54 protein-coding genes (1 of these 54 running past the window's edge) are annotated in these 56,168 nt (G+C 67.1%); 26 read left to right on the top strand and 28 right to left on the bottom strand.

What is annotated here, in order from left to right:
* The first annotated feature begins 112 nt into the window (after positions 1-112).
* The gene (locus AB0L57_RS24700) at positions 113-1,516 is read left to right on the top strand and encodes a class II fumarate hydratase (RefSeq protein ID WP_364966494.1); all 1,404 of its coding nucleotides are present in this window, start codon (positions 113-115) and stop codon (positions 1,514-1,516) included.
* Between the two features lie 91 nt (positions 1,517-1,607).
* Here the strand turns inward: AB0L57_RS24700 and AB0L57_RS24695 are convergent, their stop codons facing one another.
* Positions 1,608-2,795, bottom strand: coding sequence for an FAD-dependent monooxygenase (locus tag AB0L57_RS24695; RefSeq protein ID WP_364966491.1), 1,188 nt, complete (start codon positions 2,793-2,795; stop codon positions 1,608-1,610).
* A 98-nt stretch (positions 2,796-2,893) separates the two neighbouring features.
* Between AB0L57_RS24695 and AB0L57_RS24690 the strand changes: the two genes are divergently transcribed.
* Positions 2,894-3,607 carry a TetR/AcrR family transcriptional regulator gene (locus tag AB0L57_RS24690; protein WP_364966488.1) on the top strand — a complete coding sequence of 238 codons (714 nt, stop codon included), beginning with the start codon at positions 2,894-2,896 and terminating at the stop codon, positions 3,605-3,607.
* Positions 3,608-3,675: 68 nt separating this feature from the next.
* Entirely contained in the window at positions 3,676-4,119 is a 444-nt protein-coding gene (locus AB0L57_RS24685; RefSeq protein WP_364966485.1) for a limonene-1,2-epoxide hydrolase family protein, read from the top strand.
* Positions 4,120-4,245: 126 nt separating this feature from the next.
* Here AB0L57_RS24685 and AB0L57_RS24680 read toward each other — a convergent pair whose 3' ends face one another.
* The 3 genes from AB0L57_RS24680 to AB0L57_RS24670 all read right to left on the bottom strand — a co-directional run bounded on the left by AB0L57_RS24680 (position 4,246) and on the right by AB0L57_RS24670 (position 7,370).
* Positions 4,246-5,103 (bottom strand): acyl-ACP desaturase, encoded by an 858-nt coding sequence (locus AB0L57_RS24680; RefSeq protein WP_364966482.1) that lies wholly within the window; start codon positions 5,101-5,103, stop codon positions 4,246-4,248.
* Between the two features lie 111 nt (positions 5,104-5,214).
* On the bottom strand, positions 5,215-5,790 hold the full coding sequence (locus AB0L57_RS24675; RefSeq protein WP_364966479.1) for an esterase: 576 nt from the start codon (positions 5,788-5,790) through the stop codon (positions 5,215-5,217).
* 200 nt (positions 5,791-5,990) lie between these two features.
* Entirely contained in the window at positions 5,991-7,370 is a 1,380-nt protein-coding gene (locus AB0L57_RS24670) for a PhoH family protein (protein WP_364966476.1), read from the bottom strand.
* Positions 7,371-7,671: 301 nt separating this feature from the next.
* Between AB0L57_RS24670 and AB0L57_RS24665 the strand changes: the two genes are divergently transcribed.
* Positions 7,672-7,944: a hypothetical protein gene (locus AB0L57_RS24665; RefSeq protein WP_364966474.1), complete on the top strand. Its 273-nt coding sequence runs from the start codon at positions 7,672-7,674 to the stop codon at positions 7,942-7,944.
* Between the two features lie 158 nt (positions 7,945-8,102).
* On the opposite strand, the gene glyA is transcribed toward AB0L57_RS24665, so the two are convergent.
* Together glyA and AB0L57_RS24655 are read right to left on the bottom strand one after the other, a co-directional pair.
* A complete protein-coding gene (glyA, locus tag AB0L57_RS24660) occupies positions 8,103-9,401 on the bottom strand; it encodes a serine hydroxymethyltransferase (RefSeq protein WP_364966471.1) in 1,299 nt (432 codons plus the stop codon).
* Between the two features lie 704 nt (positions 9,402-10,105).
* Complete coding sequence (locus AB0L57_RS24655) at positions 10,106-11,302, bottom strand: DUF885 domain-containing protein (RefSeq protein WP_364966469.1); 1,197 nt, start codon at positions 11,300-11,302, stop codon at positions 10,106-10,108.
* Between the two features lie 260 nt (positions 11,303-11,562).
* Here AB0L57_RS24655 and coaA point away from each other — a divergent pair, with 260 nt between their 5' ends.
* Positions 11,563-12,495, top strand: coding sequence for a type I pantothenate kinase (coaA, locus tag AB0L57_RS24650; protein ID WP_364966467.1), 933 nt, complete (start codon positions 11,563-11,565; stop codon positions 12,493-12,495).
* Between the two features lie 18 nt (positions 12,496-12,513).
* Here coaA and AB0L57_RS24645 read toward each other — a convergent pair whose 3' ends face one another.
* Both AB0L57_RS24645 and AB0L57_RS24640 read right to left on the bottom strand, forming a co-directional pair.
* Complete coding sequence (locus tag AB0L57_RS24645; RefSeq protein WP_364966464.1) at positions 12,514-13,110, bottom strand: hypothetical protein; 597 nt, start codon at positions 13,108-13,110, stop codon at positions 12,514-12,516.
* Positions 13,111-13,224: 114 nt separating this feature from the next.
* A complete protein-coding gene (locus AB0L57_RS24640; RefSeq protein WP_364966461.1) occupies positions 13,225-14,019 on the bottom strand; it encodes an isoprenyl transferase in 795 nt (264 codons plus the stop codon).
* A gap of 277 nt (positions 14,020-14,296) precedes the next feature.
* Here AB0L57_RS24640 and AB0L57_RS24635 point away from each other — a divergent pair, with 277 nt between their 5' ends.
* Positions 14,297-14,962, top strand: a complete 666-nt coding sequence (locus AB0L57_RS24635) for a hemolysin III family protein (protein ID WP_364966540.1) — start codon at positions 14,297-14,299, stop codon at positions 14,960-14,962.
* A gap of 104 nt (positions 14,963-15,066) precedes the next feature.
* Positions 15,067-16,590, top strand: coding sequence for an adenylate/guanylate cyclase domain-containing protein (locus AB0L57_RS24630; protein ID WP_364966459.1), 1,524 nt, complete (start codon positions 15,067-15,069; stop codon positions 16,588-16,590).
* 73 nt (positions 16,591-16,663) lie between these two features.
* Here AB0L57_RS24630 and AB0L57_RS24625 read toward each other — a convergent pair whose 3' ends face one another.
* From AB0L57_RS24625 to AB0L57_RS24615, 3 genes are all read right to left on the bottom strand, one after another.
* Positions 16,664-18,727, bottom strand: a complete 2,064-nt coding sequence (locus AB0L57_RS24625; RefSeq protein ID WP_364966455.1) for a thioredoxin domain-containing protein — start codon at positions 18,725-18,727, stop codon at positions 16,664-16,666.
* 150 nt (positions 18,728-18,877) lie between these two features.
* Entirely contained in the window at positions 18,878-19,087 is a 210-nt protein-coding gene (locus AB0L57_RS24620) for a hypothetical protein (RefSeq protein ID WP_364966452.1), read from the bottom strand.
* A gap of 65 nt (positions 19,088-19,152) precedes the next feature.
* A complete protein-coding gene (locus tag AB0L57_RS24615; protein WP_364966450.1) occupies positions 19,153-19,476 on the bottom strand; it encodes a hypothetical protein in 324 nt (107 codons plus the stop codon).
* A gap of 627 nt (positions 19,477-20,103) precedes the next feature.
* On the opposite strand from AB0L57_RS24615, the gene AB0L57_RS24610 reads away from it, so the two are divergent.
* Positions 20,104-20,262 (top strand): hypothetical protein, encoded by a 159-nt coding sequence (locus AB0L57_RS24610; protein ID WP_364966447.1) that lies wholly within the window; start codon positions 20,104-20,106, stop codon positions 20,260-20,262.
* A gap of 84 nt (positions 20,263-20,346) precedes the next feature.
* Here AB0L57_RS24610 and AB0L57_RS24605 read toward each other — a convergent pair whose 3' ends face one another.
* The 3 genes from AB0L57_RS24605 to mca all read right to left on the bottom strand — a co-directional run bounded on the left by AB0L57_RS24605 (position 20,347) and on the right by mca (position 22,705).
* On the bottom strand, positions 20,347-21,333 hold the full coding sequence (locus tag AB0L57_RS24605) for an alpha/beta hydrolase family protein (protein ID WP_364966444.1): 987 nt from the start codon (positions 21,331-21,333) through the stop codon (positions 20,347-20,349).
* 125 nt (positions 21,334-21,458) lie between these two features.
* The gene (locus AB0L57_RS24600) at positions 21,459-21,812 is read right to left on the bottom strand and encodes a hypothetical protein (protein WP_364966537.1); all 354 of its coding nucleotides are present in this window, start codon (positions 21,810-21,812) and stop codon (positions 21,459-21,461) included.
* 17 nt (positions 21,813-21,829) lie between these two features.
* Entirely contained in the window at positions 21,830-22,705 is an 876-nt protein-coding gene (mca, locus tag AB0L57_RS24595; RefSeq protein WP_364966535.1) for a mycothiol conjugate amidase Mca, read from the bottom strand.
* Between the two features lie 183 nt (positions 22,706-22,888).
* Between mca and AB0L57_RS24590 the strand changes: the two genes are divergently transcribed.
* The 3 genes from AB0L57_RS24590 to AB0L57_RS24580 all read left to right on the top strand — a co-directional run bounded on the left by AB0L57_RS24590 (position 22,889) and on the right by AB0L57_RS24580 (position 24,321).
* Positions 22,889-23,380 (top strand): DUF4307 domain-containing protein, encoded by a 492-nt coding sequence (locus tag AB0L57_RS24590; protein WP_364966442.1) that lies wholly within the window; start codon positions 22,889-22,891, stop codon positions 23,378-23,380.
* Between the two features lie 278 nt (positions 23,381-23,658).
* Positions 23,659-24,153, top strand: coding sequence for a transcription elongation factor GreA (gene greA, locus AB0L57_RS24585; protein WP_227980028.1), 495 nt, complete (start codon positions 23,659-23,661; stop codon positions 24,151-24,153).
* 15 nt (positions 24,154-24,168) lie between these two features.
* Positions 24,169-24,321, top strand: a complete 153-nt coding sequence (locus AB0L57_RS24580; protein WP_364966440.1) for a hypothetical protein — start codon at positions 24,169-24,171, stop codon at positions 24,319-24,321.
* Between the two features lie 61 nt (positions 24,322-24,382).
* On the opposite strand, the gene AB0L57_RS24575 is transcribed toward AB0L57_RS24580, so the two are convergent.
* The 3 genes from AB0L57_RS24575 to AB0L57_RS24565 form a co-directional block, all read right to left on the bottom strand.
* Positions 24,383-25,531, bottom strand: a complete 1,149-nt coding sequence (locus tag AB0L57_RS24575; protein ID WP_364966437.1) for a cystathionine gamma-synthase — start codon at positions 25,529-25,531, stop codon at positions 24,383-24,385.
* Positions 25,532-25,636: 105 nt separating this feature from the next.
* Positions 25,637-26,254: a transglycosylase SLT domain-containing protein gene (locus AB0L57_RS24570; RefSeq protein WP_364966434.1), complete on the bottom strand. Its 618-nt coding sequence runs from the start codon at positions 26,252-26,254 to the stop codon at positions 25,637-25,639.
* Positions 26,255-26,939: 685 nt separating this feature from the next.
* Positions 26,940-28,334, bottom strand: coding sequence for a cystathionine beta-synthase (locus AB0L57_RS24565; protein ID WP_364966432.1), 1,395 nt, complete (start codon positions 28,332-28,334; stop codon positions 26,940-26,942).
* 153 nt (positions 28,335-28,487) lie between these two features.
* Between AB0L57_RS24565 and AB0L57_RS24560 the strand changes: the two genes are divergently transcribed.
* The 3 genes from AB0L57_RS24560 (at position 28,488) to AB0L57_RS24550 (ending at position 31,469) form a co-directional block, all read left to right on the top strand.
* Positions 28,488-28,889 (top strand): hypothetical protein, encoded by a 402-nt coding sequence (locus tag AB0L57_RS24560; protein WP_364966429.1) that lies wholly within the window; start codon positions 28,488-28,490, stop codon positions 28,887-28,889.
* 204 nt (positions 28,890-29,093) lie between these two features.
* On the top strand, positions 29,094-29,963 hold the full coding sequence (locus AB0L57_RS24555; RefSeq protein WP_364966427.1) for an SGNH/GDSL hydrolase family protein: 870 nt from the start codon (positions 29,094-29,096) through the stop codon (positions 29,961-29,963).
* 285 nt (positions 29,964-30,248) lie between these two features.
* Positions 30,249-31,469, top strand: coding sequence for an acetyl-CoA C-acetyltransferase (locus AB0L57_RS24550; RefSeq protein ID WP_364966424.1), 1,221 nt, complete (start codon positions 30,249-30,251; stop codon positions 31,467-31,469).
* 123 nt (positions 31,470-31,592) lie between these two features.
* Here AB0L57_RS24550 and AB0L57_RS24545 read toward each other — a convergent pair whose 3' ends face one another.
* From AB0L57_RS24545 to AB0L57_RS24530, 4 genes are read right to left on the bottom strand one after another with little or no spacing between them, the layout of a single operon-like run.
* Positions 31,593-33,014: an MmgE/PrpD family protein gene (locus AB0L57_RS24545; protein WP_364966421.1), complete on the bottom strand. Its 1,422-nt coding sequence runs from the start codon at positions 33,012-33,014 to the stop codon at positions 31,593-31,595.
* Positions 33,011-33,850 (bottom strand): cyclase family protein, encoded by an 840-nt coding sequence (locus AB0L57_RS24540; RefSeq protein ID WP_364966418.1) that lies wholly within the window; start codon positions 33,848-33,850, stop codon positions 33,011-33,013. Before AB0L57_RS24540 ends, AB0L57_RS24545 begins: the two co-directional genes overlap by 4 nt.
* Positions 33,847-34,689, bottom strand: a complete 843-nt coding sequence (locus AB0L57_RS24535; RefSeq protein ID WP_364966416.1) for a CoA ester lyase — start codon at positions 34,687-34,689, stop codon at positions 33,847-33,849. Before AB0L57_RS24535 ends, AB0L57_RS24540 begins: the two co-directional genes overlap by 4 nt.
* Positions 34,686-35,471, bottom strand: coding sequence for an IclR family transcriptional regulator (locus AB0L57_RS24530; protein WP_364966414.1), 786 nt, complete (start codon positions 35,469-35,471; stop codon positions 34,686-34,688). The genes AB0L57_RS24535 and AB0L57_RS24530 overlap by 4 nt, the downstream gene beginning before the upstream one ends.
* 246 nt (positions 35,472-35,717) lie before the next feature.
* Between AB0L57_RS24530 and AB0L57_RS24525 the strand changes: the two genes are divergently transcribed.
* From AB0L57_RS24525 to AB0L57_RS24505, 5 genes are all read left to right on the top strand, one after another.
* Positions 35,718-37,085: an FAD-binding protein gene (locus tag AB0L57_RS24525; RefSeq protein WP_364966411.1), complete on the top strand. Its 1,368-nt coding sequence runs from the start codon at positions 35,718-35,720 to the stop codon at positions 37,083-37,085.
* A 41-nt stretch (positions 37,086-37,126) separates the two neighbouring features.
* Positions 37,127-38,596 (top strand): dihydroorotase family protein, encoded by a 1,470-nt coding sequence (locus tag AB0L57_RS24520; protein ID WP_364966409.1) that lies wholly within the window; start codon positions 37,127-37,129, stop codon positions 38,594-38,596.
* A gap of 11 nt (positions 38,597-38,607) precedes the next feature.
* Complete coding sequence (locus AB0L57_RS24515) at positions 38,608-39,825, top strand: CoA transferase (protein WP_364966406.1); 1,218 nt, start codon at positions 38,608-38,610, stop codon at positions 39,823-39,825.
* 30 nt (positions 39,826-39,855) lie between these two features.
* Positions 39,856-41,163 (top strand): MFS transporter, encoded by a 1,308-nt coding sequence (locus tag AB0L57_RS24510; protein ID WP_364966404.1) that lies wholly within the window; start codon positions 39,856-39,858, stop codon positions 41,161-41,163.
* A gap of 208 nt (positions 41,164-41,371) precedes the next feature.
* Positions 41,372-42,070 carry a hypothetical protein gene (locus AB0L57_RS24505; protein WP_364966401.1) on the top strand — a complete coding sequence of 233 codons (699 nt, stop codon included), beginning with the start codon at positions 41,372-41,374 and terminating at the stop codon, positions 42,068-42,070.
* Positions 42,071-42,260: 190 nt separating this feature from the next.
* Here the strand turns inward: AB0L57_RS24505 and AB0L57_RS24500 are convergent, their stop codons facing one another.
* On the bottom strand, positions 42,261-43,115 hold the full coding sequence (locus tag AB0L57_RS24500) for a Bax inhibitor-1/YccA family protein (protein WP_364966399.1): 855 nt from the start codon (positions 43,113-43,115) through the stop codon (positions 42,261-42,263).
* A 132-nt stretch (positions 43,116-43,247) separates the two neighbouring features.
* The gene (locus AB0L57_RS24495; protein WP_364966397.1) at positions 43,248-44,399 is read right to left on the bottom strand and encodes a methyltransferase; all 1,152 of its coding nucleotides are present in this window, start codon (positions 44,397-44,399) and stop codon (positions 43,248-43,250) included.
* A gap of 72 nt (positions 44,400-44,471) precedes the next feature.
* On the opposite strand from AB0L57_RS24495, the gene AB0L57_RS24490 reads away from it, so the two are divergent.
* From AB0L57_RS24490 to AB0L57_RS24480, 3 genes are all read left to right on the top strand, one after another.
* Complete coding sequence (locus AB0L57_RS24490) at positions 44,472-45,053, top strand: hypothetical protein (protein ID WP_364966396.1); 582 nt, start codon at positions 44,472-44,474, stop codon at positions 45,051-45,053.
* A 50-nt stretch (positions 45,054-45,103) separates the two neighbouring features.
* On the top strand, positions 45,104-45,562 hold the full coding sequence (locus AB0L57_RS24485; RefSeq protein ID WP_364966393.1) for a DUF6153 family protein: 459 nt from the start codon (positions 45,104-45,106) through the stop codon (positions 45,560-45,562).
* Between the two features lie 71 nt (positions 45,563-45,633).
* Positions 45,634-46,263 (top strand): DUF305 domain-containing protein, encoded by a 630-nt coding sequence (locus tag AB0L57_RS24480; protein ID WP_364966390.1) that lies wholly within the window; start codon positions 45,634-45,636, stop codon positions 46,261-46,263.
* A 45-nt stretch (positions 46,264-46,308) separates the two neighbouring features.
* On the opposite strand, the gene AB0L57_RS24475 is transcribed toward AB0L57_RS24480, so the two are convergent.
* Positions 46,309-46,596 carry a hypothetical protein gene (locus AB0L57_RS24475; protein ID WP_364966532.1) on the bottom strand — a complete coding sequence of 96 codons (288 nt, stop codon included), beginning with the start codon at positions 46,594-46,596 and terminating at the stop codon, positions 46,309-46,311.
* Positions 46,597-46,788: 192 nt separating this feature from the next.
* Positions 46,789-47,265 (bottom strand): hypothetical protein, encoded by a 477-nt coding sequence (locus AB0L57_RS24470; RefSeq protein ID WP_364966387.1) that lies wholly within the window; start codon positions 47,263-47,265, stop codon positions 46,789-46,791.
* 291 nt (positions 47,266-47,556) lie between these two features.
* Between AB0L57_RS24470 and AB0L57_RS24465 the strand changes: the two genes are divergently transcribed.
* The 3 genes from AB0L57_RS24465 to AB0L57_RS24455 all read left to right on the top strand — a co-directional run bounded on the left by AB0L57_RS24465 (position 47,557) and on the right by AB0L57_RS24455 (position 50,866).
* Positions 47,557-48,834, top strand: coding sequence for a helix-turn-helix domain-containing protein (locus AB0L57_RS24465; RefSeq protein ID WP_364966385.1), 1,278 nt, complete (start codon positions 47,557-47,559; stop codon positions 48,832-48,834).
* Positions 48,835-48,931: 97 nt separating this feature from the next.
* Entirely contained in the window at positions 48,932-50,179 is a 1,248-nt protein-coding gene (locus tag AB0L57_RS24460; RefSeq protein WP_364966382.1) for a helix-turn-helix domain-containing protein, read from the top strand.
* A 60-nt stretch (positions 50,180-50,239) separates the two neighbouring features.
* A complete protein-coding gene (locus AB0L57_RS24455; RefSeq protein WP_364966379.1) occupies positions 50,240-50,866 on the top strand; it encodes a hypothetical protein in 627 nt (208 codons plus the stop codon).
* On the opposite strand, the gene AB0L57_RS24450 is transcribed toward AB0L57_RS24455, so the two are convergent.
* From AB0L57_RS24450 to AB0L57_RS24440, 3 genes are all read right to left on the bottom strand, one after another.
* Positions 50,800-52,290 carry an amino acid permease gene (locus tag AB0L57_RS24450; RefSeq protein WP_364966376.1) on the bottom strand — a complete coding sequence of 497 codons (1,491 nt, stop codon included), beginning with the start codon at positions 52,288-52,290 and terminating at the stop codon, positions 50,800-50,802. The two genes, AB0L57_RS24455 and AB0L57_RS24450, sit on opposite strands and share 67 nt — an antisense overlap.
* Positions 52,291-52,378: 88 nt before the next feature.
* Positions 52,379-53,533, bottom strand: a complete 1,155-nt coding sequence (locus AB0L57_RS24445) for a phosphotransferase (RefSeq protein ID WP_364966373.1) — start codon at positions 53,531-53,533, stop codon at positions 52,379-52,381.
* Entirely contained in the window at positions 53,530-54,882 is a 1,353-nt protein-coding gene (locus AB0L57_RS24440; protein WP_364966370.1) for a cytosine permease, read from the bottom strand. Before AB0L57_RS24440 ends, AB0L57_RS24445 begins: the two co-directional genes overlap by 4 nt.
* A gap of 78 nt (positions 54,883-54,960) precedes the next feature.
* Between AB0L57_RS24440 and AB0L57_RS24435 the strand changes: the two genes are divergently transcribed.
* On the top strand, positions 54,961-56,168 hold the 5' portion of the coding sequence (locus AB0L57_RS24435) for a glycosyltransferase 87 family protein (RefSeq protein WP_364966367.1). It continues 97 nt past the right edge of the window; only the first 1,208 of its 1,305 coding nucleotides appear in the window; it begins with the start codon at positions 54,961-54,963; its stop codon lies off the right edge, out of view.

Raw genomic sequence — 56,168 nt, 5'->3', positions numbered from 1 at the left:
TGCCGCTGCGCAAGCGACGAAGGAGCAAGCAGCGGCACCCGAACGGCGAGACCAAGGGGCCGCGAACCCCGCCGGAGCGAAGCGAAGGCCAAAAAAAACGTACTGTCGGATCATGACCGACGAGACGCAGTATCGCATCGAGCACGACACCATGGGCGAGGTCCGCGTTCCGGTGAACGCGTTGTGGCGGGCTCAGACCCAGCGTGCGGTGGAGAACTTCCCGATCAGCGGACGTGGCCTCGAGCGCGCCCAGATCCGCGCTCTCGGCCTGCTCAAGGCGGCCTGTGCCGCGGTGAACCGAGATCTGGGCCTGCTCGACGAGGTCAAGGCCGGCGCGATCATCGCCGCCGCGAACGAGATCGCCGAGGGCCGTCACGACGAGCAGTTCCCGATCGACGTCTTCCAGACCGGTTCGGGCACCAGCTCAAATATGAACGCCAACGAGGTGATCGCGAGCCTGGCCGCCGCTCGCGGCGTCGCCGTGCACCCCAACGACGATGTCAACATGTCCCAGTCGTCCAACGACACCTTCCCCACCGCCACCCATCTGGCGGCCACCGAGGCGGTGATGAAGGAGTTGCTGCCCGCGCTGGACCACCTGCGGCTGCGGCTGCTGGACAAGGCCACCGAGTGGCGCACGGTGGTGAAGTCCGGACGCACCCACCTGATGGACGCGGTGCCGGTGACGCTCGGTCAGGAGTTCAGCGGATATACCCGCCAGGTCGAGGCCGGTTCCGAGCGTCTGATCGCCGCGCTGCCCCGGCTCGGTGAACTGCCCATCGGCGGTACCGCGGTCGGCACCGGTCTCAACGCGCCCGCGGGGTTCGGCACGAAGGTCGTTGCCGAACTGCGCAAGACGACCGGCTTGGACGCATTGTCGGAGGCAGTCAACCATTTCGAGGCACAGGCCGCCCGCGACGGCCTGGTCGAGATCTCGGGTTCGCTGCGTACCGTCGCCATCAGTCTGACCAAGATCGCCAATGATATTCGCTGGATGGGTTCCGGCCCGCTCACCGGTCTCGGGGAGATTCAGCTTCCGGATCTGCAGCCCGGCTCGTCGATCATGCCGGGCAAGGTGAATCCGGTACTGCCGGAAGCGGTTACCCAGGTGGCCGCACAGGTGATCGGCAACGATGCCGCGGTGGCGTGGGGCGGCGGGAACGGCGCCTTCGAACTGAATGTCTACATTCCGGTGATGGCACGCAACGTGCTGGAATCGATTCGTCTGCTGGCCAATGTATCCCGGCTGTTCGCCGACAAGTGCGTCGCCGGCCTGACCGCCGATACCGAGCGGTTGCGCCGCCTGGCGGAATCCTCGCCCTCGATCGTGACGCCGCTGAATTCGGCGATCGGTTACGAGGAGGCCGCCGCGGTGGCCAAACAGGCTCTGCGGGAACATAAAACGATTCGCGAGACGGTGGTCGAGCGCGGATTGATCGGCGAGAAGCTGTCCGAGGAGGAGCTGGATCGCCGGCTCGACGTACTGTCCATGGCGAAGGTCGACGACCGGGAATGAACCGAGGATCGTGCACCGCCGGGTCCGGCTTCACTGCCGGATCCGGCTGTTACCCATCGGGTTTCGTGATCCAGCGGGGCCGGAGCACCCATCAGGCGGCCGCCACCAGCGCCTGGTAGTCCTTCAGATCGACATCGTTGGCGGCATTGTCGCTGTACTTCAGCATCAGATCGAACAGCCATGATCCGAGGAACCAGTTCCGCATCCGCATACCCCGGGCGGTGCGCGGCGCCAGGAAGCGACCGGCGTTGGACTGGCCCGCGATCTTGGCGTAACGCTTCATCATCTCGTCGTAGCGCGCGAAAGCAGCCGCATGGTCGCCACCGGCCAGTGCCAGCTCACCCGCGAGTACATAGGCACCGACCACCGCGAGCCCGGTGCCGAAGCCGCCCATCGTATTTCCGTAGGCCGAATCACCGACCAGTGCGACGCGCCCCCTGCTGTAGCCCCCCTTCATCCGCACCATCCCGAGCGAATCCAGATAAAACGAATCCAAGTCGCCCAGCTCGCTCATCATCGCGGGCACGGGTCCGCCGGCCCCCGCGAACGCCTGCGCGAGCACTCGCCGCTGGGACGCCTCGTCACGCCGGTCGTACTCCAGCCGATCGGCGGCGAACATGTACAGGTGCGCGGCCTTGTTACCGCCCCGCACCGCGAGCCTGCCGGGCTCGTTGTAGGCGGCCGATCGGTTGCGCTGCGCCGGCGCCTCCGGATCGTGACCCCACCCGGCCGCACCGGCGGTGCAGTAGTAATAGCCCATGTGCTTGACGTAATCGGCCTCGGGACCGAAGGTCAGCGCGCGCACCCGGGAATGGATGCCGTCGCAGCCGACCACCAGATCGAAGGTGCGCGCGGGCGCGTTCTCGAATTCGACCTCGACCCCGGTGCCGGTCTCACGCAGCGCGGTGACGGAATCGCCGAACAGGTATTCACAGTCCGCGGCGGTGCGCTCGTAGAGGATCGCGGCCAGATCGCCGCGCAGGATCTCCACGTCACCCCCGGTGAAATCGCCTGAGATCTCGGCCAATTCGCGACCCTGCGCATCGGTGATCACCATATCGGTCTTCCCGGTCTGCCGGCGCTGGATCTCGTCCCAGATGCCCATCCGCTCGAGCACGGTCCGTTGGGTCGCGCCCTTGAAGTCGATGGCCTGCCCACCGGGTCGCAACTCCGGGGCCCGTTCGACCACCGTGACGGCGAAACCGTAGTGCTGCAGCCAGTAGGCCAGCGCCGGACCGGCGATGCTCGCACCCGAGATGAGAACTGTCGTTTTCCGCATGATGACTCCCGAATTCTTAACTGTGTCTACCGGACGCTATTTAGCGTATGTTGGACGCAGTTTCTCGTCAAGCGCGAATTTCGGAGAGGATGGTTCCCATGACCGGACCGACTGCCCTCGAACTGCTGTGGGGCGCCCCGCAGCGCCCCCGGCGCGGCCCCAAGCCGTCGCTGTCACTGGACCGCATCGTCACCGAGGCCATCGCGCTGGCCGACGCCGACGGCCTGGGCGCAGTGTCGATGCAGCGACTCGCCGAGCGCCTGGGCTGCGCGAAGATGGCGCTGTACCGGTACGTCCCGGGCAAGGCCGAGCTCACGACCCTGATGCTGGATTCCGGGCTGGGCGCGCCCCCGCCGCGGCACCCCACCGGATCGGACCCCGAGCCGTGGCGCGCGGCGTTGCGAGACTGGGCCCGCACCATCGACGAGCGCTATCGCGCCCATCCGTGGTCCATCGAACTCAGCGCGGGCGCGCGACCGCTGGGTCCGAACGAACTCGAATGGATGGAGGCCGCACTGGCCCCCCTGGCGGGCACGGGCCTCACCGGAGCCGAACGACTCGACACCGTGGTGCTGCTCAACGGCCACGTCCGCAGCCTGGTCCAGCAGACCGTGAGCCGCGGCTCGAAACAGGCCGAGGACGACATCACCCGCCGGGTCGGCGAGATCCTGACCGAACACGCCGAGCGTTTTCCCGAGGTCGTCGCCGCATTCGCCGATTCGGGCCCCGCCGATGGCGACGCGGCCTTCGACTACGGCATCGATCGCATCCTCGACGGCGTGGCCGCCTTGATCGCGCGACGGCGCGAATGAGGACCATTCGGGCGCGAAACGAACTCGATCGTCCCCCGTCGGCGCGTCGGCACGCTTACAGTCGGACTATGGCCGAACTACCGGAGCTACAACAGAACGCCGTGACCACAGTGCGCGAGTTCTTCGCCGCGATGGAACTGGGCGCGGTGAACGAGGCATTGGATCTGGTGGATCCCGACATCGTCTGGAAGAACACCTCGCTGCCCGATATCCGTGGTGCCCAGCGCGTCCGCGGAGTCCTGCGGGGGCTGAACCGTCCGTCCTTCGGCTTCCGCGCCGACATACACCACATCGCCGCGGAACTCGACGGCGCGCCGGCGGTCGAGGGCGAGACGGTACTGACCGTGCGCACCGACTACCTGCGCATGGGCCCGCTGGAGATCGCCTTCTGGGTGTGCGGCACCTTCGAACTGGTCGACGGTCGCATCACCCTCTGGCACGACCACTTCAGCTGGGAGAACTTCCTGCGCGGTACGGCAGCGGGAGTCTGGAACATGATTCGCCGCCGATAGCCGGCGGTCGAGCGGTTCCGCCCCCGGCGCCGACCGGCAGCGGATTCGCCATCGGCGATCGCCTCGCGCGCCGATGGCGGCCGGGCCGTGGCACACACGGCCGGCGCGCGTACCACGACCGTCGACTCAGCGCCGCAGATGCTCGATCTCGGCGCGCGCCGCCACGCCCGCGTCACCGAAGTCGGTGCGCGAGAATATGTTCCAACGCTCGAGCAGCGGCGCGAACACCAGCTCACCGGTCCGGGCAGGATCGTAGACTCCGGCCGCGGCCAGTACCTCGGTGCTGTTGCGGCCGTCGGGCAGCATCAGCTCGGGAACACCGAAGTTCGCGATCCGATCGGCGATGGCACGCATGGTCTGGTCGGGCACCAGATCCAGGGCGGCCGCGACCAGATCGGCGAAGAACTCCGCCTGTAGTTCGTCGTCGATCGCGATCCGCTCGGCGATCGAGGTCACCATCGGATTCTCCTGCAGCGCGGCGATATTGCGATGCCGCACACCGGAGGCGGTCTCCTCGAACGCACACTGCGCGAGGACATCGAGCAGGTGCATGGCCGGGCGACGGAAGCCGATGGTCATATGCTCCATCCGGGCGCGCTCGAGTTCCACCGGATCCACCGCGCGGGTCACCATCAGGTAGTTGCGGATGAGGATTTCGTGGCGGTTCTCCTCTGCCGTCCACCGGCCCACCCAACGCCACCACGGGCCGCTGCGCAGCCGCTTGCCGAGCTCACGATGGTACGACGGCAAATTGTCAGCGATCAGCACGCTCACGGTGAGTGAAACGGCGGCAATCTCGCCGAGTTCGACCTGTTGCGGCTCCCAGTCGACACCGCCGAGGAAGGCGAAGCTGCGCCCGTCGCTGAACGGCACATAGTCGTGCGGCAGCCAGTCCCGCACCTCGCCATCGTGTCGCCGGAGGTTTTCCTCCACGGCTTCGGCCAGCGATTCCAGCAGCTCACGGTCGGTCAACAGAGTTTGCACCCCGACAACGTACCGACTGTTCGCCCGTATCGGTGGATTTACCTGCGATGCACAGCGCAGCGGCGGCGGGACTGTGGCATCGTCCCACCGCCGCTGCGCTGTCGCCCCGTCCTACTTGGGCGTGACCTGCGTCTGCCGGTCCGACGAGTTCCAGGTGATGGTGCCGCCGGTGAAGTCGCTCTCCTTACCGGTCGGGTTGTCCTTCTCGTCGCTGGTGGGGTAGCCCAGATTGCCGTTCACGCCCCCGTCGCCCTCCCAGGCCGTGCGGATGTCACCCCACACGACGTGGGCGTTGGTCGGCTCGCTCCAGCAGATCGCACCGCCGGTGAACTCCTGACAGGAGCCACCGTTGGGCCCCTCGACGGACGCGCCGGTGGGCTCACCGAGCGGGCTCTGCACCGCGCCCATCTCGGTGTACTTGGTCAGGATGTGGCCGGAAACGGCGATCTCCTCGCCGTTCTGGGTGGCGATCTTGGTCTCGGTCGCCGCGGCGGTGCCGGGCGGCATCTCACCCGGGGACATGGTGCCCGAGGCCATCGCGCCGGTGGTCTCGGCCATACCGGTCGCCGGTGTGGTGGCCGAGCTGTTGTTGTCGTTGTCGTCGCTGCTGCAGGCGGCGGTGAACAGGAGTGCCGCACCGGCGAATGCCATTGCGGCGGCGGCGGAACGTCGAGCGAAGTGGTGCATGTCCATCCTCTCGAAAGGTGCCGGCCGGTGGCACCGCGACAAGCGATACCACCGACCGGCTTGCCAGCGCCCGGCTACGATCCAGCGAATCGAAGTGGAGAACCTACGATCGCACCGAACAGGGTTCTTGGCGGAATATACCCGTCATCGTGTGAGATGAACCATATTCCACAAGTTTGCTGGCTCAGACCCTTGGCCGCTCAGGAGTTGGGACCGTATTCCTCGAGCATCTCGGTGACCAGAGCCGCGATCGGCGACCTTTCGCTGCGGGTCAGCGTGACATGCGCGAAAAGCGGATGCCCCTTGAGCTTTTCGATCACCGCGGCCACTCCGTCGTGCCGTCCGACCCGCAGATTGTCACGCTGGGCGACATCATGGGTCAGCACCACCCGGGAACCGCTGCCCAGCCGGCTGAGCACCGTGAGCAGGACATTGCGCTCCAGCGATTGCGCCTCGTCCACGATCACGAACGAATCGTGCAGTGACCGGCCCCGAATGTGGGTGAGCGGCAACACCTCCAGCATGCCGCGGGAAAGCACCTCCTCCAGCACCTCGTGGCTCGCGAGCCCGTCGAGGGTGTCGAAGACCGCCTGGGCCCACGGGCCCATCTTCTCGCTCTCGCTGCCCGGCAGGTAGCCCAGTTCCTGGCCGCCCACCGCGTACAGCGGCCGGAAGACGACCACCTTGCGCTGAGATCGGCGCTCCAGCACCGCTTCCAGGCCCGCGGTCAGCGCCAGCGCCGATTTGCCGGTGCCGGCCTTACCGCCGAGCGAGACGATGCCCACACTCTCGTCCAGCAGCAGATCCAGCGCGATCCGCTGTTCGGCCGAACGCCCGTGCAGCCCGAACACCTCGCGATCCCCGCGCACCAACTGCACCCGTTTGTCCTCGGTCACCCGGGCCAGCGCGCTGCCGTTCGTACCGAGCAGCCGAATACCGGTGTGGCAGGGCAGATCACGCGCCTCGTCCAGATCGACCACCGAATCGGCGTAGAGCCGGTCCACGACGTCGGCGGCGACCTCCAGTTCGGCCATTCCGGTCCATCCGGAGATGACCACGTCCTGGGCGTGATATTCCTCGGCGGGCAGGCCCACCGCGCCCGCCTTGACCCGTAGCGGAATATCTTTGGACACCAACACCACTCGCTGCCCCTCCGCGGCCAGATTCAGGGCGCAGGCGAGGATTCGGGAGTCGTTGCTGTCGGTGCGGAACCCGACCGGGAGAACGCTCGGGTCGGTGTGATTCAACTCCACCTGCAGCGTGCCGCCGGCGGTGCCGATCGGCACCTGCTGATCGAGACGCCCGTGTTGCAGGCGTAGATCGTCGAGGTTGCGCAGGGCTTCGCGAGCGAACCAGCCGAGTTCGTGATGCTGCCGTTTGGCCTCCAATTCGCTGATCACCACCAGCGGTAACACCACATGGTGCTCACCGAAGCGCGTCGTTGCCCAGGGGTCGGACAACAACACGGAGGTGTCGATCACGAAGGATTTGCGGGGCGAGGTGCCGGCTCCCTTTCCGGAGCCTCCGCTCTTTTCGGAGCGGGTATTCGAGGGAGCGATGACGGAGCGTGCATCAGTCACGGTGGGCTCCTTTGTTGTCCGTGCCATACCCGCACGGACGTTCTCGCTGGACCGGTCCGCCCTGGAGTCAAACGACCCGAGGGCCGGGTACCGGCCCCCTCGTACTGAGTTTCTCAGCCACGATCAGGACCTCCCGCACGAGCCACAACGACGCGGCTCGCACTTCGACGGTACTGCGGTTTTGCGATTCCGGCTCCCGAGATGACAGGCGTGTCGATGAATATGTAGTTAACGCCCACCGTTAGCTATCGGTCAGCTACGCGGTTGCCCACGGGCCGGTTCCGACGACTAGAGTCGGCTCATGAGCGATCCTGCGGAACTGGACAAGCTGTCGTCGAAGGAACTGCACGACCGAGCCGTCAAACACGCCGTGCGCCACGGTGATGTGAAGTTCCTGTGGCGCCTGCTGGAGCAGATCCCCGCGGCCGCGGCGGCCACCGGAGATCTCGGGGAGAGCGAGGCGGACATCAAGTACGTCGTGCCGATGCTCGACGACTACGTCCACGCGGGCGAGGGCAAGATCGCCGAGGTGCTGCGGCCGCTCTACATCGAATATCTCCGCAACCACGACTGATCACGCGAATCGGCCCGAGCGGCAACGATATTCGGCCAGCCGAGGATCGACCATTGCCCACGGGCCCGTGGAACGACACAGGCCGACCGGCGTCACGATGACGTCGATCGGCCTGAGCGCGGCCCCACCGGGCCGAAAGCGCTACCGGATCACCGCCCTCAGCCGAGCAGTTTCCAGTCCTCGAGGCCCTCGTAGAGCGGGAAGTCCAGAGCCAGTTTGGAGACCCGTGCGCGCAGTGCGTCGAGGTCGGCGTTGCCGGCCAGGGCGGTGGCGATGATGTCGGACACCTCGGTGAACTCGGTGTCGCCGAAGCCGCGGGTGGCCAGTGCGGCGGTACCGATACGCAGGCCGGAGGTGACCATCGGCGGGCGCGGGTCGAACGGAACGGCGTTGCGGTTCACCGTGATTCCGACCTCGTGCAACAGATCCTCACCCTGCTGACCATCCATCTGTGAATTACGCAGGTCGACCAGCACCAGGTGCACATCGGTACCACCGGTGAGCACCGTGACACCGTTACCGGCCACATCCGCGGCGGTGAGCCGCTCGGCCAGGATCCTCGCACCCGACAGGGTGCGCTCCTGCCGCTGCTTGAATTCCTCGGTGCCGGCGATCTTGAACGCGGCGGCCTTGGCGGCGATCACATGCATCAGCGGACCGCCCTGCTGGCCCGGGAACACCGCGCTGTTGAGCTTCTTGGCGAACTCCTGCTTGGCCAGGATCAGACCCGAGCGGGGACCACCGAGAGTCTTGTGCACGGTCGAGGACACCACATCGGAGTGCGGGACCGGCGAGGGATGCAGCCCCGCGGCGACCAGACCGGCGAAATGCGCCATGTCGACCCACAGGTAAGCGCCCACCTCGTCGGCGATCTCACGGAAGGCCGCGAAATCCAGGTGCCGGGGATACGCCGACCAGCCGGCCACGATCACCTTCGGCCGCACCTCGAGGGCCTGCTTGCGCAGCGCGTCCATATCGACGCGATGATCTTCCTTGCTCACCCCGTAGGCGTGCACCTCGTAGAGTTTGCCGGAGAAGTTCAGGCGCATGCCGTGGGTGAGGTGACCACCATGGGCCAGGTCGAGACCGAGGAGCTTCTCACCCGGGTTCATCAGCGACATGAGCACCGCGGCATTGGCCTGCGCACCCGAATGCGGTTGCACGTTGGCGAATTCGGCGCCGAACAACTCCTTGACCCGATTACGCGCCAGATCCTCGACCACATCGACATGCTCGCAACCACCGTAATAGCGGCGACCCGGATACCCCTCGGCGTACTTGTTGGTCAGCACACTGCCCTGCGCCTGCAGCACCGCGCGCGGCACGAAATTCTCCGACGCGATCATCTCGAGGGTGTCGCGCTCACGGGCGAGCTCGCCCGCCATCGCGGCAGCCAGCTCCGGATCGAGCTCGACAAGCGATTGGGTGTTGACAGATGCGGCGGTCGTCTGGGTCACGCGGAACAGTCTATGCGGTGGCCGCGACGAGCTCGCAGACACCGTCATCGGTTACCACGGTGACCGCGACGCGCCCCGGCGGGCACGTCCCGCGTCCCGTGATGAGCCCTCAGCATCGGGGGCTTGCCGGGCCGCGGAAACCCCGTAACATTCGCCGAGCTGCCAACGACAATGACGGCGTTATCGTCTCATTCGAGCAACTCAGGGGTTCACATGCTGTATTTCACCGCGGGTACCGGTAACTCGATTCAGGATTTGCTTTTCGCCCTCCTGAAGTCCACCTGCACGATCTCGTCGGGTGGCGCTGCCGGCTGCTCCGGCTGGGGCGGGTAGCCCCGGTTTCACCGGGAGAACGGATTCCCCCGATCCGGGTTCGCAGCTCGGAGCGAACCCGGATCGGATTCCGAAATCGGATCCGTGCGGATCGATCGATACTCCGGAATCGGACAATGCGATGCACATCACGATCGTCCAATTAATTCGTATTGCTAACCGAATCGCGATTCGTGCCGATATTCCGGTATCGGGCCCACAGCAGCCCGATACCGGATACGCGATATGAGGAGTCGATCATGCAGCCCTTCTTCGTCCCCACGAATCCCCTGCAGGCACTCATGATGCGGCTGGACAATCTCCTGTGCACGCTGTCGTCCGGGCAGCCGTGCATGATGCCGATGTGAACGCCGGCTTCGCCTTCGGCGCGCTCACATCCGCCGCAGTGCCGCGGGGGTCAATGGTTCGTCGAGCAGTCGCCCGAAACGATCCACCCGGTCCGCGGTGTCGGCGGCGCGGTCCAGCCATCCACCCAGCAGCCGGTAGCCCTCGACGTAGGTGCTGATGTAGGCCCGCCACAGCGGTGAGGACAGAAACCGCAGCGACTGCCGGGCACGCTCGGGGGTGCTCAGACTCCAGCGCTGCAGGAATCCCGCCACCTCGTCGGCTTCGCGGCCGCGATCGTGCAGCAGCAGCGCCGCGTCCTGGCGCACCCCGAGCAGTTTCGCCGAGGCGATCGAAAGCCGTTGTGCTCGTTCACCGTCGAAGCGCAGGCCGAGATCGGCGTAGATCTGCTGAGCCCAGATCCCCCAGTCCGGGCCGACGATCGACTTCAGGGCCAGATCGGCCAGACCCTCCGCCATCAGGCACTGCGGGGTGTTGACCAGGAACAGCGTCTGCTCGTCCTGCCCGGCGGCGACCAGTCCCGCCTCCTTGCGGCAGTGCTCGGTGTGATGGCCGGGATAGGCCTCGTGCGCGATCAGCGCCGGCAGATTCGCCATATGTTGTTTGAGATCGGAATTGATCGCGACCCGCGACCGGTAATTGCCGAGGTAGTAGTTGAATCCCGACCACGGCTTGTCCCCGACGATCTCGTATTCCACCTGCTCGTGGTCCGGCAGCGGATAGCGTTCGCGCACCAGTTCGCGCAGGGCGCCGGAGAACGCCTGGACACATTCGGTGAGACGCTCCGGCGGAATCTCGTCGGCCTTGCGATGTGCGGTCATGCGCTCGAGCAGTGCGCCGTCGCCCGCCAGGACCTCGTCCAGCTGCCGGTGCGCATCCTGATACTCGTCGACGTCACCGAGCTCGATGTCGACATCGAAATAGGCGCGCACCTCCGCGATGAAGGAGATGTCGTCGCCGGCGAACTTGCGACCAGAACATTCCAGCGCCCGCAGATGTGCGGCCAGGAACTCGGTTCGCTGTTCGCTCAGGCCGGCCTCCGGCAGTTCCTTTCGCAGCCGTGCCGCCCGGTCGGCCAGCTCGCGCGGCTGCGGCGCGGGTGCCGACTCCATGGCCCGGCGCAGTGCCGGATCGCCGGTGTAGGCGTCGACGAATCCGGGTTCCAGTCGGTCGAACGCCAGTCCCAGACGCAGATATTCGGTGACGAGTGGGTGCGCGTGCATGGCACCCGACGATAGTCGCTACCGGTTCGATGCCCGCTTCGGTCACCGAAACCTCGACGGTGGCGAGAGAAATGTCACCGAGGTTACTGGCCAGTAATATCACCCCGTGTTCAACGGGCCGTTGACCCCGAGGACAATTCGGCTATGCGAGGACTGTCCAGCAAAGTTCACCGCGCCGGGCACGGCGCAGCCTCAACGGTGACACCGGAGCGGCCGATCGGTTACGCGCCCGGAACGACCGTGGACCGGGAGTGTGAGTAGTGGCCCGGATGAGTGAGCCGAGTCCGTACGTCGAATTCGATCGCAAACAATGGCGCACCTTGCGCAAGTCGACACCGCTGATCCTCACCGAGGAAGAACTGATCGGCCTGCGCGGTCTCGGCGAACAGATCGATCTCGAGGAAGTGGCCGAGGTCTATCTGCCCTTGGCTCGACTGATTCATCTGCAGGTCGCCGCGCGCCAACGCCTGTTCGCCGCGACGGCGACCTTTCTCGGTGAGACCCACCCGGACCAGCAGGTGCCTTTTGTCATCGGTATCGCGGGCAGTGTGGCGGTCGGTAAATCGACCACGGCCCGCGTCCTGCAGGCCCTGCTCGCACGCTGGGATCACCATCCACGCGTCGACCTGGTGACGACCGATGGATTCCTCTATCCCACAGCGGAACTCACCCGACGCGGCATCATGCACCGCAAAGGCTTTCCGGAGAGTTACAACCGCCGCAAACTGCTGCGCTTCGTCACCGAGGTCAAATCCGGTGCGTCCGAGGTCTGCGCGCCGATGTACTCACATATCGTCTACGACATCCTGCCCGACCAGTACCACTGTGTTCGCCAGCCCGACATCCTCATCGTCGAGGGGCTCAATGTGCTGCAGACCGGGCCGCGGCTGATGGTGTCGGATCTGTTCGATTTCTCGATCTACGTCGATGCGCGCATCGAGGATATCGAGCGCTGGTACATCAATCGTTTTCTCTCTCTTCGTAAAACGGCGTTCGCGGATCCGCAGTCGCATTTCCACCACTACGCCAAGTTCACCGATTCCGAGGCGACCGTCGCCGCCCAGGAGATCTGGAACGCCACCAACCGCCCGAATCTGGTGGAGAACATCCTGCCGACCCGCCCACGCGCAACGCTGGTGCTGCGCAAGGATTCCGACCACAGCATCAACCGGATCCGCCTGCGCAAACTGTGATCGGACCGCGGTCTCGCCTCAGGCGGGCCAGGCCGCGTCGAGGCGGACCGCGACATCGATGTCGCGCACGGCCGCGATATGCGGTTTCCGAATCTCGTTGGCGACATAGCGCGCGACGAATCGGCGGATCTCGTGATCGACGCCGGCCAGCAGCCGCAACATCCGGCCGCGCCTGGTCGCGGTGGCCACGTCGATCCGCACATCGGCCGGACGCGGCTCGGCGATGTCCACGATGATCCGCAGCGGGGCGGCCGTGCGCACGGTCAGATGGACATCGACGAAGCCGGTGATCGCGAAGCGGTGCCGGTCGACGGCGAGATCGAGCAGCAGGTCGACATCCAGCGGGATGGCCAGTTCGAAACCGACGACCTCGCCCACCGACCGTTCCAACACCGGCTGGCCGAGCAACACCTGGGCCGAGGCCTTGGCCAGATGTGCCGGGCCTACCCCGATCGGGCCGAAATCGAATGCGCTGCCCGCCAATTCGGCGAAGACCGCCGCGATGCGCTGCTCGGAGGCGGCATAGGCCACGAACCGCCGGCCGAATTCGGCGTAGCCGACATAGGGCACCACCGTGCCGGACGCCGGCGCCGGACCGGCCCACATCTCGCTCATGCTCGCGACGGTACGCGAAAGCCCGGCGCGCACCGGGCGATGATCATGCAATGCAACAGACCGTGCGCCGGGCCGTTATCCGCCGGACCGGCCGGACTCCGCGACGGCGGCCGCTCAGACTCCGTAGCGGCGATGCCGGGCGGCGTAGTCGCGCAGGGCGCGCAGGAAGTCCACGCGCCGGAACTCCGGCCAGTACGCCTCGGTGAACCAGATCTCGGAGTACGCGCTCTGCCAGAGCAGGAAGCCCGAGAGCCGCTGTTCACCGGAGGTGCGGATGACCAGATCGGGATCGGGCTGACCGGAGGTGTAGAGATGCTGCCCGATGGCGTTGACCGTGATCGACTGGACCAGATCCTCGCCGGTCTCCCCCGCCGCCATCTCCTGTCGCACCAGCGACTGCACCGCGTCGGCGATCTCCTGCCGCCCGCCGTAGCCGATCGCGACGTTCACGTGCAGGCCCGCGCGGCCGTGGGTTTCGTCGGCCGCCTTCTGCATCCGGCGGGCCACCTCGTCGGGTAGTCCGGCGAGGGTTCCCACGATGCGCACACCCCAGTTGTTCTCGGGCGCGGACAACTCCTCGACCACATCTGTGATCACCTCGAACAGCGTTTCCAGCTCATCGGAGCCGCGGTTGAGATTCTCGGTCGACAGCAGGTACACCGTCACCATCTCGATGCCCTCGGCCTGGCACCAGCCGACCAGCTCGGCGATCTTGAGCGCGCCCACCCGATGTCCGTGGGTGACGTCGGTGAAACCGTTCTCCCGCGCCCACCGGCGATTTCCGTCGCAAACCACGGCGACGTGGCGTGGATGTTGTTTGCCGACGAGCTGTTTCGACAGCTGCGCCTCGTAGATGCGATACGGCAGGCTGCGCACCTTACCGCTGAGCACCCGACTAGCAAGCTTCACGGCTGCCAACCTTATCCACTACCTCTCGCGTGCCGCCCGAACTCTCCGCCTACTTCTGCTGCGCAGAAATGGCAGCGGACACCACGAATCAGTTCCCTGGTTTGAATCGACCATATATCGGCGGCCGACGGCGCGCGGACCCAACTGCCGGTACAGTGGCTTCAGACCTAACCTACGGAACCGTAGGTTACTCAGGAGGTAACCAGTGCCCGAATCGGTGAGCTCGGCGAATCCGGCGCTCGGCACCCGCGCCGCGCCCGGCTCCACCCTCGAGGAACTGGCTCGCGAAGGCCTGCGCACGCTCGGCGTAAAACCGCGGATGCGGGGCTGGATCCACACCTACGCCGTGGGCATCTCGGCGGTCGCCGTCGCGGTTCTGGTCGCGGTCGCGGCCACGATTTCGGCCACGGCCGGCTGGTCGACCCTGGTCTACGGACTGACGGTCTGCGGTGTCTTCGGCGTCAGCGCCACCTACCACCGGGTGACCTGGCGCACCGACCGCGCCCGCATCCACATGAAGCGCGCCGACCATTCGATGATCTTCCTGTTCATCGCGGGCAGCTACACCCCGTTCGCACTGCTGGGCCTGCCCGGCCGGACCGGGATCACCCTGCTGAGCGTGGTGTGGGCCGGCGCGGTGGCGGGAGTCGCGCTGAAACTGCTGTGGCCGACGGCGCCGCGCTGGGTCGGGGTGCCGCTGTATCTGGTGCTGGGCTGGGCGATCGTGCCGGTCGCCGCGACGCTGACCCACAATGTCGGAGTGGCACCGATGGTGCTGCTGTTGATCGGTGGGATTGCTTACAGTGTCGGCGCGATCCTGTACGCGGCGAAATGGCCCAATCCGTGGCCGGAGGTCTTCGGCCATCACGAGTTCTTCCACGCCGCAACGGTTCTCGCGGCGCTGTGTCACTACGCAGCAATCTGGCTGGTCGTATTGTCGTAGGACAAGATCACCGGTAACGTGCCGCGGCCACGCGCGCGGGTTCTATGCTCGTTCGTGCTATCCGTCCGAACCCGGTACCACCGAACAGACCACTGCCAGGGGCTATGACCAGTCGACTCGTGCTCTGGGCCCTGCGCGCACGCTGGGGCCTCTCGACGGTGGTGATGGCCTGCAATCTGGGCGGACTCGCGGTCATCGTCGTCGAACTGTGGTTGAGCGGATTCCTCGGCAACCTCGGCGAGGAATGGTTGCGCACGGCCTCCCAGACCGCCATCTATCCGATCCTGGGCGCACTGGCCGGCATCGTCCTCGCGGTCCGGGATCGGGTGTACTACTTCGGCTGGATCGATCAGACTCGCAGACCCACCCGGCCCGAGGCCGAGCGGCTGCTGAGACTGCCGATGGCGATCACCGCGCGTGCGCTGGCCATCTGGATTCCCGGTGTGTTCATCGCCACCGCACTGTTCGCCCAGGTGGTACCCACCCGCGCGCTCTGGGCCATCGGCGCGATGTTCTTTCTCGGCGCGCTGGAATCCGCGGGATTCACCTTCCTCGTGGTCGACCGGCTCATCCGCCCCACCATTCCGGTGATCGCCCGGGTCCTCGGCGGCACCTCGCACTGGAGCGCGACCGTTCTCAACCGACTGGTCATCTCGTGGGCGGTGGCCGGCGCGATGCCGCTGCTGATGCTGATCACAGTCCTCGGCGATCCGGTCGCCGACGCCGGCGACCGGGTGCGCACCGCGCTGTACATGTCGCTGGTCGGCCTCCTGGTCGGAGCGCTGACCACCGCCACCCTGGCCCGTTCGGTCGCCGCGCCGCTGCACGCGCTGCGACGCGCACTGGACCGGATCGCCCGTGGTGAACTGTCCGCCCGGGTGCCGATCACCAGCGCCAGCGAGATCGGCCGGCTGGAGCTCTCGGTGAACGAACTGGCCGAGAACCTGTCCGAACGCGAACGGATGCGCGATGTCTTCGGCCGGCACGTCGGTAACGAGGTCGCCGAACGGGCGTTGTCCGGCGGGGTCGATCTGACCGGCGATGTGCGGGTGGTGACCGCGCTGTTCGTGGATGTGACCGGTTCGGTGGAGCTCTCGACCGAACTGGCGCCACGGGAATTCGTGGAGAAACTGAATCGGCTCCTGGCCGTTGTGGTCTCGGCGACCGAGGACAACGGCGGGCTGGTCAACAAGTTCGAGGGCGACGCCGCCCTGTGCATCTTCGGCGCACCGATCGCCCTGGGCGACAATGCCACTCCCGCCCTGCGCGCGGCACGGCGCATCCGCGACGAGGTCGCCCTCGGCGGGGAATTCGATATCGGCATCGGGGTGGCCCGCGGTTCGGTCTTCGCCGGTGATGTGGGTACCGATACCCGCCTGGAGTTCACGGTGATCGGGGACGCGGTCAACGAGGCGTCGCGCTTGACCACCGAGGCCAAGGAGGTGCCGCGCCGGATCCTGGCCAGTCAGGCCGTGATCGACGCCGCCACCGAATCCGAGCGCTCCCGGTGGGTGCTCTACGAGAAGATCCACTTGCGCGGACGCAAGGAACCGACCGCGGGATGGACCGACCGCAAACCGGTGGGGCTGGTGGAGCCTCGGGAACCCGCGGCGGCGGTCGATTCCTGAGCGATCGGTCGGCCCGGCACGAATCGCTCCCGGGCCGGGAATTGCTCCCGGCTCGCTCGCGGTTCACCGGAACTCAACCGCCGAGCAGTGCGCTCCGCACGCGCTCGGGGTCCGACACCGGCAGATCACAGACCACTCCCCGGCAGATGTAGGCGGCGGGCAGATCGTTGACCGCCGGACGATCCGCGAGTAACGGAGTCGAATCCTGCTGACCGGCCACGATCACCGCACCACCCGGCGCGAACCGGCGCGCGGTACTCAGCAATTCACCCGCTTCCACTCCGTCGGGCACCGATATCGCGATCTGGATCGGCCCGGCCAGCAGCGCTTCGGCCACACTCAGCCACTGACCACCTGAACGGGGCGCACGGGCCAGCACCAGTGCACCCGCATTCGAGGTCGCTTCGGCAAGGGCGTGGTAGCGGGCCGCACGATCGGGATCGCTCAGCGCTGCGGCCGTCACCAGGGTTTCGGCGAAGGCAGAGGCGCCGGCGGGAGTCGCACCGTCGAGCGGATCACGCGGGCGCGCGATCAAGGTCTCGGCATCTGCGGCGGTGTCGAACCAGCTACCAGGATTGGCTGGATCGTCGAAATACCGTGTCGCGGTATCGATCAGCTCGTGTGCGCGGTCGAGCCAGGATCGCTCACCGGTCGCCTGGTGCAATGCCAGCAATCCGGTCGCGAGCCAAGCGTAATCCTCCAGGACACCGGGCGCGGAACCGGTCGCACCCCGCAGCGAGGCGCGCATGAGACGACCGTCGACCACATGGCGGTCCAGCAGGAATCGGGCACAGCGGGCGGCGGCATCCACCCAGTCCGGCCGGTCGTGCGCGGTACCCGCTTCGACCAATGCGGTGACGGCGATGCCATTCCAGGCGGTGACCACCTTGTCGTCGCGCTCCGGCTGGGGACGCAGATCGCGCACCGCCCGCAGACGCCGGCGGATCTCTTCGAAGCGAGCCGCGTCGGCCGGGTCGGCACCCGGGCCGGTTCCGGGATCGGTGTAGCGGGTGAGCACCGAGGTGCCGTGTTCGAAGGTGCCCTCGGGCGTCACACCGAAAATCGTTGCGGCCCAAGGTCCGTCCTCGGGTCCGAGCACCTCCGTGAGCTGCTGCGGTGTCCACACATAGGTGGCGCCCTCGACACCCGGGGCACCCGGCTCCGGATGGGTGTCGGCGTCGAAGGCCGAGGCGAAACCGCCCTCGGCCGTCATCAGATCCGACAACAGAAATGCCGCGATCTCCGTGGTGACGCGTTGCGGCAGTGCGTCATCGGAGTCGATCCGGGCCAGATGCGCGTATACACGCAACAATTGGGCATTGTCGTACAACATCTTCTCGAAATGCGGTACGACCCAGGCGGCGTCGACCGAGTAGCGGGCGAAACCACCACCCAGCTGATCGTGGATACCGCCACGGGCCATGGCAGCGCAGGTCAGCGAAACCACCTGCCGCGCCGTCTCGTCGCCCGTGCGTTCGTGATGCCGCAGCAGACCCTCGAGCAGCGCCGAGGGCGGAAACTTCGGTGCGCCACCGAATCCCGCGTATCGGTCGTCCACATCCCGCAGCACCGCCGCCACCGCATGCGAGAGCAACTCCGGGCTCACCCCGACCTCGCTCCCGGGCAATCCCGACGTCTGTTCGCGCAGCGCCTCCGCCACCTGACCGGCCGCCTGATCGACCTCGTCGCGACGATTGACCCAGGTATCGGTGACCGCGGTCAGTAACTGGGTGAACGACGGCATCCCGCCCCGCGGTGCCTTCGGGTAGTAGGTGCCGCAGTAGAACGGCTCGCCCGCCGGCGTGAGAAAGCAGGTCATCGGCCACCCGCCCTGCCCGGTCATGGCGACCGTCGCCGACATGTACACGGCGTCGATATCGGGCCGTTCCTCCCGATCCACCTTCACGCACACGAAATTGGCGTTCATCAGCTCGGCGGTGGCGGGATCGGAGAACGATTCGTGCGCCATCACATGACACCAGTGGCAACTCGCGTACCCGACGGACAGCAGAATCGGCACGTCGCGCGATGCCGCCTCGGCCAGCGCCGCGGCGTCCCACTCCCGCCAATCCACCGGATTGGCGGCATGCTGACGCAGATAGGGGGATGTCGCACTGTCCAACCGGTTCACAACCATCGACCTCCTGTACCGAGCCGGCTCATGACACACTCCGCCCACTTCACAGCGTCGGCCGTGCTAGCGCCTCCGCGCACTCGTGGGCTGTCCCTCGAAGGGTAGTGCGCCCACCCCCGACGTGATGCCCGCGTCCCCCCTGGCCGCGGGCACCTAAGCCTGGTGACACTTCCGTTCGGTGCGATCCGGCGAGGCCGCACGCAGCGCGTGTACTCCACGGACCAGGTCCACGCCGACCGCGATCATCGCCACGGCGATGAGCACCAGCACAATTGGAGTCCTGGTGCTTCGAACCACCTCGATACCCGAGACGAGCAGGGCGACGAGCAGAATCACACTGAGAAACAACGATATTCGTTTCACGGTGCTCCTTCCGGCTGCACTCGTGCCCTGTCTCGGTCGAGGCGTTCAGGTGACGGCGGTCCCGATCAGACCATGCCGTTCTTGTATACCTTGGCCTGCGACGGGCATGCGACCGCCTTCTTGGGGTTGTCGAGGGCATAGCAGCTGGCGCCGGCCGGGATGTCGATGACCTGACCGTCCTTCAGCATGTCGCACTGGTCGAATATCACCGCGGTCGCCGAGCTCGCCCCGAGGAGCACAGCCACCGCGCCGACACCGGTCGTGGCGGCCGGTGCACTGGCCGCCGCCGCTCCCAGCCCCAGGTAGCCACCGGCGCAGCCCAGTGGCGTCGCCTGCGCGGTCGCCGTGGTCGTGGCCGTGTAGACCGTCGCCCCTGCCAGTACAATCATGCTGGCAGCCATGGCCTTACGGATGCGGTTCATTGCGTGCTCCTTTTCCCGAGCGGTTGTGTTGCACGCTGCGGTATGCAGCGTCTGGTGGTGGGGAGCGGCAACTCCCCACTATCAGTTCTTGCCTTCGTGATCTCTACAGAAGTCATCGGAACTCGAACCGCTCGATCGCAAGCGAAGTCCGAGAACTGTTGTTCTGCACACATGGATTTCGTTCGAACTCAGAGTTCGTGAACTCTGCTCCGCCGAAGTCTTTCGGCGTCATTGCTCATGATTCCGATCCCCCGATTCGGATCCGTTCGAAACGACCTACACGACATCACCTTCGGACACCGATCGGCCGGGAAGAACGACTGAGGCGAGCGCGATCGGTGATGTCCGTATCCTGCCGGATGCACTGGCCCTCATCTGATCTCCATCGGCCGAGATTCGTTGTGTCAGTAAGTAGGACGGGGCAGGATCCCAATCGGTTCCATCGAATCTCGAAATGTTTCCGACCGCCGATCCAGGCAGCGGCGTGGACCGTCGGGGCCGGGGTCTCGGATGGTGACGCATCTCGGACTCGTCCGCGCACATCGCACCGAAACCGTAACCGTAAGGCCCGGCGAAAGGGGGTACCCCCCAGCCATGGACGACACAGTGCGGAACCTGTCGGCGCGGCGGCGCCCCTGGTTCGCAGATCTGGAAGAGGCCGAACGCCGTGGCGCCCACGGCAATGCGGGACTCGGCTATTTCGATTGCGATTGCGAGATCTGCCACCGGCGATTCCGGCCGGCGGTGGTGTGAGCGAATGATGCTGGCGGACAAGCGGACAGCCCGGCAGACGGCCGACGAGGTGCGGCACCCGACTCGGCACGGCACCCCGGCTCGTCACGCTCCGATGGCTCCCGCCAGCTGCGGCCAGGAATCGTGCAGATCCTGTTCGAACAGTCCCCAGGTGTGCGCGCCGCGCGGCCGTTCGATGTAGACGGCGGGCACCCCCACCTGCGCCAATCGGCCGGCGAAAGCCGAGGTGCACGCACTGGCGAGGGCCTCGACCGGCGGGAACGCCCAGCCCCGATCGATGGTGCCCGGAATCCCCGATGCCGCGGACAGGTAGATCGACTTACCGGCCAGCGCACCGGCCCGCCCGAACGCGTCGTGCGCCGGCCAGGCGCCACCGCCGGGCGGTCCCCACATATTTCCCGGATTCCCGCCACCTCGGATGACCTGCGCACTGACCATCGCGATACCCGTGGGGTCGTTGCTCCACGGGCAGCCGCTGTAGGAGGCGACCGCGTCGTAGCGCTGTGGCGCCTGAATGGCCAGGTCCACCGCGGACGCGGCACTCATCGACACCCCTGCGACGGCATTACGGCCGGTGGTCCCGAGCTGGTCGTCGATCACCCCGGGCAATTCCTGGGTGAGGTAGGTCTGCCAGCGATTGCGGCCCACCGCCGGATCGTCGCCCAGCCAATCGGTGTACATGCTGTAGGCGCCACCGATCGGCATCACCACATTGACGTGCTTGTCGGCGAAGAAGGCGCGCACATCGGTGTCGTCCCACCAGGAGATGTTGTCGACGCCACCGCCGATTCCGGTGAGCAGGTACAACGTGGGCGCCGGGCCACCACCCGGTGCCCGGATCACCCGATTGGTGATCACCCGATCCATCGCGGGCGAGTACACATCCATCTGGACCGCCGCCGGGCCCAGCGGCTGCTGTCCCACCACGTGAGCCGCCGGTTCCGCCCCCGCCGGCGCGGCGGACACCACCGACACGACGCCGGCGACCACGACCGCACCGAGCATCGCGGCCCAGTTCTTGATGAGGGTGACCCGATAACTAGTAGCCGACACGACCATGTGAGTACCCATCCGTGAACTGACCTACCGGAATCGGATGCGCCACACCGCCATCCGACGCTGTCAGTTCCCAGGTATACCGGAATGTCCGGGTCGCGGCAGGACAGTGCCCGCGCAGCCGGTGAGTCGGGCGGCGATCAGCGCGCGCCCGAGGGCGGGGCGCCGTTGGCCGCGCCCGATGCCGAGCCGTCCGCCTCGGTGCCCTCGCCCGCCGCCGAGCCGGTTCCGCCGTCGGCGTCGGACGTCGTCGCCGACGGGCCGCTCGCACCGTGTTCGGTGCCCTCGTCGGCCTCCTGATCCGGTTCCGGATGCTCCCGCGAGAAATCGGCGGGCAATTTCTTGATGTGCTTGTTCATCGAGCGGATCAGCAGCACCGTCCCGGCCAGCAGGACCAGGATGATCACCAGCCCCAGCGGGGAGGCCTTGCCGAATTCCGGCCCGGTCGGGTTGGTGGTGGTGTTCTGGGCGAGTAGTGCGGAGTGCGTGAACATCGCCGACATCGCTGACATCATCGAACCAGGTCCTCGGTCTCACGGATACCGGCGAACAGGTCGGTTTCCGGTATGGCGGTGCGCACTCGGGTCTTGGCCAGTTCGAACTCCTCGGTCGGCCACAGACGCTGCTGCATATCCAGCGGTATGGCGAAGAACATGCCGTTGGGGTCGATCTGGGTCGCGTGCGCCCGCAGCGCCTCGTCACGCTGCGGGAAGTATTTGCCGCATTCGATCTGGGTGGTGACCCGCGACATCACATCGCCGTGTTCGGCGGCGGCCTTGCGGATGCGATCCATGAAGTCGCGCATCGGGAACGGCTCCCCGATCCGGTCGAACTCGTCGGCGAAGGTCTCCAGCCGCTGCAGGCTGAAGCCGTGGTTGTAGTAGAGCTTCAGCGGCGTCCAGGGTTCGCCGGCGTCGGGGAAGCGCTCCGGATCACCGGCCGCCTCGAAGGCCGCCATCGACACCTTGTGGCACATGATGTGGTCCGGATGCGGATAGCCACCGTTCTCGTCGTAAGTGGTGATCACATGCGGTTTGAATTCGCGGACCACCCGCACCAGCGCCTCGGTCGCCTCCTCCAGCGGAACCAGCGCGAAACTGCCATCCGGCACCGGCGGCAACGGATCCCCTTCGGGCAGACCCGAATCCACGAATCCCAGCCAGTGGTGCCGCACACCCAGCGCCTTGGCGGCGGCGGACATCTCCTCGCGGCGGACATCCTCGATGCGATCGAGAATGCCCGGCACATCCATCGCGGGATTGAGGATGGATCCACGCTCGCCGCCGGTGAGGCTCACGACGAGCACATCGTCGCCCTCCGCGGCGTACTTCGCGGTGGTGGCGGCGCCCTTGCTCGACTCGTCGTCGGGGTGGGCGTGGACCGCCATGAGGCGCAGCGGCCGATCGAAGCTGCCGCTCACTTCTCGTTCACCTCGTTGCTCACCGTTTCACCTCGTAGCCGTCCGCCGTGCCGAGCGGCACGCGGGTGTCCGAACTGCATTCCCTATAGTTCCATCCGACGGTCTTTTGTTCCGACCTACCCCCTGATCGACCACGGGAGCAACCACATCATGAGCGAGGCGGCACCGCAGTCCGACCGGACCGAACCGGACGGTCGCGCCGCCGACGCCGCCGGGACCACGCAGAAGACCGACCGGGTCTCCGATCGCTACGGGTCCGCACCGCGCCGTAATCGCCGCTGGATTCCGATCGCGCTCGGCGTCGTCGTGGTGATCGCCGGGCTGATCGTCGCCTATGTGGGGTATCGGCAGTACGGACCCAAGGATATCCAGCCCGACCAACTCGGTTACGACCTCGTCGACGATTCCACCGTCACGGTCCATTTCAAGGTGACCCGCACACATCCCGAGCAGCCGGCGGTCTGCGTGGTCCGGGGCATGGACACCGAGGGCAGCGAGGTCGGCCGCCGCGAGGTCCTGGTGCCCGGTTCCGACAGCGGCACCGTGGAACTGACCACCACGGTGCGTACCACCGCCCGGCCCGCCAATGGCAATATCTACGGTTGTAGCGGCGAGGTGCCGCCCTATCTGAAGGCGGGCTGAAGCCCCCATAATCAAGGCTTCTACCTGCATATATCCAATTCGTGCTAGAATGGCGCGAACACGGTTCCGAACGCTCGGAGCCGTGTTTGCTGCATTGACGGCCAGCGCTGCCGGGTCCCGGGCACACAATGCCCGCGACACCGTCGGGGTTCGAGGAACATCCCCCCGGATCGCTCTAGCCGTCGACTGTTGTCGTGCGCGCACACGTGTGTTCGCGCACTCACAACGGGCATTACGGACCCCGGCGCGCCGGGAACAACTACTAGGGAGTGATCGAGATGACTGAGACGCAAGTGACCTGGCTCACACCGGAGTCGCATGAGAGGCTCAAGGGCGAACTCGACGCGCTCATTGCCAACCGTCCGGTCATCGCGGCCGAGATCAACGAACGCCGCGAAGAAGGCGACCTCAAGGAGAACGGCGGCTATCACGCCGCCCGCGAGGAGCAGGGCCAGCAGGAGGCCCGCATCCGGCAGCTCCAGGAACTGCTCAACAACGCCAAGGTCGGCGTCGCGCCGACCAAGTCGGGCGTCGCGCTGCCGGGCTCGGTCGTGAAGGTCTACTACGACGGCGACGAGACCGACACCGAAACCTTCCTGATCGCCACCCGCGAGGAAGGCCTCGGTGGCTCCGACCTGGAGACCTACTCGCCGAGCTCGCCGCTGGGCGGTGCGCTGATCGACGCCAAGGTCGGTGAGACGCGCGAATACCGCCTGCCCAACGGCAACATGATGAAGGTGACCCTGGTCAGCGCGGAGCCGTACCACAGCTGACAGGTAGGCGATTCGATGGATGCGGGCAACAGCGGCACCCCCGGCGGACACGGCGATCCGGATGACGACCATCCCAACCCGGTCGGTGACACCGTTCTGAGCCTGCTGCGCGCACTCCTCGGAAGACTCGGCCGGGTGGGCAGCAGCCTGGCCGAACGCCTGAGATAGTCCCTACGACGACGAATGGCCGTACCCGAATCGGTACGGCCATTCGTCGTCGTGGTCTCGGTTATGCCAGCGCCCGCTCCACATCGGCGAGCAGATCGCTGATGTCTTCGATACCCACCGACAGCCGAACCAGATCGGCGGGGACCTCGAGTTCGGAGCCCTCGGTCGACGCGTGGGTCATCGCACCCGGATGTTCGATCAGCGATTCCACCCCGCCCAGCGATTCGGCGAGGGTGAAGATCTTGGTGCGGGCGCAGAAGTCCAGCGCCGCCTGCCGGCCACCGGCCAGGCGCACCGAGATCATGCCGCCGAAACGACGCATCTGCTTCTGCGCCACCGGATTTCCGGGATGTTCGGGCAGGCCGGGATAGATGACCTGAGCGATCGCCGAATGATCGGCGAGGAATCCGGCGAGGGTCTCGGCATTGTCGCAGTGCCGATCCATCCGCAGCGCAAGGGTTTTGATACCGCGCATGGTGAGGAAGGCATCGGTGGGGCCGGGTACCGCGCCGGCGCCGTTCTGCAGGAAGGCGAAGGCCGCATCGAGTTCGGCGTCGTTGGTCACGAGCGCGCCGCCGACCACATCGGAATGGCCGCCGAGATATTTGGTGGTCGAGTGCAGCACGATATCGGCACCGAGCAGCAGCGGCTGCTGCAGGTACGGGGATGCGAAGGTGTTGTCCACCACCAGTTTCGCGCCGCTGCCGTGGGCGATGTCGGCGAGCGTGGCGATATCGCCGATATTGAGCAGCGGGTTGGTCGGCGTCTCCAGCCACACCAGTTTGGTGTTGGGCCGCAACGCGTTCTGCACGGCATCGGGATCCGATACCGGCGCCACGGAGTACTCGATACCCCACTGGGTGAACACCTTGTCGATCAGACGGAAGGTGCCGCCGTAGGCGTCGTTCGGAATGACCAGATGATCACCGGGCCGCAGACTCGCGCGCAGCACACAGTCGGTGGCCGCCATCCCCGAGGAGAAGGCCCGCCCGTAACTCCCCGATTCCAGCGCGGCCAGGTTGGCCTCGAGCGCGGTCCGGGTCGGGTTACCGGTGCGGGCGTACTCGAAGCCGCCACGCATCCCGCCCACGCCGTCCTGGGCGAAGGTCGAACTCGCGTAGATCGGCACGTTCACCGCGCCCGTCTGCGGATCGGGATCGTATCCGGCGTGCACGGCTCGTGTGGAGAACCCCAGCTGATCGTCGGTCATACCGAACAGCCTAGAACTGCGGGTTTCGGTGCCTGGACGCGGGAACCCCGCGCACATCGAGAGTGTGAGCGGGGTCTCGCGGATCGGGTCCGCACGGTCGCGGACTCAGTACGCCGAGTCGACGTTGTCCATCGAGCCGTACCGGTGCGCGGCGTAGTTGCACGCGGCGACGATGTTGGCGACCGGATCCCAGACGTCCCAGGAGGTGCCTTCGACGTGGTACGCGTCGAAGGTCGGGTCGATGACCTGCAGCAGACCCTTGGACGGGATGCCGTTCATCGCATTGATGTCGTAGAGGTTGATGGCCTGGGTGTTACCCGAGGACTCCCGCATGATGTTGCGGTAGATGCCGTCGTAGCTGCCCGGGATGCCGTTCGCGGCCATGATGTCGAGCGCGTTGTGGATCCAGCCGTCGAGGTTGTCGGGATAGACCGGAGCCGCCGGCGGCGGAGGCTGGACCGGCTCGGGAGCCGGCATGGGCGCCGGAATCGCCGCGACGGGGGCGGCGGGCGCAGGAGCGGGAGCCGCCTCGGCGGGCTTGGCGGCGGTCCGGGCCTTCTGGGCGGGCGCGGTGAGGGTGGAGGCCAACGCGACCGGCTTCACATCGTCACTCTTGTGCCCACCGGCGGAGGTGATGGCAGCAAAAGCGGCCAGCGCCAGGGTGGCGGATCCGGCGGTCCGTGCGACCGCCTTGGCTCTACTGCTCTTGATGGACTTCGACATTCGATGTTTCCCTACTCGTGGTGGTCGGCCTCGTGGTACATGGGCCTCGGTGGCCTGTCGCGGGCAGCACGAATCAGGGCGGGCTCCGACGAGCTCACCTCGTGCTGCATGCTGTCGATATGGAAGCGGCGAAATACGCCGCGTTCGGTATCCGGCTACCGGATGCCGCCGCCGGGTGGCCCGGCGGCCGACCGCGAAATCGTGGCGACCGCACCGGGGCACGACTGGGCCGGAACGCCCGTGGGCAACTCCAACTCGTTCGCATTCCGCATGACGTTCGACGACTCCTCGTATTACTCAGACTCGATGTCTGACAACCAACGAGGTCACAGGATGATGTCGGTAGATGAACGTAAACTTAACGAAAGATGAACAGAAAGTTCACCTACCCGCGTTTCACCGCGACGCACATCAGCACCCCATAGTTGACCTGGGAATCTCCTCGGCGCGATGGAGTGGTGCGCGTCACAGAAGAATTACGCGTGTCGCTCCAAAATTGGTCGAATTGTCCGCTTCTAGCCGTATTGGGCAACCGTTCGGTAACGATCGATATCACTCCGTGACCATTCGCCGAAGAGGTGTGACAACACTGGTTCGGCCGACGATCGGCGCCCCCGATCCCGCCCCGGGTACGACAACGCCCGGCCGACCGTCACGGTCGGCCGGGCGCACCCGGAAGCGGCTATCAGCGCGTGGGCAGTCCCGAACCGCTCAGGAAGCCGAGCAGATCGTGGCGGGTGATGACACCGACGGGCTTACCTTCCTCGACCACCATCAGCGCATCGGTGGACTCCAGCGACTTGGTCGCCGCGGAGACCGGTTCACCGGAGCCGATCAACGGGAACGACGGGCTCATGTGCTTGGACACCGGATCGGTGAGCTGGGCCCGCCCCTCGAACACCGCGGACAGCAGATCACGCTCGGTGACGCTGCCGGCCACCTCACCGGCCATCACGGGCGGCTCGGCGCCGACCACCGGCATCTGGGAGACGCCGTATTCGCGCAGGATCTCGATGGCGTCACGCAGGGTCTCCTGCGGATGGGTGTGCACCAGATCGGGTAGTTCACCGGACTTGCCGCGCATGACGTGGCCGACGGTCGGCTCGGTGGTACTGCCGTCCAGGCGCGAACGCAGGAAGCCGTACGAGCTCATCCAGCGGTCGTTGAAGATCTTCGACAGATAGCCGCGGCCGCCGTCGGGCAGCAGCACCACCACGACCGCGTCCGGATCACGCTCGGCCACCCGCAGCGCCGCCACCACGGCCATCCCGCAGGAACCGCCGACCAGCAGGCCTTCCTCACGGGCGAGGCGACGCGTCATCTCGAAGGAATCGGCATCGGAGACGGCGATGATCTCGTCGGGTATCTCCGGGTCGTAGGCCGAGGGCCAGAAGTCCTCACCGACACCCTCGACCAGGTACGGGCGACCGGTACCACCGGAGTAGACCGAGCCCTCGGGATCGGCACCGATGATCTTGACCTTGCCGCCCGAGACCTCCTTCAGGTACCGGCCGGTGCCGGTGATCGTTCCGCCGGTGCCGACTCCCGCCACGAAATGGGTGACCGTTCCCTCGGTGTCGCGCCAGATCTCCGGACCGGTGGTCTCGTAGTGGCTGGCCGGGCCACCCGGATTGGAGTACTGATCGGGCTTCCAGGCACCCGAGATCTCCTGTGTCAGCCGGTCCGAGACGCTGTAGTAGCTGTCGGGATGCTCGGGCGGCACCGCGGTCGGGCACACCGCCACTTCGGCGCCGTAGGCACGCAGCACATTGCGCTTGTCCTCGCTGACCTTGTCGGGACAGACGAAGACACAGTGGTAACCACGTTGCTGAGCCACCAGGGCCAGACCCACACCGGTATTACCGGAGGTCGGCTCCACGATGGTTCCGCCGGGTTTCAGCAGTCCCTGCTCCTCGGCGGCGTCGATCATCTTGACCGCGATGCGATCCTTCGAGCTTCCGCCCGGGTTCAAATACTCGATCTTCGCGGCCACCAGCCCGGAATCCGGACCCACCACCGAATTCAATCGGACGAGCGGGGTGTTACCGATCAGGTCGACAACGTGGTTCGCGATACGCATAGCTATATGGTCGCAGAGGGCGATACTCGCACCGACATTGGTACGCCGCGAAGTTTCGACGAGGCGAAACCACCGCTCTCCACTACTATGCGGTGCGTGAGGATGCCGAAGACAGCCCGGGCCGCCGCAGTCGTGGCCGGGACAGTCGGGGCCGTGACCGCCATTGGGTCCGCCTCGGCCAGCGCACAGACCGTCGAATTCCCCCAGACGCCGAGCCTGTTCTACGGCGGGCTGTGCGGGGGCAGTATCCGGACGTGGGCCGACACCAGCCCCGACTATCCGGGCCGGGCGGTCCTCAATGTGCAGGCGCTGCCGATTCAGGGCGTGGGGTCGGGCCAGTATCCGCTCGCGCCGCTGTGCAATGTCGACACCACCGTCGCCTGGCGCAATGTGAACACCGGCGCCGCCGGTGAGTACCGGCTCAACGTCGTCTCCGGGATCTACGGCAGCATCCTGTACGCGAACTTCCAGGACACCGGGGCCGGGCACATCGAGGTGACGGTCACCACGAACAACCTCAACGTCCCCGCCCACGGCGCATTCGACGTCGCCTGAGTTCGCTCCGGGCGACCGCGGGCCGACCCGGTCACCCCGCGCGAGACATGTCGCTGGTCGGCGCGCACCTGATCACCGCATAATCGGTAGGGCCGATGCGCGCTGATCACAGCCGCGCGCCGGATACGCGATCCCGGTTCCTCGCCGGATGTCGTCGTGTCCGGGCCGGCAGACGACGCAGGAGACGAAAGCGGGAGGTGTGCGGTGGCTTCCAGAACGTGGCGCACGGTCGCGGCGAGTGCGGCCGCCGCGGTGGCGGTCGGCTCCGGGGCGGGCACCGCGGGCTGGGCGACGTATCGGCTACTGATGTCGCAGGCGCGGGCCGCGCGCACGGTGATCGGCCGCGACACATCCAAGCCGCCCGAGGCCGACGGGGTCTACACCCGGGCCTGTGCCGCACCCGAACCCTGGCGCGCGGGTGTGCCGTTCGACATCCATCTGATGATCTTCGGCGATTCCACGGCCGCCGGTGTCGGCTGCGTGGATGCCGAACAGGTCCCGGGTGTGCTGATCGCGCGCGGTCTGGCCGATACCACCCGATCGCGAATTCGGTTGAGCACCAAGGCGATATCCGGCGCCACCTCCAAGGGCCTCGCCGGTCAGGTGGACGCGATGTTCATCGCGGGACCACCGCCGGACGTGGCGGTGATCATGGTCGGCGCCAATGACGTCACCAAGAAGCATTCGATAACCCGCTCGGCGGCGCGACTGCGGACCGCCGTCGCGCGACTGCGTGCGGCGAACGCGATCGTCGTCGTCGCGACCTGCCCCGACCTCGGCACCGTCGCCGCCATCCCGCAGCCGCTGAGTACGGTTGTCCATCGCTGGAGCGCACGCCTGGCCCACGCCCAGGCCGCCGCGGTCCGGTCCGCCGGCGGCACCACTGTGGCCATGGGTGATCTGCTCGGCCACGACTTCCGCAGCACCCCCGAGGTCCTGTTCTCCGCCGACGGCTTCCATCCCTCGGCCGCCGGTTACGCCCTGGCCGCCGAGCACATCCTGCCGGCGGTACGCACCGGACTCGGCGCCGACCCGGTCATCCCTTGCGCGACGGTGGTCCAGCTGTCCCACTGAGCGGGACAGCGACTTCAGGGGATTCCGAACCGACCGCGCGTGGAGATTGACCTTCCGGAAATGGTTCAACCCCAATGGGTTTCGGCCCGCCTCGATTGTGGAGCGACGGAGGGAGGGAGCGCAGCGACCGACCGGAGGAGTGAAAAATCGAGGCACAGGGGGCCGAACCCCCGCCGGAGCGAAGCGGAGGCAGACAACACAGTAAATTCAATGGGGAATTTTGTCGTACCTGTGTACCGAAACGGTTGCCTGACTGTTTCGGCGCCCACCCAATAAGGAGTCCTCATGCCAGAGGCCGTCATCGTCTCGTTCGCCCGCTCGCCGATCGGCCGCGCGGGCAAGGGTTCGCTGGTGAGCATGCGCCCGGACGACCTTGCCACCCAGATGGTCCGCGCCGCCCTGGACAAGGTGCCGGCGTTGAATCCCGCCGACATCGACGACCTGATGCTCGGTTGCGGGCAGCCCGGCGGCGAGGCCGGATTCAACATGGCCAAAGTGGTCGCCACCCAGCTCGGCTACGATTTCCTGCCCGGCGTCACCCTGAACCGGTACTGCTCGTCGTCGCTGCAGACCACCCGAATGGCGTTGCACGCCATCAAGGCCGGTGAGGGCGACGTCTTCATCTCCGCCGGTGTCGAGACCGTGTCCCGGTTCCCGAAGGGCACCTCCGACGGCTGGCCCGACACCCACAACGACAAGTTCGCCGAGGCCGAGGCCCGCACCACCAAGCGCGCCGAGGGCGGCTCCGACGGCTGGGCCGACCCGCGTGCGGCCGGCGATCTGCCCGACGTCTACATCGCGATGGGCCAGACCGCGGAGAACGTCGCCCAGTTCACGGGCATCTCGCGCGAGGACCAGGACCACTGGGGCGTGCGGTCGCAGAACCGTGCGGAGGAGGCCATCAAGTCCGGCTTCTTCGAGCGCGAGATCACCCCGGTGACCCTGCCCGACGGCACCGTCGTCTCCACCGACGACGGCCCCCGCGCCGGTACCACCTACGAGAAGATCTCGCAGCTCAAGCCGGTCTTCCGTCCCGACGGCACCATCACCGCCGGTAACGCCTGCCCGTTGAACGACGGTGCCGCGGCCCTGGTGATCATGAGCGACACCAAGGCCAAGGAGCTGGGTCTGACCCCGCTGGCGCGCATCGTGTCCACCGGTGTGTCCGGTCTGTCGCCGGAGATCATGGGCCTGGGCCCGATCGAGGCCGTGCGCAAGGCGCTGAAGATCGCCGGCAAGACCATCGACGACATCGATCTCTACGAGATCAACGAGGCCTTCGCCGTGCAGGTGCTGGGTTCGGCCCGCGAGCTGAACATGGACCTGGACAAGCTGAACGTCTCCGGCGGCGCCATCGCGCTGGGCCACCCGTTCGGTATGACCGGTGCCCGTATCACCGCCACCCTGATCAACAACCTGCAGACCCAGGACAAGCAGTTCGGCCTGGAGACCATGTGTGTCGGTGGTGGCCAGGGCATGGCGATGGTCATCGAGCGCTTGAGCTGACAACTACCGGGTGTGCCCCCCTGGGCGTACCCGGTACGGCACCGATGTGCTCACGAAATCGGCCGGCCGGTTCGTCATCCACCGGAGATGACGAACCGGCCGACTCGCTTTTCCGGCGGCGCCTCAGTCACGCACGATCGACATCAGGGCATCGATCGAATCGGCCGCCGGGAGCGCCAGCGCCCGCTCTGCCACCGAACGAGCGGCCGCCTCGGACAACCGGCCCACCACATTGAGGTCGAACTTGCGGGTGAGCTCGTCATCGGTCAGGGGATTCGCCGGGCCGCCGCGATTGTGATCGACCCGCGCCTCGTGCCAGGCACCGTCGCGGGTGCGCACGCGCAGAACAGCGGGGAACTGGTGCGGATAGATCTCATCGCAGCGATCATCACCGCGCGCGACCACCAGCGACGCCAACTCCAGCGTGCGGGGATCCTTCGCCATGGCATCGGTGAAATCGGCATGTCCCACTCCCAGTCCCGATCCACCGAGCAGTGCCCGCGCGACCGTGAACGGGCCGGAAAACGCCGCGTGATAACCGGATTCCGGGGCCGCCTTCGCCGCCGGAGGTTCGGCGATGGTGCGCAGCACCGGCTTCGGCACGCCGAGATCGATCGCCACGATCTCGGCGGGATCCAGTCCGCCGGCACGCAGTGCGCGCGCGGCATCGATCCCGGCGTGGGTGAAGTGATTACACGGATACGGCTTGAAGAAGATGCCGGGCAACTCCCAGTGCTCGCCCAGCCCTTCGGTCACCTTCGCCACATCGGCGCGGTCGCCGCAGAACGCATGCAGGAATCCGAAGCGCCCTTCGATGACGGTGGGCGGACCGGTCAGTCCGTGCCGGGCGAATTCCGCTGCGGTGACACCGGAATGCGCTGCCCAGCCACAGTGCGCGCGCTTGACCGTGCCACCGGTCCGATTGGCCTCGAGCAGACCGGCACCGAAACTGGCGGCGATTCCCATCGCATCGGCGATGCCTTCGGCATCCAGCCCGTACAGCATCGCGGCGGCCGCCGCCGACCCCACCGCACCGCAGATCGAGGTCGCGTGCTGGCCGCGCTCGAAGAACTCGGAATTGCCGAGTTCCTCGTCGTAGCCGCCCATACCCAGGCGCACCGCGATCTCGATGCCCACACCGGCCGCGTCGAGCACCGCGGCACCCGAGGCACCCGTTGTCTCACCGACCGCCAAGGCCGCCGGCACCACCGATGCCGAGGGATGCAGCACCGAGGGCAGATGGGTGTCATCGGAATCCATCGAGTGGGCGAGGGTGCCGTTCACCAATGCCGCTGTGGCAGCGGGAAAACGCTGCCCGGTACCGATTCCGGTCGCCCGCGCCGCACCGGCCCACTCGCGGGCCACCGCGACGACCGCACGCGCGGACGGCTGTTCCTGTGCGGCCAGGGAATTACCGAGCACATCGAGGACCCGTCGAGCCACATCGGTGCGCAATTCCCCGGTGAGACCGGCGGTTCGACTGTGGTCGGCCAGCGCGGCCAGCCGGCCGACGACCGTTCCCCGCAGGTCGTGGCGGCTGCTCACGCGGCCACCACCGCGACGGGCCGCACCGGCGATCCGGTGCCCCCGGTGATGCGCAGCGGCGCCATGACGAAGGTGAATTCGGTGAGGCCACGTTCGCCGGCCGCCTCGAGGTTCAGATGCTCGATGATGTGAATACCGTTCTCCACCAGCAGGATTCGATGCACCGGCAGCACACTGTGGCCCTTGCCGGCCGGAATCTGTTCGAACGCGGTGGTATCGGCGCCCGCGGCGACGATACCGGCGTCGGCGAGCCACTGCGCCGCGCCCACATCGGCGCCCGGGACCCCGTCCTGTTGGCCGAGATAGCGTGCCGAATCGTCGAAGTACCGGGCCCAGCCGGTGCGAATCAGTACCACGTCGCCGCGGCGCGGCGTCACGCCGGCAGCGTCCGCGGCGTCGCGCAGATCCTGTTCGGTGACAGCACTTCCGGCTTCGAGCGCGGCGACCCCGCGCACCCGCGCCACATCGAGCAGCAGACCGCGGCGAAGCAGGAACGGAATGGATTCCGCGCCCAATTGCGAGAATCGCCCGCCCTTCTGGGCCTGTTCCGCATCCACACCGCCGTGCAGTTTGCCCTCGTGACTGACATGGGAGAGAGCGTCCACATGCGTACCGACGTGACCGCCGGTCACGATGATCTCGTTGGAGGCCGACCCGCCGTCGGGCCGGACCATGTCGCCGTGCCTGCGGATCAGGGTCATCCGGAACCCGGGGTGGTTGGGTGAGCACGGCATTCCCGTCGTATGGGGATGTCCGAGCTCGACGATGTCGACATCGGTGTCCACCACGGCGCTCAACAACGCGTCCGGTCCGGTGGTGACGATCTGTGTGGTCATACATTCACTCCTGATGCTGCGGTGGCTTCTGCTCGATCCAGGACGAGGCGTGCGTTCGCGACGACGGCCGGGTCGATGAACCGACCGTCGTCGTCGAGTACCGCCGACTCACCGGCGGCGACCGACTCGGCCGCGCGATCGATGATCTGTCGAGCTGTTCGTTGTGCGTCCGCCGACGGGGTGTAGGCGTCGTGGACGATGTCGATCTGCTTCGGGTGTACGACGGAGCGCCCGAAGAAGCCCTGGGCAAGGCCGGCGCGGGAGCTGTCCGCGAGCCCCTCGAGGTCGTCGACGGCGGTCCAGACGCTCTGGACCGGAGAGTTCAGCCCGGCAGCGCGCGCCGCCGCGACGATCCAGCCCCGGGCCCAGGCGAGACCGCTCGGCTGTACCCGCATATCGGCGGCGAGGTCGGCCTCGCCCAAGGCGATCCCGGTGATGCGCCGATGACATTGTGCGATGCGCGGGGCCGCCAGCAGTCCCGCGGCGGATTCGATGATCGCGTGGACGTCACATGACAGCTGGTCGGCCACGGCCGACACCGACTCCGGCTCATCGGCTTTCGGAAGCCGGACACCGGCCGGGGCGACGGAAGCCGAGGCCAGCGCGGCGAGTTCGTTGTCGAGCCATTCGGATCCGACGACGTTGAGCCGCAGCCAGATCCTGCGCCCGGGCGGCGCCGTACGCAGCGTATCGAGCGCATTCTCGAGTGCCCGATCCTTCGCGGTGACCGGCACGGCGTCCTCGAGATCGATGACCACGGCATCCGCGCCGCTGTCGAGCGCTTTTCCGATGCGGTCGTGCCGGTGCCCCGGCACATACAGCCAGCTGCGCGGTGTCATGAGCGCTCCGCGACGGCCGGCCGAAAGCCCAGAGCACGCGAAACCGACTGCGCCGCTTGAATGACCGAACTTTCGTACCGATCGCACACCTCGTCGGTCATCCGGTAACCGGGGCCGCACACCGAGACCGATCCGACCACCGAGCCGTCCGCTCCGAAGACGGGCGCGGCAACCGATCCGGCGCCTTCTTGGCGTTCGCCGGTCGATCGGCAGACACCGCGCTCCCGTGCCGTGCGCAGCGTCGCGCGCAATGCCGCCGAGTCGACGATCGTCGCCGAGGTCAGGCGGGGCAGGGGCCGCGCCAGCAGATCGTTCTGTTCCTCGTCGGACAGATGGGCCAGGATGACCCGGCCCGACGAACCGCTGTGCAGGTCGAATCGCTTGCCCAGATCGACGGTCATCTTGATTTCGTGGGTGCCCTCGACCTGATCGAGATAGACGCGGCCGCCCGGAACACGCGCCGAGACCGTCGCCGTCTCCCCCGTGACCCGCTGCAACTCCACCAGCGCCTCTCGGGCCATCCGCCGCAGCGGTGACACATCCAGTGCGCGCACGCCCAGCGTCGCGGCCGCGGGACCGAGGAGATACCGGCGCGTCGCGGGCTCGTAGAGCAGCAGGCCGCTTTCGACGAAGGCGGTCAGGATGCGGTGGGCCACCGCCTTGGACATACCGGTCGCGCGGGCGATCTCCGAGACGCCGAGCGCGCTCGAGCGGCGACCGAATTCGAGCAGCACTTCCGCTGCCCGCGCGGCGGCTGTCGTGCCGCCACCGGAGGACTCCATCGTGGCTCCGTTCTCCGAAGTCGTTGTGTGTTGTGCCGAGCGGCGAAGCCAGTACACCGGCGCCGCAAACCCAAAACCAGTTGTACCGCTTAGCGAAACGATTGTCTAGACGTTCTAACGATCTTGAGTTCAAGCTTCTACCGAGTTATTCCACCAACCAGCCTCTTGCGTCGTGAATGCCGAGGGTGCATAGTGCGGAGGACCACATTCTGGCGTTCCGCCAAGCGGAACACATGAGGAGGAAGCGTGGAGAGTCCTGATTTCGATCTCGTCGTCGCCGGCGCGGGCGGCGGGCTCGTCGCTGCCCTGCGGGCGGCCGAACTCGGGTCGAATGTGCTCGTCGTCGATGCCGACGAGCACTTCCAGCGCGGTAACAACACCTCGATGTGCACCGCGATGATCCCGGCTGCGGGGACCCGCTGGCAGCACGCCGCCGGTGTCGTGGACAGTCCCGAGCAATTCCTCGGCGACATCGACCGCAAGACCGGCGGGACCGCCGATCGACGGGTGGCCGCCGCGCTGGCGCGGGCCGGCGCACCACTGGTGACCTGGCTGGCCGATTCGCAAGCCTTGGACCTCGAACTGGTCACCGACTTCCGCTACCCCGGGCACACTACCGATCGGTGCCACACCATCGCCGGGCGCCATGGCTCCCGCCTGCTCAGGCACCTGCTGGATCGCGCGAACGCACACCCTCGGATCGAGGTCATCGCACCGATGAGCCTGCGCGAGGTGCACACCACCGAGGGCCACATCTCCGGCGTCGAGATCGCCACCCCCGACGGGCGCAGCGAGCGGGTCACCGCGCCCGCGGTCCTCCTGGCCACCAACGGTTTCGGCGCCGACCGCGCTCTCGTGCGCCAGTGGATTCCCGAGATCGCCGATGCCCACTATCACGGCGGCGGCCACAGCCGCGGCGACGCACTGCGGATCGGCCGCGGCCTGGGCGCCGACACCGGCTTCCTCGACGCGTATCAAGGTCATGCCGCGCTGTCCTCGCGCAGCCAGACCCTCATCGGGTGGGCCACGGTCGTGCACGGCGGAATCATCGTCAACCGCGACGGACGCCGCTTCGCACCCGAATCGACCGGATATTCCGAGTTCGCGGCAATTCTCGCCGCGCAGCCCGGCGGTACGGGCTGGATCGTCATCGATGAGCACATCGAGCAGCTGTGTTCGGCCTTCGACGACTTCCGGGCCGTCGCCGACAGCGGCTCACTCGTTCGCGCCGACAGCGCCGGGGAGCTCGCCGAGAAGCTGGCTGTTCCCGCCGATGCGCTCGCGGACGAATTGGCGGCCGCGCACCGTTCGGCCGCCGGTCGCGAAGCCGACCGGCAGGGACGCACCGACGAACGGCACGCCTTGACCTCGCCATACATCGGGATCGCCATCACCCCGGCCCTGTTCCACACCCAAGGCGGGCTCGTCGTCGACGACCACGCGCGCGTGCTGGCCGGCGGTTCACCGATTCCCGGTCTCTACGCCTCGGGCGGCGCGGCGATCGGTATCTCCGGTCACGGCGCGAGTGGCTATCTCGCCGGCAATGGACTCATCGCCGCACTCGGCCTGGCCTACCTGGCTGCCGAACACGTCACCAGCCCCGTTCCCGCCTGACCATTTCACCCTCGGATTTCTGCCAGGAGAAGAAGAGAATCATGACCAACTACCTCATCAAGAACGGCACCGTCGTGCGCACCGACAACGCGGCGCCGGAGAACGGGGAGTCCGCCGACATCCTCGTCGTCGACGGCAAGATCGCCGCCATCGGTCCCGACCTGAGCGGCGATGCCGTGGCGGGTGCCGAAATCGTCGATGCCACCGGCAGACTCGTCTTCCCCGGTGTGGTCGACGCGCACCAGCACTGGGGTATCTACAACCCGCTGGCCCAGGACACCGCCACCGAGTCCCGCGCGAGCGCGCAGGGCGGAGTCACCACGGCGCTGACCTACATGCGCACCGGGCAGTACTACCTCAACAAGGGCGGCGCCTACGCGGACTTCTTCCCGGAGGTGCTCGACGCCTCGGCCGGGCGCAGCTACATCGACTACGCCTTCCATCTGGCGCCGATGTCCAAGCAGCACATCGGCGAGATCCCGGACCTGGCCGCCGATCAGGGCGTGACCTCGTTCAAGATCTTCATGTTCTACGGCAGCCACGGTCTGCACGGGCGCTCCGCGTCGCAGAGCGATTTCCTGATGATTCCGGAGGACGAGCGCTACGACATCGCGCATTTCGAGTTCGTCATGCGCGGGGTCCAGAAAGCCCGGGAGCAGTTTCCCGAACTCGCCGAACACATCTCGCTGTCGCTGCACTGCGAGACCGCCGAGATCATGAGCGCCTACACCAAGATCGTCGAGCAGGAGGGCACGCTCAGCGGCCTGGCCGCGTACAGCGCTTCGCGCCCGCAGCACTCCGAGGGACTGGCCGTGACCATAGCCTCCTTCCTCGCCGACGAGACGGGGCTGCCGAATATCAATCTGCTGCACCTGAGTTCGGCCAAGGCACTGAAGGCGGCCATGAAGATGGCCGAGGCGTTCCCGCACGTGAACTTCCGCCGCGAGGTCACCATCGGGCACCTGCTCACCGATATCGACAACGCGAACGGTCTGGGCGCCAAGGTGAATCCGCCGATTCGCCCGCGCGAGGACGTCGAGGCGCTGTGGGAGCATCTGCTCGCCGGAAACATCGACTGGGTCGTCTCCGACCACGCCTGCTGCAAGGACGAGGTGAAGTTCGGCGAGGACCGCGACGACGTGTTCGCCGCGAAGTCCGGATTCGGTGGCACCGAATACCTGCTGCCCGGCCTGATCAGCGAGGGACGCAAGCGCGGTGTGTCGTTGCGCCGGATCGCGCAGCTCACCGCATCGAACCCGGCCGATCGGTACGGCCTGCCCGGTAAGGGCCGTCTCGCCGAGGGCGCCGACGCCGATATCGCGATCGTCGACCCCGACCGGACGTGGACCGTGCGCGCGGCCGATTCCGAATCCACCCAGGAGTACACACCGTTCGAAGGGTTCGAACTGACCGCCGCGGTCACCGATACCTTCGTCCGAGGCAATCGAGTGCTCGCCGACGGCACGATCACCGGCAGTCCCGCCGGTCGCTACCTGTCCCGGCCGTACTGAGGAGCTGCTCGGTGACCGACGATACGAACGAGAACCCGCCCGCGGGACCACTGCGCGGGCTGAAGGTTCTCGATGCCTCCACCATTCTGGCCGGACCGCTCGCAGCCCAGATCCTGGGCGATTTCGGGGCGGAGGTGATCAAGATCGAACACCCGGGCAAGCCGGACGGGATGCGCGGGCACGGACTCGACAAGAACGGTATTCCGTTGTGGTGGAAGATGATCAGCCGCAACAAACAGGCGATCACGCTGAATCTGAACACCGCGGACGGGCAGGCGATCTTTCGTGAACTCGCACGCGAAGCGGATGTCGTCGTCGAGAACTTCCGGCCCGGTACCTTCGAACGCTGGGGTCTGTCCTACGCCGAGCTCTCGGCCGCCAATCCCGGATTGATCATGTTGCGCGTCACCGGCTTCGGACAGCACGGCCCCTACGCGAAGCGGCCCGCCTTCGGCACCCTGGTCGAATCGATGAGCGGCTTCGCACATCTGACCGGGCAACCCGATGGTCCGCCCACCCTGCCGGCCTTCGGGCTGGCCGACTCCATCGCCGGAGTCGCCGGATCCGCGGCGGTATCGATGGCCCTGCTCGACCGTGAGCGCAACGGTGGTGCCGGCCAGGAGATCGACCTCGATCTCCTCACCCCGATCATGACCGCCGTGGGTCCGGGCGTCATCTACGCCGACCAGCTCGGCATCGACCAGGAACGGACCGGTAACCGGTCACAGAACAACGCCCCGCGCAATCTGTATCGCACCAAGGACGATCACTGGGTGGCGATTTCCACCAGCGCGCAGGCGATCGCGGAACGTGTCATGCGCATCGTGGGCCATCCCGAGGTCCTGGACGAGGAGTGGTTCGCCACCGGGCGGACGCGCGCCCAGCACGCGGATCTACTCGACCGCTATGTCGGCGACTGGATCCGCGATCGCACCCGCGACGAGGTCACCAGCGTTTTCGAGGAGGCCGGCGCCGCGGTCGCGCCGGTCTACCGACCGAGCGATCTCCTGGTCGATCCGCAGGTCGTCGCGACCGACATGATCACCACCGTCGACGACGACGAGCTCGGACCGATGCGTATGCACAACGTGATGTGGCGAATGGGCCGGACCCCCGGCACCATCCGCCACACCGGACGACCCGCAGGTGCCGACACCGACACGGTCCTCACCCACCTCGGGCACAGCCCCGAGGACATCGACAATCTGCGGTTGCGCGGAGTCATCTGACCCGCCACAGCTTCATCCGAGGAGTTCGCTATGAAATCGCGTTGGCTGACTATTGCCATAATTCTGGGATTGGTGGTGGTGAATTATATCGACCGCAGCGCAATCTCGTTCGCCGCGAGTGACCTGCGGGATGAATTCGGAATCACTCCCAGTGATTACGGAATCATCAGTTCCGCATTCTCGATCGGCTATATGCTTTTCGCCCTGTTGTCCGGACCGCTGGTCGACCGTTTCGGCTCACGCCGCGTCCTGATCACCGGAATGTTCATCTGGGCGGCGGCGACCGCGTTGACCCCGTTCGCGGGTGGGTTCATGGGCCTGATCCTGCTCCGGCTCATCCTGGGTTCGGGTGAGGCGCCCTGTTTCCCGGCGGCCACCAGGATCGCCAGCCGCTGGTTGCCCACCCAGGAGCGCGGTAAGGCACTGGCGCTCATCGGCGGTGTCGCGGTCTCCGGCAGCCTGCTGATCGGCGGCCCCATCCTGACCCAGTTGATCGCGTTCACCGGCTGGAAGGGCATGTTCTGGGTGCTCGCCCTCGCGGGTGTCGCGTGGGTGGTCGTCGCCTATCCGTCGCTGCGGAACTCGCCGAACGAGGCATCATTCGTCTCCGAGGAGGAATTGCGTTACATCCGCGCCGGGCAACTGGACGGCGAGGACAGCAGTCACGAGTCGAGCACCGATTGGGGCGCGATCCTGCGCAACCGCAATCTCTGGCTGGTCGGTCTCGGCTACTTCTCCTGGGGATTCATGTTCTGGGCCTTCATGTATTGGCTCCCGCAGTATCTGAAGGGCGAGTTCGGACTGTCGATCAAGGCAGTCGGCGCATTCTCCATCGCGCCCTGGGCGGCCGGTGTGGTGGGCGCGCTGATCGGCGGCATCATCGTCGATCGCGTCTACAAGAAGACGCACAGCATCCGATCGCGATTCGTGATCATCGGTGTGGCACTGCTGCTCGCCGGCGCCTCGATCCTGCCGATCCTCGTGGTTCGCGGGAATCTGACGGTGGCCCTGATCTGCATCTCCGCCGGAGTGGGGTTCGGATTCGTCACCGGCGGCATCTGGTGGGTCGCCGCCATCGACGCCGCCCCCGCACAGCCCGGCACCGCAGCGGGATTCGCCGATGCGTGCTTCGCACTCGCCGGCATCATCGCCCCGTCGGTCATGGGCTTCATCGTGGACCGAACCGGTACCTACGACGGCGGATTCATCGCCATGGCGGTGCTGTGCCTGATCGGCTCGCTGGCGCTGCTGCTGTTCGCGGAGGAACCGCGGCGTCGGCAGGTCGCCGGAGCACACGGCCACGCGGCAACCGAGGACGGAATGCCCGCGGCGACCTAGTCCGACCCGCACCGCACGCGCGAAATATTCGGAATTCATTCCTGTACAACAGGAATTCCGCACACACCACTGCCCGGGACGTACCGCCCCTGATACCGCAGTGAGTTCACAACACAATTTCACCGGACCCGCATTTCCCCGAGTCGGGCACGTTTGCCGATCCGGAAAAACGGATCGAATCGTCCGGGAACGAAGAGAAAGCAATTCGATGAGGAAAATCAACCTGGCCTGCTCCATGCTCGCCACCGCTGTCGGCGTTACTGTTGCATCAACTGGATTGGCGACGGCCAACCCCGCCGACCCAGCGGTGAACTACACCGCCACCACCACTCCCACCCAGACGATCATCGCGACCGACGCCGGTTCGCTGGTGAACGACCACGGCGTATTCACGGTCCGGGCGGCGGACGGCACCACGCTGGCCGGCACCGATCTGTCGTTCCGCGTCGACGACTTCGTCTTCCCGATCGACGCCGACATCGCCGGGCGAACCGCCACCCTGACCCCGCGATTCGATCTCGCGCACGCCACCTATCGACCGGTCGCCCTCCCCTATGACGACACCGCCCCGTGGAAGACCCCCTACGACCGTGAACAGGCCGCCTGGACCCGGATGTCGAGCACCATCATGACGGGCGCGAGCCTGGGCACCCTGATCGGCGGACTGGGCGGCGCCGCCGCCGGTTGCGTGCTCGGCGGAATCGCCGGCGCGACGGTCGCGGCGGCCACAATCGTCGGCATGTTCGGGCCCTTCATCCCGGCCGCCGCGGTGGGTTGCCTCGGCGGAGTCGTCGCGGTGGGAGCCCTGGGCACCGTCGCGGGACAACTGCTCGTCACCGCCCCCGCGGCGGTCATGGCGGCGGTCCAATACTTCACCACCGTCAATGCGCCCTTCCCGGCGAAGTGACGACGCCGCGCGGGCGCATCGCCTGAGCTGATCATCGTGGATGACGACGGGTGGTTGCCGATCCGGCAACCACCCGTCGTCATCCACGATCGGACCAGCATCGCCACCGGCCACGCCCGGAAATGCGAACAGGCGGCCGCCGGATCGGCGACCACCTGTTCGGATGTCGAGCCCGTGACCGGGCGCGGTATCAGTCGTTCTGCAGATAACTCAGCAGACGCAGGATCTCGAGGTACAGCCAGACCAGGGTGACGGTCAGGCCCAGGGCGACGCCCCATGCGGCCTTCTCCGGAGCCCCGGCGCGAATCAGCTGATCAGCGGCGTCGAAGTCCAGCAGGAAGCTGAACGCCGCGATGGCGATGCAGACCAGGCTGAAGATGATCGCGATGGTGCCGCCGTCGCGCAGACCGAAGCCGCCGGGGGTGAAGAAGGCGGCGATCAGGTTGCCCAGCATCAGCACGATGACGCCGATCATGGCGCCGACCAGCATGCGGGTGAACCGCGGTGTGACCCGGATGGCTCCGGTCTTGTACACCACGAGCATGCCGAAGAACACACCGAAGGTGCCGAGGACCGCCTGAGCGATCAGGCCGCCGCCACCGACACCACCGAATTCGACGTTGGTGAACATGAACGACAGCGCGCCCAGGAACAGGCCCTCGGCCGCCGCGTAGCTCAGCACGATGGCCTTGTTGTCCTGCTTGCGACCGAAGGTGGCGACCATGACCAGCACGAAGCCGACCAGACCACCCACGATCACGAACAGCGGGGCCAGCGAGTGGTTCGCGGCCGTCGCACCGTAGGCGATGATCGCGGCCAGGGTGACCACACCGAGCGTGATGCCGGTCTTGGTGACGACATCGTCGATCGTCATCGGCCGGGTGGCCGGGGCCTCCTGATATCCCTGCTGAACGCCGTAGGGGTTCTGCTGCTGGCCGTACTGCGCGAACTGCCCGGCGCCCGCAGCCGCCGAACCGAATCCCGCGTATCCGCCGCCCTGTTGTTTCGGCAAATTTTTGAAGATCGGGTTGCTTGTGGTGCGCACCGTTCCCGTGCCTTTCCGAAGTAGCGGTCCACGACCGTCGTGTCCGTGTCTGAGTATCCAACGATCCGGCCGGGGAGCAAGTTCCCGAACCGGACAGAAAATCGGACATATCAGACTGTACTTGCGCGTAATCTACTCTCGCCGGGCGCTGTGCAGGCCACACACGGACCGAGTGACGGTGAATTTGCGATTACGGCCGACGACATCGGTCGCTCCGACCAGACGGTCCATGACCCCGCGATAGTTCAGATGACTGTTGTAGACGGTCCACAGTTCACCTCCCGGCCGCAGCACCCGGCCGGTCTCGGAGAACATCTTGATCGCCGAGCCCGTGTGCACCGCCGCGCCGACATGGAAAGGGGGGTTGCACAGGACCAGATCCGTACTGCGATCACCGACCGCGGCCATGGCGTCGTCGCGCACCACCGTGACTCGGTCACCGACGCCGTTGGCGGCGGCGGTGGCGCGCGCGGAGGCCACCGCGGCGGCGGATTGATCGGTGCCGACCACCGTGATGTGCGGGCGCGCCTTGGCCAGTGCGGTGGCCAGAATGCCGGTGCCACAACCGAGATCGATGGCCTCGCGGGCGTCGGGTTTCATCCGGTCCAGGTGATCGAGCAGGAACCGGGTGCCGATATCCAGGCGCGGGCCGGAGAACGCGGCACCGTGCGCGACCACCTCGAGGTGCAGTTCGCCGAGTTGTTCCCGCACCGGAAAACGCTGCGTACCGGGCGATATCGGTCCGGTCGCGGTGATGGTCCGCGATTTCTGCCGGCCACGGCTGGCCTGGACACCGGAAAAGTACTCGGCCAGCACCTCGTTCATCGCGGGAGTCAGGTACTTGTCGCGCGCCCCGGCGACGACGGTCACGCCCGGATCGGCGTATCGGGCGATCGCATCGGCGATTTCGGTCAGCCCCGAGAGCACGCGCGGCAGGCGCAGCAGCACCACGGTGACACCGTCGAGCAACTCGGGGCCGAGTCCGAGTGGCCGATAGCGATCCGACAGGCCGGCCGCTCTGGCATTGTGCGCGAGCGCCTGTTCACCGGTGAGCAGATCCTGGTGGACCCGGATGTCACGCAGCCCGTGACCGGCTGCCGCACCCAGTGTCAGTGCGCCGTAACCGTCATCGATCACCGCGACCCGCCCGTCACCCGCCGCTGCCAGCAAATCCGCAGCAGTATCGAGGATCAGCCGGTCGGCGGCATCGACAGCGTAGAGATTCACTGCTTCCACATCTGGATACCGCCGCAAGCGGCCCAGCACATCGTCGACCTCCAGCATTCCTACAGTGTGCTAGACCGTTGCCGTGTCGTCACCACGACCCCTCGCCCGATCCGGCCTACCATCAGCCTCATGCGCATCAGGCTGGCATCGACGGTGGTCGCCGGGCTCGCACTGCTGGCGGGTTGCTCGGATGGGAACACGAATCCGACCACACCCGCGCCGACGATCAGATCCGTCCCATCGACACCCGAGCCGACCGCCGCCGCACCGTCGGTGACCACACCCCAGGAGGCCGTGCCCGCCAATGATTCCCGGCTCACCGTGACCGGTGTGCGCATCGGCCACCATCCGGGATTCGATCGGGTCGTATACGAACTCGGCGGCACCGGCGGCCCGCCCGGCTGGCGGGCACAGTACACCGACCGGGCCGTACAGGACGGCAGCGGCAGACAGCTCGAGATCGCCGGTAATTCGATACTCGAGGTCCAGATCCTGGGGTCGGCCTATCCGTGGGACAGCGGCGTCACCCCCTACGACGGGCCGGATCCCGCGACCGATCCCAGCGCACCGGGCATCGCCGGGGTGTACGGCACCAACGCCTACGAGGGCACGACACAGTCGTTCATCGGGGTGAACGGAGACCGGCCGCCCTTCTCGGTGAGCGCGCTGGACAACCCGGTGCGCCTGGTGATCGACATCGCCACCGGCTAGCCGGACCCATACCGCCCGGGGGTAACCCGGCCGTGCGTACACTGGGCGGCGTGCCCGCGCCGAACCGGTTCCCGATGGTGCCCGGATATGTCCGGGCACTCGGCGTACTGACGCTGATGCTGGGCATCGCGCTGATGCACACCCTGGTCTTCGCCACCGGACACGCCATGGCGGCGCCGGCTCCATCGGCGGTCCACGATTCACCGGCGGCGCACGTGGCGCTCGGGGGCCACACGCACCACACGGGCGTTCCCGCGGCCGATCCCACACCGTCTCCGCAGGCGACGACGGACTCCGGCTGCGACGGCTGCATGCCACACGGCGGTATGCACGCATGCGTATTCGTGCTGGTGGCATTGGCTCTGGCACTCGGACTGGCGGTCATCGCCTGGGTCGGCGCCGACGGGCGGCCCGGTTCCGGCCGCCGGACCGGTTCGGATGTCCGCCGCGCCCGCCCGCCCCCATGGACCGTGCTCTCCCTGGCCGAATTGGCGATTCTGCGGATCTGACGGACCCGCCGTATCCGCGCGCGGATACGGGTCCGCCGATTCACCCATCGCAATTCCCCAGGAGCACAATCATGTTCATTTCTCGTATCCGAATCGCGGCGGCGGCCGCCCTCGCCGCCGGCGCCCTGATCGTCGCCGGCTGTGGCAGCGACGATTCCGGCAGCTCCGCGGCACCGTCGCCGAGTTCGGCGATGGCCGATATGCCGGGTATGCAGCACGGCAGCACCCCCGCGACCTCCACCCGCACCGATTTCGACGATGCCGATGTCGCCTTCGCGACGATGATGTACCCGCATCACGCGCAAGCGGTCGAGATGGCGAAACTGGTTCCGGCACGCTCACAGAATCAGCAGCTCATCACGCTGGCCGCGAATGTGGAGAAGGCACAGGCGCCGGAGATGGAGCAGTTCGCGGCGCTGTTGAAGAGTTTCGGGAAACCCGCGCCGCAAGCCACCATGGATCATCCGATGGACGGGGTGATGACCCAGGATCAGATGACCCGGCTGCGGAACGCCACCGGGGCCGATTTCGACCGGATGTGGTTGCAGATGATGATCGAACACCACCAGGGCGCGGTGGATATGGCGAACACCGAGCTCGCCGACGGCACGAATGCCGATGCGAAGACGTCGGCACAGAACATCATCACCGCGCAGCAGGCCGAAATTCAGCAGATGCGCGGAATGCTCGGGCAGAACTGAGGTAACCGACGCGGGTGTGCCGGGCTCGGCGCACCCGCGGACCGGTCAGCTCCCGATGACGGCGTTCATGATGGTGCCCGCACTGGTGGCGACACCACCGCCGATCATGGCGCCGGCGATCATCTTCGGCGATTCCAGGCCGCCGCCGCTCCACTTTTCCCAGGCGAAGCGGCCGCCACCGTAGGTGATGGCGGTGACCCCGGACAGCAGGACGAACCAGGTGAAGTAGCGAACCAGCTTCAGCAGCTTGTCTGCCGCCGGCGGAGTTTCCGGCGTGGGGTTGCCGACCTGAGCCAGCACGGTGGTGTACATATCGTGTGCGACGAGAACCATGCTCACGTTCGTTGTCCTCTCGGATGCTGAGGTGATGCCGGTACTGAGGTGATTCCGGTTGGAGCGCAGAGCATGCGCGGCGACGTGGCGATGACGACTCGTCGGCCGACTCTTATTGAACCTCACACCTGGCCCGGCCCGCAGCCGGACACACCACATCCATGAAAGCGGCCATCACCTGCGTGTTCCAGGTCAACCGACCGGTCCACGCCCGTTCACAGCCGCGATCGCGGGCCGTCCACCACCGCCGACCGGCCCGGACGCGTCACCGCGACGGTGAGATCCGCGGCCGGACCGGCGGTCCCCACACCCCGAATCCGGCGGCCGGTCAGCCGCCGCACGGTCGGCACCGCCCCACGGCGATGGCCCGGCAGCGCGCGTCTGGACATCGCCGGCGACCGGACCGTGCGGGTGCCGGGGCCACCCGGCGAATCGGTCGGCAATCCAGTCGACCAGCACCGGAACGGCCAGGAACTCCAGTGGTGGACGGGCGCCGAGCCGATCCCGCCGACAGGTGAGGCCGGCGCCGGCCTCGCGGTAGCGGCGCACCGGCACATCCACCTCCGCCACCGCGATCAGCTCGTCGTGGACGCCCCGCACCATCGGCATCCGCGGCGACCGCTGGAACGGATCGCGATCGGGCCGCGGCGGCCGGATACGGTCGCTCACAATGTGTCTCCGCCGCCGAGGAACCACGGGTCGAAGGCACACAACGGATTCCGACTGACCGGACGGATCCAGCGCATGCGGTGCGATCGCCGCCGCCCGCGGCGAACACATCGCCGTCTGCGCACCGGACGATTTCTCCGATCGCCCCGCGTCCAGTCTCTCGGCCGGCGTGGCGAAGTCACTGCGCTTCGATACACAGATCCCGGCGGGAGTTTTGTCGCCGGAGACCATTTCCCCTGCGACCGCCCCGGAGGTCTTGCCGGAACCCCTGTCGCCCGCCACAATCGGCCCATGCCGGTTGCCGTTTCGTCCGCGTCGTCACCTTCTTCGGCCTTGCCGGGGATCGCCGGGCGCATGCTCGACCGCCTGCCCCAGGTCGCCGAACGCATCCTCTCCTCCGGTCTGGGCACCACGGCTCCGGCGGCCGATCTGCCCGCCGACCATTTCGTCGAGGTGCTACCGGCGATCCACGGCTGCGCACGCGCCTTCCTGCGCTCGATCGAGCAAGGGCGCGAATTCACCCAGGACGAGGTGTCCGCCTTCGTGGGACCGGTGGTGGAACGGCATGCCGAGGATCGGCTACCACTGCGCATGCTGATGGAAGCGGTGCACCTGTCCGCGCAGCAGGTGCTCCAGGAGGCGGTGTCGCTGAGCGAACCGGACGAGGTGGACCAGCTGGTCGAGTTCGGCTCGCGCACACTCGAATTGCTCATGCACATCAACGTGATCACCGTCGAGGGATACGCCGCGGTCGAGCAATCGATCTATCACCCCGAACGCGAGGCCCGGCGGGCGCTGTGCGCGGCACTGGTGGACGGGCAACCGGCCGCCGGACAGGCCGCGCGCGCCGATGCCGTACTGGCCGAACACTATGCGGTACTGGCGGTGCAGTTGCGCACCGACCCCGAACCCGCCACGGCGGCGAATCTGCTGGTACGCCGAAGGATCCGGATTCTGCAGCACGCACTGGACCGGATTGCCGGTGCCGCCGCGCTGCACACCTTCGATGGTGAATCGGCGATCGTCCTGCTCCCCGCCGGATCGGGATCACACGAGACCACCGGCGCGACTCTCGCGACCGAACTCGCCGAGCAGTTCGGGACCGATGTGATGATCGCCGAAACCTCCTGGACCGCACGGGAAGCGGTACCGGTCGCCGCGCGCGAAGCCACCGAGATCGCGCAGCTGGCCCGGCTGTCCGGCCGTCCCACGGGTGTCTACCGGCTCGACGATCTGCTGCTGGAATATCAGCTCACGCGTCCGGGCCCGGCCCGCGACCGGCTCGCCGATCGGATCGTTCCGCTGCGCCGCACACCACATCTGATGGAAACCCTGGACGCCCATCTGCGCCACGGCTCCGATCGCAAGGCGGCGGCCGCCGAAATCCATGTCCACCCCAACACGTTCACCTATCGGCTGCGCCGGATCGCCGAACTGACCGGTGCCGATCCGAGCGACCCCGGCGGATCGCGGCTGCTGGCGGCGGCCCTGGCGGTTCATCGGCTGCGCCCGGCACCCGGCGGACCGGCGGTTCCCCGGACCGTGCGGGACGAAGCCGGAACATGTTGATCGAGTGGCACTTTCATGCCGAACGATTGCGACCCGTCCCCGGGCCTCGCTATGTTTTCGGCTCGCGCCGGCGAGCAGTGAGAAGGGTAGTGCCCAGATGAATACACACCCCCGCCACGATGTCCGGGTGCTGTCTCGGCAACTGGTCGGCCACTTCGCCGAGCATGTGGCGCCGTGCTCCACCCTGCCCGGTGATGCCCTGCACGGCGATATCACCACGGTGACCAGGGTGTGCCTCGAGTTGACCGTCGACATCCTCGAGGGTCGCGAGGCCGGCGAGAAGGTGGCGCGGCTGCAGCGGGCGGCCGCGAACTGGGCACGCGAGGGCATCCCGATCGACACCGTGCATCACGCGGTGCACGAGGGTTTCCGGCTGGCCTTCGATCTGCTGGTCACCCAGACCGATCCCACACTGCGCCCGGAGAATCCGGCACAGCTGCTGCTGCGCATCCTCGACACCATCACCCCCGCGGTCGCGCTGGCGTATGTGCGCGAACATCAGGCCGCGGTCACCGAACATCACACCGCGGTGCACACCCTGGTCTCGGCGTTACTGGCCGGGCATCCCACCTCGACGATGGCGCGGGCCGGCGGTATCGAGATCGAGCCGTCGTATGTCGTGGTGGCCGTGAGCATTCCGCCACATCCGGACGAATCCCATCCCAATGTGGACGGCAAGGTGGTGGCGCGCCGCAAGCTGCGCCGGCTGCAGGCCGCGCTCGCGGCCCGCGGCAGCGGACGGGTGCTGTCACTGCTGAGTGTCGACGGCGGCACCGTGCTGCTACCGGAGGCGCTGTTCGCCGACGACGAACTCGACGCGGTGTTCGCGGAGCTGTCGGAGGCCGCGCAGGTGGGGATCACCGCCACCGCCAGCACCGCGGCGACAGCGGAGATCTCCACCACCGCCGACCGGGTCCACGAACTACTCGACACCGTACTGCGGCTGGCCTGCCCGCCGGGGCTCTACCGCTTCGCCGATCTGGCGATGGAATACCAATTGACCCGTCCGGGACCGGGTTTGGATCGGCTGGGCACCCTGCTCGATCCGCTCGACGACCATCCGGACCTACTCGAGACGCTGCGCCGGCACATGGCCACCGGACTGTCGCGGCGCCGCACCGCCCGCCAGTTGCAGGTACACACCAATACCGTCGACTATCGGCTCAAGCGAATAGCGCACCTCACGGGGTTGGATCCGGCCCAGCCGGGCGGCCTGTGGTACCTGCGGGCGGCGCTGGTGGCGCGGACCTACCGCGAGTCCGATCCCTCCGGCGCGCCGGCGATCACACGTCTCGGACCGAATCATTGGCCGGACGGTATGGGCAAAGCATTTGCCAGAAGGTAGCCTTGCACCCCGTCACGCACATCCGGCGGACGGGGACGGCAGGAAAGCGGGTAGGTGCCGATGGCTACGACTGCGCAATTGCGAGCCGCACTGGCGGTGTTGCGAGCCGATACCGAGACGGCCGTGCGGCAGGCCGGAATCCGGGACAGATCGGGAACCGATCCCATCGGGGCCGAACACGCTCTGCTCGCGGGTTTGCTGTACCGCCTGATGGGCGACGATGTCCGGCGTTCGCTGACCGGTGCACCGGATCTGTCCAGCTTGGAGGAACGCGCGCGGGCGGCCGGGCCCGGCACCGCGAAATACGCCTCCGACGATCCGGCGCAGCGCCGGGAGCATTGCGCCCGGGCACATTTCGAGGCGTACTGGCTCGCCGACCGGGTGGCCGGACTGCACTTCACCACCGCGCCACCGGCCGCGGCACTACAGGCCGCCGCGCACGCCGCGGAGGCCACCCGCACCCTGTTGCGCATCCACTGCGATTCCCTGCGACCCACACCTCCCCAGAGCGCGGAGGTGAACTGGGAGACGGTTCTCGACCAGCTCGATCACGCCCGTTCCCTGGTCCGGGCCGCGGCCGCCGCACCGCGATCCGGTTCGGGCACGGCGGTTTCCGGCGCTCAGTCCGGGGCGTCCGCCGAGGCGGGGGCCGGACCGGTGCGCAGTACCGAATGCCGCACGCCGTAGGAGAAGTAGACGACCAGTCCGATCACCATCCAGACCACGAACCGCAGCCAGGTCTCCACCGACAGGTTGAGCATCAGCCACAGGCAGGCCAGCACACCGAGGATCGGCACCAGCGGTACCAGCGGCACCCGGAAACCGCGCGGCAGATCGGGACGGGTGCGGCGCAGGATGATCACACCGAGCGACACCAGCACGAAGGCGAACAACGTGCCGATGTTGACCATTTCCTCGAGCGTGCCGAAATTGACGAAGCCGGCCAGCACCGCACACACCAGGCCGACACCGAGGGTGATGGTCACGGGAGTCCCGAAGCGGCCGGTGCGGGCCAGCCGCCGAGGCAGCAGGCCGTCGCGCGCCATCGCGAACAGCACGCGGGTCTGGCCCAGGTACAACACCATCACGACCGTGGTCAGACCGGCCAGGGCGCCGACGGAGATGACGTTCTTCGCCCAGGTCACCCCGTGCAACCCGAAGGCGGTGGCGAGAGTGGCGTCGTCGCCGGCCAATTCGGTGTAGGGCACCATGCCGGTCAGCACGATCGTCACCGCCACGTAGAGAATCGTGACGATCACCAGCGATCCCAGGATGCCGCGCGGCACATTGCGCTGCGGATTCTTGGTCTCCTCGGCGGTGGTGGCCACGACGTCGAATCCGATGAACGCGAAGAACACCAGACTGGCCGCGGCCAGCAGCCCATACCAGCCGAAGGTGCTGTTACCGGCACCGGTGAGCCACGAGAACAGCGTCTGGTGCAGCCCCTCCCCCGCACTGCCCGGCTGCGACGGCGGAATGAACGGCTTCAGGTTCGAGGGCTTGAAGTAGGTGATGCCCACGACCAGCACCACCGCGATCACGGCCAGCTTGATCGCCACCGCGATCGCCGAGACCCGCGAGGACACCTTGGTGCCGATCGCCAGCAGGACGGCCAGGATGGCGATCAACAGAGTGGCGCCCCAGTCGAATTCGACCGATCCGATGTGCACGATCGGCGAGCGCGAGCCCATCACCTCGCCCAGATACTGCGACCACCCCTTCGCGACCACCGATGCGGCGAGGGCGAATTCGAGGATGAGGTCCCAGCCGATGATCCACGCGGCCAGCTCGCCGAAGGTGGCGTAGGAGAAGGTGTACGCGCTACCGGCGACCGGGACGGTGGAAGCGAATTCGGCGTAACACAGGGCGGTGAGCCCGCAGGCCACGGCGGCGAAGACGAAGGCCAGCGATACCGACGGCCCCGCCACATTGCCCGCGGTGCGCGCGGTGAGGGTGAAGATGCCCGCGCCGACCACCACCGCCACACCGAAAACGGTGAGGTCCCAGGCGGTCAGGTCCTTGCGGAGTTTGGAATCGGGCTCGTCGGTGTCCCGGATGGATTGTTCGACCGATTTGGTTCGCAGCAGGCCACCCCATCGGGGGTTCCGCACCGATCCGGCCGTATCCTGCGTTGGCGTCGGCTCAGCCACACCCGTCTCCTCCGTTGTCACCGATCCCCCGTGACCCGCAGTGAGCAACCTAACAGCACTCGATGCTGAGTCCTCGCAGCATGGTCGTGAAGGCGTTGCCCTCGGCCGATGCGGCCCATACCGAACGACCAAGGAAATGTTTACGGTAAGCGATCCGGGCGGCGCTCACCTGCCGACGAGGCGGAATCGTGAGAAAGTAATCCATTTCGGACAATTCATATGCGATATGGACCAGCGGGAAGATATCCGGCAGCAATGCCCGCTCGGCCGCATCGAGGGGGCGAATCTCGTTGTAGCCACGCAGAAATGCGGTCAGTTGCTCGGTGCGGACCCGGAGCCGACCCGTTCCCAGCCAATCCACTGCGAAGCGTTCGATGGCGGTGGCCAGGTCGAACACCGCCAGCGTGCGATTGGCCAAGCCGAAATCCAGTACCGTGGCGACCTCGGTACCCGTCCAGAGCAGATTCGTCGGATGCCAGTCGTTGTGTGTCCACAGCGGCGGCAGGGACGCGATCCGGTCGGCGAAGTTCCGGCTCCGATCGGCCAGCGGCTCCCAGTCCCGGCGCCAATCCAGTTCCGCCAGAAAGCGGCCGACCTCGGGGCGCGCGGCGCAGTAGCGCTCGATGGTGACGATCGGATCCGCACAGACCGCGGCGCGCAGCGGCCACGGCGGCCGTTCGGGTGCGTCGAATCCGGCGGCGGCCCGGTGCAGGCGGGCGAGTGCGGCACCGGCGGCGGCCGCTTCGCGCGTCGAGCGGTAAGGGCTCCAGGAGAATTCGTCGCGATAGCGGTCCTCGCCCCCGCCGAGTTCCTGGATCTCGTAGGTGAACTCACCACGCTCCAGCGCACGCATTCGCGGAACAGGAATGCCATGTGCGCGCAGGTGATCGGCGAAGGCGTGTTCGGGCGCGAGGGCACGCGGATCTCGCAGTGCCGACGGCAGGCGTTTGACCACGACCCGGGTACCGCCGGGCAGGCGGATGCGGGCCGTGGCGGACAGCGGCCGCCGGCTGTGCCACTCGATGACCGGGCCGGACTCCTCGCCCCGCACGGCCGGCCCGGACCATTCGCCGGATGGCGCGCCGGAATCGGAGAGCACCGCCGCGACCTCGGCCGTGCTCAGCGGCGGGAAATCCGGTGCCACCAGCCCGCTTTCCCCCATCGCGAAGACGCGGGTGTCGAGGCCGGGGTCCGGTGTACTCACACCGGCGTCCGGGTCCGCACCCGCTCGATCCGGACCAGCACCGCGGTGCAGCCGGCCGCGACCAGGAACGAATACAGCGACGCCGACGACCACCAGCCCGGATGCACTCCGAGAACATCCTGCACGCGCGACCAGATCCGCGCCCACCACTGCACCGAGCCCGGATTCAGTACCTGATAGACGGCGAAGCCCAGCAGCCACGGCACCAGCAGCAGCGGCCGGGCCGGTGCGGTCTCGGACAGATCCCAGCCCCGCCGGCCCCGGCCGAGGAAGTAGTCGACCACCAGAACCGCGCACAGCGGAACGAACACCGATCCGATCAGCAGCAGGAAGTTGGAGAATCCGGTGAAGTCGTGCACACCGAGTGCCAGCACGGTCGCGATCGCGCCCACCCCCGCGGCGAGGACGCGGCGATCCACCCGGGGCAGCAGATTCTGCAGCGACATGGCGGTGGAGTACACGTTGGCGAAGGACTGATCGGATTCGCGCAGGACCAGGACAGCGAAGAACAGCCAGCCCGCCGCGATGCCGAGGAAGGTGTCGAAGATCCGCTCGGGATCGCCGCCGACCCGCAGCAATGCGACCACACCCAGCAGATAGCACCAGGTCTGAGCCATCGAGTAGCCGACCATGGTGGCGCCGGTGGCCGCCCGCGTACTGCGGGCGTGCCGGGTGTAGTCGGCGGCCAGCGGGACGAACGACACCGCCACCGCAAGGGCGGTGTCCACCCCGGGGAAGAAACCGCTCCACGACGTACCCGACACCGGCGGCAGTGGCTGACGCAGGAACTGAACGGTGAACCAGCCCATGGCGATCACCACCGCGACGGTGACGTACTTGCGCAGAATGTGCAGCACGTTCAACGGCCAGATCGCCATCGCGGTACACAGCACGCCGGCACCGATGATGACCGGAATTCGAGGCAGGTGGCCATGGGTCAGCGCCGCGACCCCGCCGGCGATCACCGTCAGTTCGTACACACCCCATCCGATGCATTGCACGATGTTGGCGACGGTCGGCAGATACGACAGCCGCGTTCCGAACAGGCCGCGGAAGTTCACCATCGCCGGAGCACCGGTCCGCGCACCCACCGCGCCCGCCGCCGCGACCATCGCCGTGCCGAGCACGGTCCCCACCGCGGTCGCGAGCACCGCCGCGATCACCGGCAACTGGGGATGGCCGCTCGGCTGCAGGACGAAGATCGCGCCGGTGAATCCGATGAGGCTGACCCCCAGATTCGCCCAGAACGCGGCTTGATCGCCGAACGAGAGGGTGCGCGGTGGTTCGGTCGTCAGCAGCAGTGGAGCCTCGGCCGAGCCGTCTCCCGGCTGCTCGGGCAGAGTCGTCATAGCGGCACTCATGGTAGCGCCGGTGGAAATTCGCCCCCCGCTTCGCTGTGGGGCTCGGAGTCGGTAACCTCGTCCCGGATGGTTAGCGTCTCCACATCCGCCCCGCCGCTGTCGGGACCGCGTGTGCCGGGAGTCAGGCGATTCGGCCGGCTCGTCTGGCTGGTTCCTGCGCTGCTCGTCGCCGTCAGCGTGTTCTGGCTGCTGCACCCGGTCTGGCCGTTGCAGTCGATCAAGCGGGAATTCATCGATCTGCAGGTGTACCGGCTCGGTGTGCAGGCGATGTGGGACGGCGCCGATATGTACGGCAGCCTGCCGAAGACCACTCTCGGGATCAGTCTGCCGTTCATCTATCCCCCGTTCGCGGCGGTCGCGCTGGGACCGTTCGCGCTGCTGCCGTGGAACACCGCCGCGGTGAGTTTCTTCGTCTGCTCGACGCTGGCCCTGGCGATCACGCTGTATCTGGTGGCCCGGCGGGTCTGGGGCAGTGGCGGTACCGAGGTGGTGCTGTGGGCCAGTGCCTGCGCGATCCCACTGGGACTGCTGCTCGAGCCGGTGCGTTCGACACTGGACTTCGGCCAGGTCAATCTGCTGCTGATGGTGCTGGTGGCGGCCGACTGCCTGCCCAAGCGCACCCGCTGGCCACGGGGTGTCCTGATCGGTATCGCGGCGGCGATCAAGCTGACACCTGCCGCTTTCGTGCTGTATTTCCTGGTTCGGCGTGACTACCGCGCCGCGATCACCGCGGCGATCACCGGCGCGATCGCCACCGGACTCGCCTTCGCCCTGATGCCGCACGAGTCGGTGAAGTACTGGTTCGGCGGTATGGGCAATGTGTCGGGACTCAGCGGTTCGGCCTTCCGCACCAATCAATCCATCCAGGGCGTGCTGGCCCGCTTCCAGGTGCCCGAGCCCGCCTTCACCGCGCTGTGGGGGCTGTTGAGCCTGGCGCTGCTGGCACTGGTGGTGACGGCGATGCGCCGGGCCGTCGCCGATCCCGCACTCGCGCTGGCCTTCAACGCGGTGTTCACACTGCTCGTCTCGCCGATCTCGTGGTCGCATCACTGGGTGTGGATCGCGCCCGGACTGCTCGCCGCGATCGGCGTCGCCACGCGGCTGCCGCGCCGGCAGGCCATGATCTGGTACGCGATCACCGCCGCCACCGCTGTGGTGTTCACCATCGGCCCGCAGAACTGGGAACCCGGGGACGACAATCGCGAATTGCATTGGACGCCCTGGCAGCATCTGATCGGCGACACCTATGTGTGGTTGAGCGTCCTGCTGGTCGC

The sequence above is a fragment of the Nocardia sp. NPDC052254 genome (assembly GCF_040679495.1).
GTDB lineage: Bacteria > Actinomycetota > Actinomycetes > Mycobacteriales > Mycobacteriaceae > Nocardia.
This window is presented reverse-complemented; position numbering and strand designations above follow the sequence as displayed.

Coding starts and splice junctions, on each gene's coding strand:
- AB0L57_RS24565 (WP_364966432.1), bottom strand. CDS start 28,334: ATGCGTATCGCGAACCACGTTGTCGACCTGATCGGTAACACCCCGCTC.
- AB0L57_RS24530 (WP_364966414.1), bottom strand. CDS start 35,471: ATGGAGTCCTCCGGTGGCGGCACGACAGCCGCCGCGCGGGCAGCGGAA.
- AB0L57_RS24520 (WP_364966409.1), top strand. CDS start 37,127: ATGACCAACTACCTCATCAAGAACGGCACCGTCGTGCGCACCGACAAC.
- AB0L57_RS24590 (WP_364966442.1), top strand. CDS start 22,889: ATGAGCGAGGCGGCACCGCAGTCCGACCGGACCGAACCGGACGGTCGC.
- AB0L57_RS24600 (WP_364966537.1), bottom strand. CDS start 21,812: ATGTTCACGCACTCCGCACTACTCGCCCAGAACACCACCACCAACCCG.
- AB0L57_RS24480 (WP_364966390.1), top strand. CDS start 45,634: ATGTTCATTTCTCGTATCCGAATCGCGGCGGCGGCCGCCCTCGCCGCC.
- AB0L57_RS24645 (WP_364966464.1), bottom strand. CDS start 13,110: ATGAGCGAGATGTGGGCCGGTCCGGCGCCGGCGTCCGGCACGGTGGTG.
- AB0L57_RS24690 (WP_364966488.1), top strand. CDS start 2,894: ATGACCGGACCGACTGCCCTCGAACTGCTGTGGGGCGCCCCGCAGCGC.
- AB0L57_RS24580 (WP_364966440.1), top strand. CDS start 24,169: ATGGATGCGGGCAACAGCGGCACCCCCGGCGGACACGGCGATCCGGAT.
- AB0L57_RS24460 (WP_364966382.1), top strand. CDS start 48,932: ATGAATACACACCCCCGCCACGATGTCCGGGTGCTGTCTCGGCAACTG.
- AB0L57_RS24665 (WP_364966474.1), top strand. CDS start 7,672: ATGAGCGATCCTGCGGAACTGGACAAGCTGTCGTCGAAGGAACTGCAC.
- AB0L57_RS24540 (WP_364966418.1), bottom strand. CDS start 33,850: ATGACCACACAGATCGTCACCACCGGACCGGACGCGTTGTTGAGCGCC.
- AB0L57_RS24685 (WP_364966485.1), top strand. CDS start 3,676: ATGGCCGAACTACCGGAGCTACAACAGAACGCCGTGACCACAGTGCGC.
- AB0L57_RS24575 (WP_364966437.1), bottom strand. CDS start 25,531: ATGACCGACGATCAGCTGGGGTTCTCCACACGAGCCGTGCACGCCGGA.
- AB0L57_RS24475 (WP_364966532.1), bottom strand. CDS start 46,596: ATGGTTCTCGTCGCACACGATATGTACACCACCGTGCTGGCTCAGGTC.
- greA (WP_227980028.1), top strand. CDS start 23,659: ATGACTGAGACGCAAGTGACCTGGCTCACACCGGAGTCGCATGAGAGG.
- AB0L57_RS24550 (WP_364966424.1), top strand. CDS start 30,249: ATGCCAGAGGCCGTCATCGTCTCGTTCGCCCGCTCGCCGATCGGCCGC.
- AB0L57_RS24655 (WP_364966469.1), bottom strand. CDS start 11,302: ATGCACGCGCACCCACTCGTCACCGAATATCTGCGTCTGGGACTGGCG.
- AB0L57_RS24455 (WP_364966379.1), top strand. CDS start 50,240: ATGGCTACGACTGCGCAATTGCGAGCCGCACTGGCGGTGTTGCGAGCC.
- AB0L57_RS24615 (WP_364966450.1), bottom strand. CDS start 19,476: ATGATTGTACTGGCAGGGGCGACGGTCTACACGGCCACGACCACGGCG.
- AB0L57_RS24700 (WP_364966494.1), top strand. CDS start 113: ATGACCGACGAGACGCAGTATCGCATCGAGCACGACACCATGGGCGAG.
- AB0L57_RS24570 (WP_364966434.1), bottom strand. CDS start 26,254: ATGTCGAAGTCCATCAAGAGCAGTAGAGCCAAGGCGGTCGCACGGACC.
- AB0L57_RS24605 (WP_364966444.1), bottom strand. CDS start 21,333: ATGGGTACTCACATGGTCGTGTCGGCTACTAGTTATCGGGTCACCCTC.
- AB0L57_RS24505 (WP_364966401.1), top strand. CDS start 41,372: ATGAGGAAAATCAACCTGGCCTGCTCCATGCTCGCCACCGCTGTCGGC.
- AB0L57_RS24630 (WP_364966459.1), top strand. CDS start 15,067: ATGACCAGTCGACTCGTGCTCTGGGCCCTGCGCGCACGCTGGGGCCTC.
- AB0L57_RS24495 (WP_364966397.1), bottom strand. CDS start 44,399: ATGCTGGAGGTCGACGATGTGCTGGGCCGCTTGCGGCGGTATCCAGAT.
- AB0L57_RS24625 (WP_364966455.1), bottom strand. CDS start 18,727: ATGGTTGTGAACCGGTTGGACAGTGCGACATCCCCCTATCTGCGTCAG.
- AB0L57_RS24535 (WP_364966416.1), bottom strand. CDS start 34,689: ATGACACCGCGCAGCTGGCTGTATGTGCCGGGGCACCGGCACGACCGC.
- AB0L57_RS24465 (WP_364966385.1), top strand. CDS start 47,557: ATGCCGGTTGCCGTTTCGTCCGCGTCGTCACCTTCTTCGGCCTTGCCG.
- AB0L57_RS24490 (WP_364966396.1), top strand. CDS start 44,472: ATGCGCATCAGGCTGGCATCGACGGTGGTCGCCGGGCTCGCACTGCTG.
- AB0L57_RS24440 (WP_364966370.1), bottom strand. CDS start 54,882: ATGACGACTCTGCCCGAGCAGCCGGGAGACGGCTCGGCCGAGGCTCCA.
- mca (WP_364966535.1), bottom strand. CDS start 22,705: ATGGCGGTCCACGCCCACCCCGACGACGAGTCGAGCAAGGGCGCCGCC.
- AB0L57_RS24695 (WP_364966491.1), bottom strand. CDS start 2,795: ATGCGGAAAACGACAGTTCTCATCTCGGGTGCGAGCATCGCCGGTCCG.
- AB0L57_RS24510 (WP_364966404.1), top strand. CDS start 39,856: ATGAAATCGCGTTGGCTGACTATTGCCATAATTCTGGGATTGGTGGTG.
- AB0L57_RS24675 (WP_364966479.1), bottom strand. CDS start 5,790: ATGCACCACTTCGCTCGACGTTCCGCCGCCGCCGCAATGGCATTCGCC.
- AB0L57_RS24610 (WP_364966447.1), top strand. CDS start 20,104: ATGGACGACACAGTGCGGAACCTGTCGGCGCGGCGGCGCCCCTGGTTC.